Origin of the sequence: Streptomyces yerevanensis (assembly GCF_000716805.1) — a bacterium.
In the GTDB taxonomy this organism is placed as follows: domain Bacteria; phylum Actinomycetota; class Actinomycetes; order Streptomycetales; family Streptomycetaceae; genus Streptomyces; species Streptomyces flaveus.
In genome coordinates, this window is the sequence record NZ_JNWJ01000004.1 from 228,763 (window position 1) to 273,299 (window position 44,537).

Below are 44,537 nucleotides of genomic sequence, written 5' to 3' on the forward strand. Positions count from 1 at the left end.
CAGTCCGAGGCCCGAACCCTTGATGTTCTGGTGGCCGGCGCTGCGCCAGAAGCGGTCGCCGATGCGGGCCAGTTCGTCGTCGCTGAGGCCGGGGCCTCGGTCGGAGACCACGACGGTCGAGACCTCGCCGTTGGAGGCCACCTCGACCTCGACGCACTCGCCCTCGGGCGTGAACTTCAGCGCGTTGTCGATCACCGCGTCCAGGGCACTGGAGAGGGCGACCGGGTCGGCCCAGGCGGTCGTGGCCGGGCAGTTCCCGACGAGTCGTACGCCCTTGTCGTCGGCGACCGGAGACCAGGACGCCACGCGCTCGGCGGTCAGCTCGCCGATGTCGGTGAGCCGCAGGTCCGCATCGACGTGCTCGGCCAGCGCCAGGTCGAGCAGGTCGTCCAGGACCTGGGCGAGGCGCTTGCCCTCGGTGCGGACGGAGGCGATCTCCTCGTTGCCCTCGGGGAGTTCCAGGGCGAGCAGCTCGATGCGCAGCAGCAGGGCGGACAAGGGGTTGCGCAGCTGGTGCGAGGCGTCGGCGACGAAGGCGCGCTGCTGCTCCAGGACCTCTTCGACGTTGTCGGCCATCTCGTTGAACGAGTCGGCCAGGCGCCGCAGTTCCGGCGGGCCGCCGGCGGCCGCGACGCGTGACTTGAGGCGTCCGGTCGCGATGTCGTGGGTGGTGGCGTCGAGGACGCGTACGGGCCGCAGCACCCAGCCGGTCAGGCGCAGCGCGGCGCCGAGGGCGAGGAGCATCGCGGCGACCTCGCCGGCGCCGATGATCAGCCAGCCCTGCAGAATCTTCGAGCGCATCTGTCCGGTGGGCGAGTCGGTGACCACGACCGCGATGACGTCGCCGTCCCGGATGACCGGGGACGCGACGACGAGACGGTGCCGTTCCCACGGCCAGACCTGCGCCGGATCGTGGCTGCGCCAGCCCCTGAGTGCCTCGTTGAACGCGTCGAGGCCTTCGCCCTCGTCCGGCACGTACCAGTCCGTGGGCGCGTTGGCCATGGGTTCTTTGTCGCGGTAGAAGACGCCGGCCCGGATGCCGTACACGCCGCGGTACTTGGCGAGTTCCTGGCGGAGGGTCTCGCGGCGCTCGTCCGTGGGCGCGGAGGCGACCCGGGAGCCGGTCGCGCGGTCAGCGACGAACTGTGCCAGGGACGCGAACCGTGCGGTGTCGTCGATGCGGTCGACGACCACTTTCTGCTGCTCGGCCGCCGCCAGGCTGACGGCGAGCGGGATGCCGAGCGCGAGCAGCACGGCCGCCATCAGGACGATGAGCAGCGGGAGGAGGCGTGTGCGCACCTGAGCCCGCTACGCGGCGGGGGCGACGAGCCGGTAGCCGACGCCGCGCACAGTCTCGATCAGGGCGGGCATGCGCAGCTTGGAGCGCAGGGAGGCGACATGCACCTCCAGGGTGCGGCCGGTCCCTTCCCAGCTGGTGCGCCACACCTCGCTGATGATCTGCTCCCGCCGGAACACCACACCGGGGCGCTGGGCGAGGAGCGCGAGAAGGTCGAACTCCTTGCGGGTCAGTTGGACAACCGAACCGTCCACGCTGACCTGACGGGTGGGCAGTTCGATACGTACGGGACCCAGGTGCAGAGAGGTCTCTGCGGGGGCAGCCGTTTCGTCGGGAACGGTGCGCCGGCTGACAGCATGGATACGGGCGAGCAGTTCACCGGTGTCGTAAGGCTTCACTACATAGTCGTCGGCGCCTAGGTTGAGTCCGTGGATCCGAGAACGTACGTCGGAGCGCGCGGTCACCATGATGACCGGGGTACTGGTGCGCTTACGGATCTTGCCGCACACCTCGTAGCCGTCCTGGTCGGGCAACCCCAGGTCGAGCAGCACCACTCCGAAGCCCGCACCCTCCGGAACAAGCGCCTGGAGCGCCTCCTCGCCGCTGCGGGCATGCGTGACGTCGAAGCCATGGCGCGCGAGGACCGCGGACAGAGCGGCGGCGACATGGTTGTCGTCCTCGACGAGGAGCAGTCGCATCCCGGCCCCCTTCGGTTCATCGGCCATACAGTCTCGGCGCGTAGAGATGGGCACGCACGCGTGCACCATGGAAGTCACGCCGATGCACAAGTACGGCGTCAAGAGGGTTCGGGTCGCGGCGGGTTTCCGTTACCCAGCCGGTACGGACCGGAGGCGACCGTTCACGAGGAGTGTCCGGTTGCTACCAGATCGTTATGCTCAATTTCCCCTCAGATGTAATGACGCTGGTCGTGCGGGGTTACTACTGTCCTCCCCACCCGAGGAGGACGGAGCAAGAGGCCGATGACCGAAGTATCGGTGACCAAGGACGCCGTACCCACGGCTGACGATCTGGTCGTGCTGAAGAACGTCAACAAGCACTTCGGCGCGTTGCACGTGCTCCAGGACATCGACCTGACCATCGCCCGTGGTGAAGTCGTCGTGGTCATCGGACCCTCCGGGTCCGGGAAGTCCACCCTGTGTCGCGCCATCAACCGCCTGGAGACCATCGAGTCGGGAACCATCTCGATCGACGGAAAGCCGCTGCCCGCGGAGGGCAAGGAGCTTGCGCGACTGCGCGCCGACGTCGGCATGGTCTTCCAGTCCTTCAACCTGTTCGCGCACAAGACGGTGCTCGAGAACGTGACGCTGGGCCAGCTCAAGGTCCGCAAGGCGGACAAGAAGGCCGCCGAGGAGAAGGCGCGGGCGCTGCTCGACCGGGTGGGCGTCACTGCCCAGGCGGACAAGTACCCCGCACAGCTCTCGGGCGGCCAGCAGCAGCGTGTAGCGATCGCGCGGGCGCTGGCGATGGACCCCAAGGTCATGCTCTTCGACGAGCCGACCTCGGCCCTCGACCCGGAGATGATCAACGAGGTCCTGGAGGTCATGCAGCAACTGGCGCGGGACGGCATGACCATGATCGTCGTCACGCACGAGATGGGCTTCGCTCGTTCGGCTGCCAACCGTGTCGTTTTCATGGCGGACGGCAAGATCGTCGAAGAGGCTGTGCCGGACCAGTTCTTCAGCAACCCGCGCAGTGACCGTGCCAAGGACTTCCTGTCGAAGATCCTTCACCACTGACGACCTGTGCCACCTGCCATCGACGGTTCGCACATCTTCACCACGCAAAGGATGTTCACCATGAAGCTCCGCAAGGTCACCGCCGCCTCGGCCGCCGTCCTCGCGCTCGCCCTCACCGCCACGGCGTGCGGCTCGGACGACAAGGACAGCGACAGCGCTGACACCGGCTCCTCCGGCGGCGACAAGAAGATCACTGTCGGCATCAAGTTCGACCAGCCCGGCATCGGCCAGAAAACGCCGCAGGGTTATGAGGGCTTCGACGTCGACGTCGCCACGTACGTCGCCAAGGAACTCGGCTACAGCGAGGACCAGATCGAGTGGAAGGAAGCGAAGAGCGCCGACCGCGAGACCATGCTCCAGCGTGGTGACGTCGACTTCATCGCCGCCTCCTACTCGATCAACGACGAGCGCGCTGCGAAGGTCGACTTCGCCGGTCCGTACCTCCTGGCCCACCAGGACGTCCTGATCCGCTCCGACGACAACTCCATCAAGTCGCCGGAGGACCTCAACAGCAAGAAGCTGTGTTCGGTGACGGGCTCGACCTCGGCGCAGAACGTCAAGGACAAGCTCGCCCCCAAGGCCCAGCTGCAGCAGTACCCGACGTACTCGGCCTGCCTGACGGGTGTGCAGAACGGCCAGATCGACGCGCTGACGACGGACGACTCGATCCTCGCCGGTTACGCCTCGCAGGCGAACTTCAAGGGCAAGTTCAAGCTCGGCGGCTTCAAGATGACCAACGAGAACTACGGCATCGGCGTCAAGAAGGGCAGCGACCTCAAGGCAAAGATCAACACCGCTCTCGAGAAGATGGTCGCCGACAAGGCCTGGGACAAGGCCGTGGCGGACAACCTCGGTCCGGCGGGATACAAGAACGAGCCCGCCCCGAAGATCGGCAACATCGTCAAGTGAAGCGGGACCTGACCTGACTGGTGCGCCGTCCTCTGGGGCGGCGCACCAGTCAGGAGGGCCCCTCCCCACACGCGGAAGCGCGGGAGATCGTGTTCGACTTTCTTGAAGGTTACGACCTGTGGGAAGCCTTCTGGACGACGGTGCAGCTGACCGTCCTCTCCGCCGTCGGCTCCCTTATCTGGGGGACGCTGCTGGCCGCCATGCGCGTCGGCCCAGTGCCTCTGATGCGCGGTTTCGGTACCGCCTACGTCAACATCGTGCGGAACATCCCGCTCACCGTGATCATCCTGTTCACCTCACTCGGCCTCAGCAACACGCTGGGCATCAACCTCGGCTCGGACCAGGTCGACACCAGCACCTTCCGGCTCGCCGTGCTCGGTCTGATCGCGTACACCTCGGCGTTCGTGTGTGAGGCCCTGCGGTCCGGCATCAACACGGTGCCCGTCGGTCAGGCCGAGGCGGCACGCGCCATCGGCCTGAACTTCACGCAGGTGTTGACGCTGATCGTGCTGCCCCAGGCGTTCCGTTCGGTCGTCGGTCCGCTGGCGAACGTCCTGATCGCGTTGACCAAGAACACCACGGTGGCCGCCGCGATCGGTGTCGCCGAGGCGGCGCTGCTGATGAAGGAGATGATCGAGAACGAGGCGCAGCTCATCGCGATCTCCGCGGTCTTCGCGTTCGGATTCGTGTGTCTGACGCTGCCGACCGGTCTGATCCTCGGCTGGGTGAGCAAGAAGGTGGCGGTGAAGCGATGAGCTCGGTCCTCTACGACGCCCAGGGCCCGCGGGCCAAGCGGCGGAACATCGTGTTCTCCGTGGTGTTTCTCGCTGCCCTGGCCGCGGTGCTGTGGTGGGTGTACACCAAGCTCGACGAGAACAACCAGCTCGAGTGGGTGCTGTGGAAGCCCTTCTTCACCGGCACCGAAGCTTGGAACACGTACCTCTGGCCGGGTCTGCAGAACACGCTCAAGGCCGCGGCGCTCGCCATGGTCATCGCACTGCCGCTCGGTGCGGTCCTCGGTATCGCCCGGCTGTCCGACCACGTCTGGGTACGCGTCCCGGCCGGCGCCGTGGTGGAGTTCTTCCGCGCCATCCCGGTGCTGGTCCTCATGATTTTCGGCCTCGCGCTGTTCTCCGAGTACACGAACGTCAACGCGGACGACCGTCCGCTGTACGCGGTCGTCACCGGACTGGTTCTCTACAACGCCGCGGTCCTCGCGGAGATCGTCCGGGCCGGCATCCTGTCGCTGCCCAAGGGGCAGTCCGAGGCGGCGATGGCGGTCGGCCTGCGCAAGAACCAGGTCATGCGGTTCATCCTGCTGCCGCAGGCGGTCACCGCCATGCTGCCGGCGATCGTCAGCCAGCTCGTGGTGATCGTGAAGGACACGGCGCTCGGCGGTGCGGTCCTCACCTTCCCGGAGCTGCTCGCGGCTGTCAGCGCGATGATCGGCTACTACGGCAATCCCATCGCCAGTTTCACGATGGTGGCCGTGATCTTCATCGTGATCAACTTCGCTCTCACGTCCTTCGCGAGCTGGCTGGAGGGCCGACTGCGCCGCGGCAAGAAGTCCACTGGAGCGGTGCTCGGGGCGGACGCGGTTGAGGAGCTCAGTGCACCCGGTGAGCACGTGGACGTAACCCACGACGTCGAGAAGGGCCCGTGAACGGCACGCGTACACCGAAGAACTGACGAGATGTGATTAACCGGAGGCAGTGGCATGATCGCCACTGCCTCCGTCACTTGACGCAAACACCGGCAATAGGTTGCATACGTTCTGTGATCGCGCACCCCGCTCCACCTGCAAGTCCCGGTAAGACACTCAGGACACCGCTCCGGGCAGGGGGAGCCGCGCCGTGGATCCGGTGATCATCGTGGGAGCGGGGCCCGTCGGGCTCACCCTCGCCCTGGCGCTGGCGCGTCAGGAGGTCCCGTCCGTCGTCCTCGACGAAAGCCCCGGCAAGGACGAACAGCGGCCCGCACGAACCGTCGTACTTCGCGAGGACACCGCTGCGTTGATGGAGCGGCTCGCGGGATTCCCGATCGCCGAGGCCGGGTTCCGTTGGACCGGGTGGCGGTCGATGCGGCGCAAGCAAGTGATGCAGCAGATCACGTTCGGCGACGACGAGCCCGCGCCACTGCACATCGCCCAGCACGTGCTGACGGCCGCCCTGAGGAACGCGATCACGGGCGAGCGACTGATCAAGGTCGCCGTGGAGAACCGCCTCGACTCGATAGAGCAGGAGGCGACGGGCGTGACGGCGCACACGCGCGGCCCCAAGGGCACGTGGTGGCGCGGCAGTTACCTGATCGGCTGCGACGGTCCGCGCTCGACCGTGCGCAAGCTCCAGGACATCCGCTTTGCGGGACGTACGGCCGTGGAGCGACACGCCGTCGCAGCGCTGCGTACGGAACTTCCGTGGCCTGGTGAGGCGTTGTTGCATCGGATGCCGCCATGGCGGATGTCCGGGCCTTCGGCCGGGGAGGTGACCGGGCGTCCTCTCGCCGACGGTGTGTGGCGGCTGGACTGGCTGCTGCCGCCGGGGAAGGACCTGGTCACGCCCGAGCTGCTGGTGGCGCGCGTCCGGGAGACCCTCGCGGGCTGGAGCGGGGGCTCCACACCTCCGTACGAACTGCTCGACACCGGAGTCCACACCGTCCACCACCGGCTGGCCCGCCGGTGGCGGGTCGGCCGTGTCTTCCTCGCCGGGGACGCCGCGCATCTGCTGGGTGCGCTCGGCGCCCAGGGGCTCGACGAAGGCCTGCGGGACGCCGACAACCTCGCGTGGAAGCTGGCTCTCGCCTGGCACCACGGGCCGCACGAGGCGCTGCTCGACAGCTACCAGGTGGAGCGACGCGCCGTCGTCGCCGCCCGGCTGCGCGCAGCCGACCAGTCGCTGCCGCTGCTGCGCACTGGCGGCGGCCTGCGTTCCGTCGTACCCGGCTCCGCGCGCGGCCACGATGCGCTGCTCACAGACGGTCACCTGGGACGCGGCCCACTGGGCGCGCCGGGGGCGTACGCCGATTCGCCGCTCACACCTCCACTCACCGAGTCGGCGGTCGATGTCGCCACGGAGGTGGGTGCTCCGGTCGTCGATGTGCGGGTGACGGCGGAGGACGGTTCGTTCGTACGACTGCGGGATCGGCTGGGCCGTGGGGCGCTCCTCGTGCTGCTGATCGCGCCGGGTACGGGTGTGTGGGAGCGCAAGCACTGGGTGACAGCCGGGATCATGCCGCGGCTCGCGGCTGCCGTGACCGCGCTGCCGCACCCCGCCGAACTGCTCGTCGCCGAAGCCTATCCGGGCGCCGCCGCGCACACCGTGCTACTGATCCGCCCCGACGGACACCTGGTCACGGCGTTGAGCGGGGTGCGCCCGGCGGATCTGTACCAGGCCGCCGAGGCGACGCTGGGCGGACCACGGGCCACGACCGAGGCCACGGCGGGAACGAGCTGAGCCGCCACTGTCTACGCGATGACACCGGGCCACTTGTCCATACGGTGATCCTGAATTGACCGGCCCGCACCGCCATGGTGTACTCCGGATTGTGACCGACACCTGTGTGCGCCTGTGGCGGAGGGTCCATATGGACCTCGTCCGCTATGCGGGCTGCGTGTGTCGCCCGTCCTGCTGAATTCGCATCCCACTCCCCCGCGCGCGCCACTCATGTTCCGCTGCGCGCCCCCGCGCGAACACTCATCAGGACGGTACCCGTGTCTGTGTCACCCTCTGTCCCCGCTCCCACGCACACCACCCCCACCCAGGCCGACCTGCTCGACTTCGTCCGGCGAACGGCCGCCGACACCGAGCTGATCGCCTCGCTCCCACTCGACCCCGAGGGCCGTACCTGGGTACGCCTCGAAGGCCCCGGCGGCAGTGAGGCCTGGCTCATCGGCTGGCCGCCCGGCACCGGAACCGGCTGGCACGACCACGCCGAGTCGGTCGGGGCCTTCCTCACGGCGTCGGGCGAGCTCAAGGAGAACTCGCTCACGGCCCGACTGCCCACCGACGGCTGGAAGACCCTGGAACTCACCGAGGGGATCGACCAGGAACGACGCCTGTCGGCCGGCAAGGGACGCGCCTTCGGCCGCAACCATGTGCACGAGGTGTTCAACGAGTCCACCGAGGAGCACGCCATCTCCGTCCACGCGTACTACCCGCCGCTGCCCCGGATCCGCCGCTACAGCCGTACCGGCCAGGTCATGCGCCTTGAGCAGGTCGAACACCCGGAGGACTGGCAGTGAGCGCCGAACGACCCGTGGGAATCGACGAGTTGCTCGAGCGCGTCCGCTCCGACCTCGACCGCGTCGAGGCTGCGGACGCCTACCATGCCGCGCAGGCCGGCGAGGCTCTGCTGGTCGACATCCGTTACGCCGCTCTGCGCGACCGAGACGGGCTGATCCCCGGTGCCCTCGTCGTCGAGCGCAACGAACTGGAGTGGCGGCTCGACCCACAGGGCAGCCATCGCGCCCCCGAGGCCACAGGCCACGATCTACGGGTCGTGGTCATCTGCAACGAAGGCTACGCGTCAAGCCTCGCTGCCGCGTCACTGCGGCAGTTGGGGCTTCGCCGGGCTACGGATCTGGTGGGGGGCTTCCAAGCGTGGCGGGCGTCTGGGCTTCCGGTGACGTCTTAGCTGTCGGGACTCCAAGCACCAGTGTCGGAGTTCCAGGCGCATTGGCGCGCGTACGTGGCGCGAGTCGCGTGAATAGCGTACGTATGCGGCTACTTGGGCATATGTAGCGGTGGGGGCCCCTGCATGTAAGGGGCCCCCACCATTGCGTCCCGCTCCTTACTCCTTGGCCGTCGCCGCTGTGACGGGCCGGGGCTTCAGCGCGGCTCGCCCCGGCAGGGCGGTGGCGACGAGGGCCAACAGTCCGGCCACCGCGACCACTCCGACGTACACCAGGGGTGCGACCGCCGGTGCCGCGCTGCCGGTCATGCCGACGCTGAAGGCCGTCAGGACGGCGAGCGCGATACCGCTGCCGAGAGCCGTGGCCAGGAGCAGGACCGACAGCGCCTCGGTGCGCAGCATTCGCAGTACCTGACGGCGGGTGGCTCCGGCGAGGCGGAGCATCGCGAACTCACGGACGCGCTCGGAGACCGACATGGCCAGCGTGTTGACGACGGCGATGGCGGTGAAGGCCAGGACGAGCCCCATGGCGAGGTAGTTGACCTCGGCGTTCGCCTGCTGGCGCTCGGCCTGCAGGGAGTCCGCGGCGTCCGGCGAGAGCACCTGGACGCCGGGGAACTTCCGGACGCCGGCCGCGAGTTCTTTCTGTGAACGGGTGGTGGAGACGAGGACCGTGGCCGCGAGTGGGTTGTCGACGTGGCGGGCGACCAGTTCGTGGGCCATGGTGAGGTCACCGAAGCCCAGGCCTTTGGCGTAGACGGCGGCAACAGTGAGCGTGACGGGTGTGCCGTCGCCGAGAGTGAGCTTGAGCGTGCTGCCGGGCTTCAAGTGGAGCTGGTCCGCGGCCAGTTCGCTGACGGCGACGGTGTCGTTCGTGAGCTTCGCGAGGGAGCCCGCGGTGACGTCTGGGTCCCACGTGCGGGTGAGGCCGGCGGGAGTGACGCCCTGTGCCGCGTACTTGTCGAGGCCGACCCGGACGGTTGTGCGGACGACTTCGGTGGCGACGTCGTCGTTCGTACGCAATTGCTGTGCGACCTGCGCCGGGACGCCGGGGCCCTGCGCGGCAAGCACCCAGTCGGCACGTATGCCCTCGCGGGCCTGGGCGCGGGCGGCATTGCCGAGAGTCGGCTGGACGAAGAGCACGGTGCAGGTCATACCGATGAGGAGGGTGAGCGGCGTGACGACGGAGGCCATGCGGGCGGCGTTGCCCCGGAGGTTGGCCTTGGCGAGCCCGCCGCCCGGACCGGTCAGCCGCAGCGGGCCGCCCAGGATCGCCGCAGCGACCCTCACCAAGAGTGGACCCAACAGCGCCACAGACGTGGAGAGGACCACAACGGCCAGGAACGTCACGGGAGTCGAGGCGGGCTCGGTGCGCAGGACGCTGAGTACGGCGACCAGCACCGTGCCTCCGGCGAGCAGTGCGAGACCTGCGAGGAGGCGCCCCCAAGCGGGTCGGGTGCGCTCGACCCTGGCCTCGGCGAGCGCCTCCGCCGGGCGAATACGGGTGATGCGGCGTGAGGAGATACGGGCCGCCGCCCAGGCGCCGAACAGGGTCGCGGCGACCGCTGCGAACAGCGGGAAGACACTGACCGTGTGCTGAAGCGTGGTCGGGATGGCTCCCATGGCGACGAACCTGCCGTACAGCCAACTACCGAGAGGTAGTCCCATGAGTGCTCCGGCGACTCCGGCGCCCGCGCCGACGAGCAGGGCCTCACGGCCGAGCAGCTTGCGGATCTGCCCCGGTGTGGCGGCGATGGCGCGCAGCAGAGCGAGTTCGCGGTGGCGCTGCTGCACCGAGAGCGCGAAGGTGCCGACGACCACGAGTACGGCGACGAGCAGGGACGTGCCACCCATCGCGCCGCCCATGCTGATCAACTTGGTGCGGGCGGTGGCGGCGTCCAGGAACTCGACAGGGCCGCGCTCGTCGCCCGCGCTGATCTGCGCGGTGGTGCCGTGCAGCACCTTGGCCACGGACGCCTTGAGGGCAACCGGGTCCGTGCCCTGGGCCGGGATCACGCCGAACGCCGTGACCTGCCCGGGGTGCGCGGCGAGACGCCGGGCCTCGGCAGTGGAGAAGAAGAGGGACGTCTGGTGGCGTACGTCGTCGCCGGAGGGCGCCGCGATTCCAGTGATCCGGTACGCGCGCGGGCTCTGGGTGGACTGGACGGTGAGGTGGTCGCCGGGCTTGAGGTCGGCGCGGTCGGCGAGGTAGCGGTCGACGACCAGGTCGCTCTGTGCTCTGGGAGGGGTGCCGGTGGTGAGCTTGTACGGGGTGAGAACCGCGGAGTCCCAGGCGTGGCCGTAGGGAGTCCTGTCCCCGGTGCCCCCGGGTATCAACGGCTGAGCCATGAAGGTCAGTTCGGGGATGACCCTGCCTACGCCGGAAGCTCTGTTCAGTCTTGCGGCGAGATCGTCCGACAGCCACGCCCGCTCGGCTATCGGCTTGGCCTTGTGCTTGGTCTTCGTCTTGCCCTTCTTGTGCTTGACGGTGGTCTGGTGGACGTTCTGGTCGGCGGAGACCACGACCGGGGCGGCGGCATAGCGCTCGGTGCCGATGGTGCCGCGCAGCCCGGTTTCCAGGAGGGTGCCGCAGGCGGTGATGAGGGCGGCCGCACACATCAAGGCGATGAAGGCACCGAGGAAGCCGCCTTTGCGGTCCCGGACGGTCTGCAGGGCGTAGCGCAGCATCATGAGGTCTCAGTTCCTTTTCGGTTGTCAGGCGTGGAGTCGCCCGGGGCATCGATCCCGGAGTCGTCCAAGGCATCGGCCTGGGTGGCTCTCGGCGCATCGGTCTGGGCGGGGAAGGCGAGGAACCGCGTGAGCACCGTGCGCGCGCCGGGCGGGGTGTCGGCCTCGGGGCGCTTGTAGCGGTTGAGGAGAGCGATGTACTCCTCGAAGAACTCGCGGAGTTCGGCGAGCGTCAGCCGGATGGTGCCGCGTGAGTACGGGAACCCGTCGGCCCACGGGTCGTCGGCCGCGTCCCGCTGGAGCTGCTCGAAGAGTTCGAGGTCGGCGGCGTACGCGTGGTGGTTCAACTCGTCCATGACGAGCCGCATTTCGGAGCTCTGGCGGCTGCGGGGCGGGAAGCGGCGGTCGCCGGGGACGGCTCGCCACCAGCGCTCCCGGCCGTGGCCGACGCCTCCCCCTGCCGCCTCGGTCTCCTCGACGAAACCGTAGCGGGCAAGTTCGCGCAGGTGGTAGCTGGTGGCCCCCGTGTTCAGGCCGAGGGCCCGGGCGAGCGTCGCGGACGTGGCGGGGCCGTGCACTGTGAGGTGCTGCAACATTCGCTGCCGCCGGGGTTGTGCGAGAGCTTTGAGGGCAGCGAGGTCGGAGAGCTCGATGGGGGCGGTCGGCTCCGCCGAGGGGCCGGTCGGGGCGGGCCCCTGTTCCGTGGGTTCTGTGGCGCCGGGTTCCTGTGCCATGCATACACAGTCGTCTGTGCACAGGTCTCTGTGCACTACGGCGGCCCAGCGTCTTCAGCGGGGGTTAACCCCACCCCGGGGGCGACGAGTTGGGCCGTGCGCCTCAAGGATCCGGACAAGCATCCGGGTCCTGAACGCGATCGGCGCCCCCGCGCGTCTACCGTGTTCAGGACCCGCGAAGGGTCGGCTGCCGCCGGACAACCAAGGCGCGCCTGGCAGCCAGGTCGGGCCTTGGATCAGAACCCTTCTTCCCTCAACCCCTCCGTGTCCTCGCCTTCTTCCTCCAAAGCCTGCCGAACCACGCGCAGGGCCATGCCCTCGGAGTAGCCCTTGCGAGCGAGCATGCCCGCGAGGCGCCGTAGCCGCTTGTCGCGGTCGAGGCCGCGGGTGGAGCGGAGCTTGCGGGCGACGAGCTCCCGCGCTGTCGCCTCCTCCTGCTCGGAGTCGAGCTGTCCGACGGCCTCGTCGATCAGCGTCGAGTCCACACCCTTGGTCCGCAGCTCCTGTGCCAGCGCCCGCCGGGCCAGGCCCCGGCCGTGGTGCCGGGACTCCACCCAGGCGTCCGCGAAGGCACTGTCGTTGATCAGGCCAACCTCTTCGAAGCGGGACAGCACTTCGTCCGCCACGTCGTCCGGGATCTCGCGCTTGCGCAGCGCGTCCGCGAGTTGCTTTCGCGTGCGCGGGGTCCCGGTGAGCAGACGCAGACAGATTGCCCGCGCCCGCTCAGCCGGGTCCCCTGAAGGCTCCCCCGCCTCGGCCCTCGACGAGGAAGGGGGGCCTCCGTCCTTCGGGCCGCCGGACGACTCCCCGAAGCCGCGCCTACGGCGGCCGCGGGTCCGTCCACCGCGGCCACCGTCCTGATGTGCGCCGTCACTTGGCGCACCGTCACCACGGCCCGGACCGCCGTCCGGCCGACCGTCACCGTCCCGAGCAGCGCCGTACGCCCCCTCGGCGCCCCATGCCCCAGTGCCGTCCAGCCCGTCACCACCGTTCGCCCTGTCGCTGTCTCCGACCGAGCCGACGTCACCTCGGTGGCCCTGCCCCTCCAGGGCACCGGAGTAGACGTACTCGGCCCAGTCGGTTCGTCGCGTCATGGATCAGCTCTTGGGCGCCGCGGCCTTGGACTTGGTGGCCTTGGCCGCCGGAGCGGGCACGGTCTTCACGGCCTCGTTCGGGACGGCCGAGACCGCCGCGTCCGCACCCGGCTCGGCGGTCGGCTCCACCGGCTTCACGCCGACGCCCAGCTTCTCCTTGATCTTCTTCTCGATCTCGTTGGCGAGGTCGGGGTTGTCCTTCAGGAAGTTGCGCGCGTTCTCCTTGCCCTGGCCGAGCTGGTCGCCCTCGTACGTGTACCAGGCGCCGGCCTTGCGGACGAAGCCGTTCTCCACGCCCATGTCGATCAGGCCGCCCTCGCGGCTGATGCCGTGCCCGTAGAGGATGTCGAACTCGGCCTGCTTGAAGGGCGGGGCGACCTTGTTCTTGACGACCTTGACGCGCGTGCGGTTACCGACCGCGTCGGTGCCGTCCTTCAGCGTCTCGATGCGGCGGATGTCGAGCCGTACGGAGGCGTAGAACTTCAGCGCCCGGCCACCGGTCGTGGTCTCCGGGGAGCCGAACATCACGCCGATCTTCTCGCGCAGCTGGTTGATGAAGATCGCGGTGGTCTTGGACTGGTTGAGTGCGCTGGTGATCTTCCGGAGGGCCTGGCTCATCAGGCGGGCCTGCAGACCCACGTGCGAGTCGCCCATCTCGCCCTCGATCTCCGCGCGCGGCACCAGGGCGGCGACGGAGTCGATGACGATGAGGTCGAGGGCGCCGGAGCGAACCAGCATGTCCACGATTTCCAGGGCCTGCTCGCCGTTGTCCGGCTGGGACAGGATCAGGTTGTCGATGTCGACGCCGAGCTTCTTCGCGTACTCGGGGTCGAGGGCGTGCTCCGCGTCGATGAAGGCCACCTGGCCGCCGGCCTTCTGCGCGTTCGCCACCGCGTGCAGCGTCAGGGTCGTCTTGCCGGAGGACTCCGGTCCGTACACCTCCACCACTCGGCCGCGCGGGATGCCGCCGACGCCGAGCGCGACGTCGAGTGCGGTCGACCCGGTGGGGATGACCTCGATGGGCTCGTTCGGCCGCTCGCCCATGCGCATCACTGCGCCCTTGCCGAACTGCCGTTCAATCTGTGCGAGCGCGGCGTCTAGCGCCTTCTCGCGGTCGGTTCCTGCCATGGGTTCCACCCGATTTGCTTGAGTCGATCGCTTCACGTCAAAGACGCTAACGCCTGCCACTGACAATGCGCCCCGACGCCCGTCCTGCCTGTGGATAACTCGGGCACTTCCCCGCGAAATCGCCGTCGAGAGCCCAGCCGGAGATTCCATAAGAATGGATGTTCGATTTTAGTGTCAAGCGCACCACACGCCTCAACCGCGACTCGTTGGGCGGTGCGGTCTGCGTGGATGAGCTACGAGGGGTCCCGCACCGCTTCCTCCTCCGTGACCGGCCGTGTCCTGCCCTGCCCGCGCAACATGTCTCGCACGCGCGCGAGGAGAGCGCCCGAGCCCCGCCTGCGGTGCCCGTGCACCCGAGGATCGTCGGTGACGTCGTACCGCTTCACGTACGCCCCCAGGAACGCCTGCAGCGTGGCGACCGCGGGGATGGCGATCAGCGTGCCGACGGCGCCGAGCAGTGCGGTGCCCGCGATGACCGATCCGAAGGCGACCGCCGGGTGGACGTCCACGGTCCTGGCGGTCAGTTTGGGCTGCAGCAGGTAGTTCTCGAACTGCTGGTAGATCACGACGAAGATCAGCACCCACAGCGCGTACCAGGGATTGACCGTGAAGGCGATCAGCATGGGCAGGGCGCCGGCGAGATATGTGCCGATCGTGGGGATGAACTGCGAGACCAGGCCCACCCAGACGGCGAGCACGGGCGCGTAGTCCACGCCGAGGAACTCCAGCAGGATGTAGTGCGCTATGCCCGAGATCAGTGCCATCAGGCCGCGCGAGTAGATGTATCCCCCGGTCTTGTTGACGGCGATCTCCCACGCGCGCAGCACCTCGGTCTGGCGGGCGGGCGGCAGTACTGAGCAGATGGCCCGCCGCAGCCGCGGGCCGTCGGCGGCGAAGTAGAACGAGAACAGCGTGATCGTCAGGAGCTGGAAGAGACCGCCCACCACCTGCGCGGACACGTCCAGGACACCGCCCGCGCTGTTCTGCACGTATCTCTGGAGCCAGTCGGAGCGGAGCAGGCTGTCCTGGATGTCGACGCGGTTTAGCTCCGTGTGGAAGGTCGTGTTGATCCAGCTGATCACCGAGTCGACGTACTTCGGGAAGTCCTCGACGATGTCGATGATCTGTCCGGCGAGCATCGAGCCGAGCAGGGTGACGAAGCCCGCACCCGCGATCATCACTGCGAAGAACACGAGCGCGGTGGCCAGTCCTCTGCGCATGCCGTACGCGGCCATCCAGCTCACCGCGGGTTCGATGGCGAGCGCCAGGAAGAACGCGATCAGGATGTTGATCAGCAGCCCGGTCAGCTGGTGGAAGGCCCAACTGCCCAGCTGGAAGCAGGCGATGAGGGCAAGAGCGAGCACCATGGCGCGCGGCAGCCAGCGTGGCATGCGGGCGCGCCCCGTCGGGTCTTCGGTGGCGGGCCGCGTGGGCGGCGTCGTGCCGAGCGGGGGTGCCTGCTGTCCGACCTGGGCGGTCTCATCTGTCGATGCCACCGTGCAAGTCTCGCCTACACCACCGACAATCGGTCCCGGTCTCTCGGCTCTTCGTGGTCGGTCAGCGCTTTTCGTACGGAACGTTCATGGCCGTGCACACCGCGCGCCACACGTCCTTCGCCTCCCAGCCCGCGTCCAGCGCCTGGTGCACGGTGCGTCCGCCGAGCTCCGTCATCACGTGATCGCGCGCGAAGGTGTCGGCGTACCCCTTGCCGAAGTGATCCGCCATCCGCTGCCAGAAGACCGTCAACCGCATGACTCCAGTATCCCGCCCCTGAGGGTGGGGCCGGGCCGGGACCGCTTGTCGAGAACGCTTTCCGCCCTACGGTCGGACCATGGCCGAAACTGGAGCATCCCCACTCCCCCCGAAGCCCCCGGCGCACTCCCCGCTCGCCCGCGCCGAGCACTTCATCTGGCTCACCGCGCGTGTGCTGGAGCAGCGGCGTTTCGCGTACCACTTCCTCGGTGGCGGTGCCGACGCGGTGGAGACCGCGCTGGCCGCGTACCGCAATGAGGACGAGGGGTACGGCCACGCGCTCGAGCCCGACCTTCGTGGCCCGGTCAGCCAGCCCCTGCACACGGGGCACGCGCTGCGCGTCCTGGACTCGATCGGGCGGTGCGGTGGGCAGCGGGTGGAGCGTGTGTGCCGTTATCTGACCGCCGTGTCGACGCAGGACGGCGCGCTGCCGGCGATCCGTCCCAGCCAGCGCGGCTATCCGGCAGCCCCCTTCATGCCGATCGTGGACGATCCGCCCAGTGAACTCCTCGCCACAGGACCCGTCGTGGGCCTGCTGCACCGTAACGAGGTGTGGCATGCCTGGCTGTTCAGGGCCACCGATTTCTGCTGGCAGGCGGTGGAGTCCCTGGAGGAGTCGCATCCGTACGAGATCGAGGCGGCCGTGGCCTTCCTGGACTCCGCTCCCGATCGCTCGCGCGCGGAGGCGGCCGCCGACCGGCTCGGCCGTCTGGTGCGTGAGCACCGGCTGGCGGCGCTGGCCCCGGAGCGGTCTGAGGAGTTTCCGGTGGCGCCCGGTTACGCGCCGGGCGAGCACCACTTCGCGCACGACTACGCGAAGACGCCGGACTCGCTCGCGCGCGCGTGGTTCACCGACGAGGAGATGGCGCGCTCGCTGGACTTCTTGGCCAACGAGCAGCAGGAGGACGGCGGTTGGCCGATCCGTTGGCGTCAGTGGGCGCCGGGCACCGCCCTGGAGGCGCGTCCGATCGTCACGATCGAGGCGCTGCGCACTCTACGGGCGTACGGACGCCCCGTCGGCTGACGTACCCGGGGCGAGGGCTTCCAGGGCGGTGCGACGTAAATCGGCCGCCACGCGCGCGTGCTGCCCTCTGCGTCAGCCCGTCATCGCCCGCGCCCCTGCCGTCACCACCACGGCCGCCGCGACGACGAGCAGGAAGGGAGCCCGCAGTAGCAGCGCCACGGCGGCTGCCGCGAGTCCTGCGGCCTTCGCGTCCAGGACCGGGACCCGGCCGTCGGCGAAGGTCTGCTGGGCCGTGAGGGCGGCCAGCAGAGCGACGGGCAGCAGGGCGGCCAGCCGTTTGACGAGCGGCCGTTCCAGGACGCCCGCGGGGACGAGGAGACCGATGAGCTTGACGGCGTAGCAGCCGACGGCGGTCACGCCGATCGCGATCCAGATGTTCAACGGTCTTCCCCTGATGTGTCGTTGGCGGGCTCCGCAGCGGTCCTACGTCCCCTGCGGCGGCCCTCCGCCCACAGGACGGCCGGGGCGGCGAGCGCGGCCACCAGGACGGGCACACCGGCAGGCAGTACGGGCAGGAGTCCGAGGCCGAGGACGACCGCGAGGCCCGCGACGGTCTGCTCCGTGGCGGTCTTGAGCATCGGCGCGAGCAGGGCCAGGAAGACGGCGGGCCCGGCGGCGTCCAGACCCCATGCGTCGGTGTCGCCAATGGCTTCGGCCCCCAGTGCGCCGAGCAGCGTGGTGAGATTCCACAGCACGTAGAGGGTCAGCCCTGTGACGGTGAAGCCGATCCGCACACTGCGTCGCGTGGGTTGAGCGAGCGCCACGGCCGCGGTCTCGTCGATGACCCACTGGGCGGCGAACGGCCGCACCGCGCGCGGGAGCGCCAACAACTGTGAAAGACGCAGTCCGTAGAAGGCGTTGCGTACCCCCAGGAAGAATGCGCCCGCCGCGGCGGTGAACGGGTTTCCTCCGGCCGCGAGCGCCCCCACGAGGGTGAACTGCGAGGCACCGGTGAACACCAGGAGGCTGAGCGCGCAGGTCTGCAACAGAGTGAGGCCGCTTCCCGCCGAGGTCACCCCGAAGGCGAAACCGGACAGTCCGACGGCGACCCCGACTCCGAGGGCATCTCGTACGACGGCGGCGTCGGGTTTTCCGCCGTCTTCACCACGTGTGTCCGCGAGAGCTGTCTGTTCTGCCACGCCTCGGACGGTAGAAGGAGCCTCTCCTGTGGGTCTTGTACGTTCTTGCGCTCGCGCTGGTACGCCCCCGGCGGAACGCCCACGATCCGGGTGAAGTGGCGGTTGAGGTGCGGCTGGTCGGTGAAGCCCACGGCGTGGGCGGCTTCGGCGGGTGCGGTGCCGGCGTCGAGGAGGTGGCGTACTCGGCGTACGCGGGCGTCGGTCAGCCAGGTGTGGGGAGGCATGCCATAGGTGTCCCGGAAGGCCCGCAGCAGCGAGAAGGGGCTGGTGCCGAGGTCGGTGGCGAGCCGTTCCAGGCTGGGCGGCTCGGTCATCCTCTCCTCGAGGACGGCACGCGCGCGTGCCGCGATTCGGGCGCCCGCCGTGCGCGGGGGACGCTGCGGGAGCGGCCCGCCGTTCAGTCGCAGCAGCCGGGTCACGGCGACCCTCAGCAGGGTGTCGGCGGCGAGTGCGTTGCCCTCGTCGGCGGCGCGGAGCACTTGGTGGACCAGGCGTACGGCGTAGGGATCGTCGAGCACCGGGGTGGTGAATCCGGGGGTGCCGCGGATCACGGTGGTTTCGGCGGCGATCTCGGCCACCAAGTCGGGGGACGGGTAGACCGCCCCGTACCGCCAGCCCTCGGGACCGCCCGCGCGACCGGTGTGCGGGGTGTCGGGGTTGACCAGAGCCAGGGAGCCGGGTCCTGCGTACTGGTCCGCGCCGCCGTGGTGGAAGACCTCGATGCCGTCGGCGATGGCGGCGATGACGAAGTTCTCGTGGGTGTGCCGGACGAAGGTCTTCCGGATGTACCGGGCCCGAAGCAGGTCGACACCGGGCAGTTCGGCGTACCGCCAGTGCCGCGCTCGCTCCCCCGAACCTGCCATGTGCCCATTCTGCGTCAGGTCGCTCCGCCGGGTTCGGCGGGCTTCGGGCGGCATGGGCACGGGTGTCGCCAGGACGCAGCCCGCGCGCCGCCCCCGTCACAGCCCGTGCCTCTGGCCCAGGCGCCTCGTGCCGACCCCCACCGGCCTCATGCCACCCCTTCCACGAGACTGTTTTCGCAGGTCAGACCCATTGTCAGTGGCGGGGTGCAGGATGGGGGCATGGTCAGGTCTGCACACGGTGCCCTCGACGGCTTCTCGCCCGCGACCCGCGGCTGGTTCGCGGGGGCCTTTGCCGCGCCCACCGACGCCCAGGCCGGGGCGTGGCGGGCCATCGAGGAGGGCTCGGACGTGCTCGTGGTCGCGCCTACCGGCTCCGGCAAGACGCTGGCCGCGTTCCTCGCCGCGCTCGACCAGCTGGCCTCGACGCCACCGCCGGCCGACCCCAAGAAACGCTGCCGGGTGCTGTACGTATCGCCGCTCAAGGCCCTCGCGGTCGACGTCGAGCGGAATCTGCGCAGCCCGCTGACCGGCATCAAGCAGGAAGCGGTGCGCCGCGGACTGCCCGAGCCCGAGGTGAAGGTCGGCATCCGTTCCGGCGACACCCCGGCCGCCGAGCGCCGCGCGCTGGCCACGCGCCCGCCGGACATCCTGATCACGACTCCGGAGTCGCTGTTCCTGATGCTCACATCGGCCACGCGCGAGGCGCTGACCGGTATCGAGACGGTGATCCTGGACGAGGTGCACGCGGTCGCGGGCACCAAGCGCGGCGCCCATCTCGCCCTGACCCTGGAGCGGCTCGACGAGCTGCTGCCGAAGCCTGCTCGTCGCATCGGCCTGTCCGCCACCGTCCGTCCGGTGGACGAGGTCGCCCGCTACCTCTCGCCCCGCCGCAAGGTGGAGATCGTTCAGCCACCGTCCGGCAAGGAATTCGACCTCTCCGTAGTCGTGCCCGTCGAGGATCTGGCCGAGCTGGGCGGCTCCCCGGTAGCCGACTCCGACGAGGGTGCCGAACGCCCGTCGATCTGGCCGCATGTCGAGGAGCGGATCGCCGATCTCGTCCAGGCACACCGCTCGACGATCGTGTTCGCGAACTCCCGGCGGCTCGCGGAGCGGCTCTGCAACCGGCTCAATGAGATCGCGTATGAGAGGGCGACGGGCGAGCCTCTGGAGGAGCACCATGCCCCGGCCGAGCTGATGGGTGGCTCGGGCGCGGCCCAGGGCGCCCCGCCGGTCATCGCGCGCGCCCACCACGGCTCGGTCTCCAAGGAGCAGCGCGCGCTGGTCGAGGAGGACCTGAAGGCCGGTCGTCTGCCCGCGGTGGTCGCCACCTCCAGTCTCGAACTCGGCATCGACATGGGCGCGGTGGACCTCGTCGTACAGGTCGAGTCCCCGCCGTCGGTGGCCTCCGGGCTGCAGCGCGTGGGCCGCGCGGGGCACCAGGTCGGGGCGGTCTCCACCGGTGTCGTCTTCCCCAAGTACCGAGGGGACCTCGTCCAGGCCGCGGTGGTCACCGAGCGGATGCGCACCGGCTCCATCGAGTCGCTCCGCGTCCCCGCCAACCCCCTGGACGTGCTGGCCCAGCAGCTGGTCGCCATGACCGCCCTCGACACCTGGCAGGTCGACGACCTGCTCGCGACGGTCCGCCGGGCCGCGCCCTTCGCGTCGCTTCCGGAGTCCGCGTTCACGGCGGTGCTCGACATGCTCGCGGGCCGCTATCCGTCCGACGCCTTCGCGGAGTTGCGGCCACGCGTCGTCTGGGACCGTGTTGCCGGGACGGTCACCGGGCGCCCCGGCGCGCAGCGCCTCGCCGTCACCTCCGGGGGCACGATTCCGGACCGCGGCCTCTTCGGGGTGTTCCTCGCGGGCGCCGACCCCAAGAAGGGCGGAGGCCGGGTCGGCGAGCTCGACGAGGAGATGGTCTACGAATCCCGAGTCGGCGATGTCTTCACGCTCGGCACCAGCTCCTGGCGTATCGAGGACATCACGCGCGACCGCGTCCTCGTCTCGCCCGCGCCCGGTGTGCCGGGCAGGCTGCCGTTCTGGAAGGGCGACCAGCTGGGCCGTCCGCTCGAACTGGGCCGCGCGGTGGGCGCGTTCCTCCGCGAGGTCGGCTCCCTGCCCAAGGACGACGCCCGGCTCCGGCTCCTCGCCGCCGGCCTCGACACCTGGGCCGCCGACAACGTCCTGTCCTATCTGGCCGAACAGCGCGAGGCCTGCGGCCACATCCCCGACGACCGCACCATCGTCGTCGAGCGGTTCCGCGACGAGCTGGGCGACTGGCGAGTCGTCGTGCACTCCCCCTTCGGTGCCCAGGTCCACGCTCCGTGGGCCCTCGCCCTTGGCACCCGCCTCTCCGAGCGGTACGGCATGGAGGCGCAGGTCATGCACGCCGACGACGGCATCGTGCTGCGCCTCCCGGACGCCGACCTGCTGGGCCTGGACCTGCTCGACCAGGAGCCCGTGAAGCGGGGCACGGAGTACGACTCGGAGCAGGCCCCCGTGGGCGCGGCGGACGTCGCCTTCGACAAGGGCGAGGTCAACCAGATCGTCACCGACCAGGTCGGCGGCTCCGCCCTGTTCGCGTCCCGCTTCCGCGAGTGCGCCGCCCGCGCCCTGCTGCTGCCGCGCCGCAACCCCGGCAAGCGCACCCCGCTGTGGCAGCAGCGCCAGCGCGCCGCCCAACTGCTCCAGGTGGCCAGCGAGTTCGGCTCCTTCCCGATCGTCCTGGAGGCGGTCCGCGAGTGCCTCCAGGACGTCTTCGACGTCCCTGGCCTCGCGGAACTGATGGGCGACATCGAGTCCCGCAAGGTGCGGCTCGTCGAGGTCACGACACCGGAGCCGTCACCGTTCGCGCGGTCACTGCTGTTCGGATACGTCGCGCAGTTCCTGTACGAGGGCGACTCCCCGCTCGCCGAGCGACGCGCCGCCGCCCTGTCGCTGGACTCGCGGCTCCTCGCCGAACTCCTCGGCCAGGCCGAGCTGCGCGAGCTCCTGGACGCCGACGTCCTGAGCGAGCTGGAGCGCGAACTCCAGTGGCTTACCGAGGACCGCCGTGCCAAGGACATCGAGAGCGTCGCGGATCTGCTGCGCCTGCTCGGCCCCCTCACGGACGCGGAACTGACCGAGCGCGGCGCCGAACCGGAGTGGGCCCCGGAGCTGGCCGCGTCCCGCCGCGCCATCCGGGTCCGGATCGCCGGGGCCGACCACTGGGCGGCGATCGAGGACGCGGGCCGACTGCGTGACGCGCTCGGCACGGCGCTGCCCGTCGGCGTCCCGGAGGCCTTCACCGAACCGGTCAAGGACCCGCTCGGCGACCTCCTCGCGCGGTACGCGCGCACCCACGGCCCGTTCACCTCGACCGCGGCGGCGGCACGCTTCGGCCTCGGTACGGCGGTCACCGAGGGCGCCCTGCAGAGGCTCGCCGCGGGCGGCCGTGTCGTACAAGGAGAGTTCCACCCGGCGGGGATCGGCCAGGAATGGTGCGACGCGACGGTGCTGCGTCGGCTGCGGCGCCGTTCGCTCGCGGCGCTGCGGCAGGAACTGGAGCCGGTGCCACCCGCCGCGCTCGCCCAGTTCCTGCCGCAGTGGCAGCACCTGGGCAGCGGGCACGGACTGCGCGGCATCGACGGACTCGTGCGCGCCGTCGAGCAGTTGCAGGGCGCCTCGGTGCCCGCATCCGCGCTCGAGAAGCTTGTCCTGCCGTCCCGGGTCGCGAACTACGCTCCGGCGATGCTCGACGAGCTGACCGCCGCCGGCGAGGTGGTATGGGCCGGAGCGGGCGCACTGCCCGGCAAGGACGGCTGGGTGTCCCTGTATCTGGCGGACGCGGCCCCCCTGCTGCTGCCGCCCCCGCACCCTCTGGAGCTGACCGCGCTCCACCAGTCGGTCCTGGACACCCTCTCGGGAGGCTACGGCCTCTTCTTCCGTCAGATCGCCGACCAGATCCGCGCCACCACGCACCCCGACGCCACAGACCCCCAACTCGCCGACGCCCTTTGGGATCTGGCCTGGTCGGGTCGGCTGACGAACGACACACTCGGCCCGATGCGCTCCCTCCTGGGATCGGGCCGCACCGCGGGTTCCACCGCCCATCGTGCGAAGCGCACGGTGCCGCGCGGACGGTACGGCAGCCTGACGGCCGCGGCGCGCCCCGCCTCCCGTACCGGCCCTCCCACCGTCGCGGGCCGCTGGTCGCTGCTCCCCGACCGCGAGGCCGACCCCACCGTGCGCGCCCATGCCCTGGCCCGCACGCTGCTCGACCGGCACGGCGTGGTCACCCGGGGCGCGGTCGCCGCGGAAGGGGTCGAGGGCGGCTTCTCGGCGACGTACCGTATTTTGTCCGCCTTCGAAGACAGCGGACAGGCACGCCGCGGCTATGTGGTGGAGGGGCTCGGTGCCGCACAGTTCGCGATGGACGGCGCGGTGGACCGGCTGCGCGCGGCGGCCAACGCGCGTGAGCGAGACGAGCCCCTGCCAGAGCCGGAGTTCCCGGGCGCGCCCGGATTCTTGGGCACCACCACCGGCTTCCCGGCCCCCTACGCCGATGCCCCCTCGGACACCGGCTTCCCCGGCAGCCCTGTATCCCGCCCCCGCCCGGGCAACGCCACCCGTGCCATCGTCCTGGCTGCCGCCGACCCGGCGAACGCGTATGGCGCGGCCCTCCCCTGGCCCGACCCCCCGGCCGGAGCGGGCCACAAGCCCGGCCGCAAGGCGGGTTCCCTGGTCGTACTGGTCGACGGCGAGCTGACCCTTTACATGGAGCGCGGCGGCAAGACCCTCCTGGCCTGGCCCTCCACCTCGGACGACACACCGCTGAACGACCCACGTCTGCGCATAGCCGCCGAGGCCCTCTCCGCAGCCGCCCGCGCGGGCTCCCTCGGCACGGTCACGGTGGAGCGTGTGAACGGCGCCTCGGCCCTGACGTCGCCCTTCGGCACGCTCCTGGAAGGAGCTGGTTTCCACGCGACGCCGCGGGGCCTACGCCTCCGCGCATAGGCCCACTCCGCCCGGCCCGGACACACGCACCTGCGGACCGAATGAGGCTCCGGGCCCCAGACCAGGTCGGCCTCGTCGTCACCGCTCCCCCTCCCAGCCGACCAGCCGACCCTCCCGCCCTCAGCCGCACAACCCGCCAGCAGCCTCCCCGCATCCCGACCAAGGCGCCCCCGCCCACCCCATGCCACCCTGGACCCCATGCCCGAAGGAGACACCGTCTGGCAGACCGCCCGGCGCCTGCACACCGCCCTCGCGGGCCGCGTGCTCACCCGCTCCGACCTTCGGGTGCCCAAGTACGCCACGGCCGACCTCACCGGACGCACCGTCCTGGACGTCACCCCACGCGGAAAGCACCTGCTCACCCGTATCGAGGGCGGGCTGACGTTGCACACGCACCTGCGAATGGACGGCTCCTGGAGGGTGTACGCACCCGGCGAGCGCTGGAGCGGCGGCCCCGGTCACCAGATCCGTGTGATCCTCGGCACCGCAGAGCACACAGCCGTCGGCTACCGGCTCCCCGTACTGGAACTGCTCCGCAGCACCGACGAACACCGGGCCGTGGGCCACCTCGGCCCCGACCTCCTGGGCCCGGACTGGAACCCCGACAAGGCCCTGGAGAACCTCCTGCGCGACCCAGCCCGCCCGCTCGGCGAAGCCCTCCTGGACCAGCGCAACCTCGCCGGAATCGGCAACATCTACAAGTGCGAGCTCTGCTTCCTGCTCGGGGCCACCCCCTGGCTGCCCGTAGGCGACCTCCCCGCCGAACGCGCCGCCCAGCTGCCCGCCCTCGCCAAGAAACTCCTGGAAGCCAATCGCGACCGCCCCGCCCGCAGCACCACGGGCCGCCGCGACCAGAACCTCTACGTGTACGGCCGCGCACCCCGCCCCTGCCTGCGCTGCCGCACCTCGATCCGTGCGGCGAACCAGGGCGACGGCTCCCGAGAGCGTCCCACGTACTGGTGTCCGACATGCCAGTCGGGCCCGGTCCCGGGAGCGAAGCCCTCCCCGTCACGTAGATCCCCATCCCGCACGACCCCACCACCCACGCCCCCATCCCGTACAACTAATTGACGATCCGTCAGAAACTCTCGTACGGTCCTTGCATGCCCGTCACGGCGTACGACCTCACCGGACGCACCGCTTTTGTCACCGGCGCCGCAAGTGGCATCGGCCGCGCCTGTGCCCTGCTGCTCGCGGAGGCGGGAGCCGTCGTCCACTGCGCGGACCGCGATGACCGAGGCCTCGACGAGACGGCGGACCTGATCAAGGACAAGGGCGGCGTGGCCCACACATACGCCCTCGACGTCACCGACCGCGCCCTGCTCGGCCAGGCGGTCGCGGCCTGTGAACGCCTCGATGTGATGGCCGCCGTCGCCGGGATCATGCACAGCAGCCCGGTCCTGGAGACTCGCGAGGAGGACCTCGACCGAGTACTCGGCGTCAACTTCAAGGGCGTGCTGTACGCGTGCCAGGAGGCGGCCCACGCCATGATCGCGTCCGGGATACGCGGCAGCATCGTCACCATGGCCTCGGGCGCTGTCGACACCGGAGGCCCCGGGCTGCTCTGCTACGGGGCGGCGAAGGCGGCAGTCGTCCAGTTGACGAAGACCCTGGCGACCGAGATGGGGCCGCACGGCATCCGCGTCAACGCGGTCGCGCCGGGCTGGATCCGTACACCCATGACGGACCGCAACGACGACGAGACCCAGGCGCGGACCGAGGCGTTCATGGCCCGGATGTCACCGCTGGGCCGGGTCGGCGAGCCGGAGGACATCGCGCACGCGGTCCTGTATCTCGCCTGCGACGCCTCGGCCTTCACGACGGGCCAGATCCTCCGCCCGAACGGAGGCGTGGCCATGCCTTGGTAGCACCAGCGCCGGGCCTACTCCTCAAAGCGCAACCGAAGCCTCTCGTCAGCCTTGGCCCGGTCCTTCGGCACACAGTGCACCGGAAGCAGACTCAACCCCCACCCACCGGCCACGGCCATTCCCTCCCACGCCCCGGCATCCGATGCAAACGCCCATCGCCCCGCTCCCCACCACCACAGCGCCCCGCCCCCCAGAGCCAGCCCCCACCGCCCTATTCGCACCGCCCGGCCCGCCATGGCGTCACCTCCAACCCGCCAACCGACGCTAGACAGCGACCGTCACCCACCGGCAGGGCGCATCAATTCTCACGAGGCACACCCGGCGCGCCACCACACCAAAGGCACCGTCGCTCCGCTTCGGGCGCCTACGACCCCTCCACCATCGCCGCCTCAGGACACACCGGCAAACGGTGCAAAAGTGATGAAATCGAAACACGAATGCTCCGGCAGCCGCCCTTCGGAACGCAAGAAGCCCCAGCAGCCACCCTCCAGCAACGCAAAAACCCCGACCGCACCCCTCCAGGTCTCCCCGGAGAGGCCCCGATCGGGGCCCTCACACAGTTCTCAGCTCATGTGGGCGAACTCACGACCGACCACAAGCCCGCAACCGTCAGGCGGCGACTACGTCGACCGCCTCGGCCGGCGCCTTGATCGTCACTCGTTCCGGTGGCACACCGGTCACTGACACGGAATTGAGCCTCGGGCGTACTGGCGTGGGCACAGGCTCAGTGACCGCTGCCGACCGGGCCAGCTCGGCGAGGGCAAGCTCATCACTCACTTCTCGCATGAGCTCGGACATCCGTACGTCCAGCGCGTCGCAAATCGCGGAGAGCAGCTCGGAGGAAGCCTCCTTCTGCCCCCGCTCCACCTCGGAGAGATAGCCGAGTGAAACTCGGGCGGACGAGGAGACTTCGCGCAGAGTACGGCCCTGGCGCTGGCGCTGCCGACGCAGCACGTCACCAAGCAGGCGACGGAGCAGAATCATCGGTGGCTCCCTCCTCGGGCCGTGTAGCCGCATCCTTCTCGCCCCACCGTACCGCCTTGCGCGGCGGCCGTGCGGGGAGCGATGTCGTGTTCACTCAGGGCTGCAAACATCAATTCCCCCCGTTCTGTTCCGTATCCTGTGCCCGCTCATTTCCCATGTGTTCGTGCTCGAGCTCCTCCAGGAGAAGCCCGAGCACGCTCCGTACACTCTCCATACGGATTTCCGTCCGGCCGCCGTTCAACCGCAGCGCCGCCACTTTCCCGCCACCAAAACCGCTGCCGATCTCCGTGGAAGGACCGTCGACGGCAATGAAAACCGTGCCGACCGGCTGCCCGTCCTGGCTTTCGGGTCCCGCGACACCGGTGGTCGCGATGCCCCAGTCCGCGCCGAGCACCTTGCGCACACCGGCCGCCATCTGTGCCGCGACCTGCGGATCCACCGCCCCACGCTGTTCCAGCAGGGTGGCGTCGACGCCGAGTACATCCCGCTTCACCTCGGTGGCGTACGAGGTCACGGAGCCGCGGAAGGCCTTGGAGGCCCCTGGCGCCGCGGTGATCGCCGCTGCCACCAGACCACCCGTCAGCGACTCGGCGACAGCCAGCGTCTCACCCTTCACTGTCAGTAGTCTCAGCACTTCAGCAGCTTGGGAAGCCATTATTCCGCCTCCTTTGCCGCGGCTTTCCGCTCGTCGAGACCCTGGCGTCGCAGCACAATGGCTTGTCTCACATAGTCGAGCCCGGTCACCACGGTCAGGGCGACCGCCACAGCCATCACCCAGAACCTCAGGGTGGCCAATGGCCCCGTCAGCACCAGGACGTACATCCCGACCGCCGTGCCCTGGGCGAGCGTCTTCATCTTGCCGCCGCGGCTCGCCGGAATGACGCCGTAGCGGATAACCAGGAAACGCAGCAGGGTAATTCCGAGTTCCCGCCCGAGGATGACACCCGTCACCCACCACGGCAGATCGCCGAGCGAGGACAGACAGATCAGCGCGGCCCCCATGATCGCCTTGTCGGCGATCGGGTCGGCGATCTTCCCGAAGTCGGTGACGAGGTTGTACGTACGCGCCAGGTGACCGTCGAAGATGTCGGTGATCATGGCAACCGCGAAGGCGGCCCAGGCCCAGGCCCGCCAGACCGGGTCGTATCCGCCGTCGGCCAGCATCAGCGCGACGAAGCCCGGCACGAGCACGAGACGGAGCATGGTCAGAAGGTTCGCGACATTCCAGACGCTGGCCTGATTGACGGCCACGGCGCTCAGCTTCCCGCCGCGCGACGACTTCGAGCCCTGAGCACCGGAAGCGCCCGTACCGGTAGCGCCGGCGGCAGCACCACGCGTGCCCGGCGCGCCGGGGCCGCCCGCCGCGGATGCCGGGACTCCCGTCATCTGGCAGCCTCCTCAGGACCTGCGAGCGAGCCCAGGAGCGGCTCGGCCACCAGGTCGACGCCTTCCGTACCGACCACCTTCGCCTCGACCATACGACCGACCGTCAGGCCTTCGCCGCTCGTGAACAGCACCTGGCCGTCGGTCTCCGGCGCCTGGTGCGCCGCACGGCCGGTCGCACCCTCGGCGGCGTCGAGCGACTCGACGAGCACCTCCACACTCTCGCCGAGGCGCTCCTCGGCCCGCTGCGAGACCAGCTCCTCCGCGAGCCGCGAGATGCGGGCAAGCCGCTCGGCGACGACGTCCTCGTCCAGCTTGTTCTCGTACGTCGCCGCCTCCGTGCCCTCCTCGTCGGAGTACCCGAAGACGCCGATCGCGTCCAGCCGCGCGCCGTTCAGGAACCGCTCCAGCTCGGCCAGGTCGTCCGCGCTCTCGCCGGGGAAGCCCACGATGAAGTTGGACCGCACGCCCGCCTGCGGGGCCTTGGCGCGGATCGTGTCGAGCAGCTCCAGGAACCGGTCGGTGTCTCCGAAGCGCCGCATCGCGCGCAGCACACCGGGAGCGGAGTGCTGGAAGGACAGGTCGAAGTAGGGCGCGATCTTCGGCGTCGAGGTCAGTACGTCGATGAGCCCGGGCCGCATCTCGGCGGGCTGCAGATAGCTGACCCGCACCCGCTCGATCCCGTCGACATCGGCGAGCTCGGGCAGCAGCGTCTCCAGGAGCCTGATGTCGCCCAGGTCCTTGCCGTACGAAGTGTTGTTCTCGGAGACCAGCATGATCTCCTTGACACCTTGCTCGGCCAGCCAGCGCGTCTCGCCCAGGACGTCGGACGGCCGCCGCGAGATGAAGGAGCCTCGGAAGGACGGGATGGCGCAGAAGGAGCAGCGCCGGTCGCAGCCGGAGGCCAGCTTCACCGAGGCGACCGGAGAGCCGTCGAGACGGCGCCGCAGGGGCGCACGGGGGCCCGAGGACGGAGCGAGCCCCTCGGGAAGATCGGCCGGGCCGTGCCCGGGAAGCGCGACCTCGGCCGCCGACTCCTGCCGCTCGGCGGGGCTGATCGGCAGCAGCTTGCGGCGGTCCCGCGGTGTGTGCGCGGCGTGGATCCCGCCGTTCAGGATCGTCTGGAGCCGGTCGGAGATGTCCGCGTAGTCGTCGAAGCCCAGCACGCCGTCGGCCTCGGGCAGTGCCTCGGCGAGTTCCTTGCCGTACCGCTCGGCCATGCAGCCGACGGCGACGACGGCCTGGGTTCTGCCGTGCCCCTTGAGGTCGTTCGCCTCCAGGAGCGCGTCGACGGAGTCCTTCTTGGCGGCTTCGACGAAGCCGCACGTGTTCACGACGGCGACGTCCGCTTCCTCGGCGTCCTTCACGAGATGCCAGCCGTCCGCCTCCAAGCGGCCTGCGAGCTCCTCCGAGTCCACCTCGTTACGAGCGCAGCCAAGAGTGACAAGTGCGACGGTACGGCGTTCAGGCATGGGCTCAAGACTACTTCGTCCCACTGACAGCCCACGTCGACGGGGTTGGCCGATCTTGGCCAACCCCGTGCCCGCCTGCCCGTGAATGCCGTACCGCTCAGCCGACCTCGGGGTCGCCCTTCGTGTACGTCAGGCGCTCGACGCCTCCCGGGCGGAACTCGTCGTCGATCTTCTTGCCGTTCACGTACAGCTGGAGCGCACCCGCGTCACCCAGGACGAGGTCGATCTTCTCCTTGTCCTGGAAGGTCTTGGAGTCGCCCTGTTCCAGGAAGCCGTCGAACAGTCGTCGGCCGTTGTGGTCGTGGGCCGAGATCCAGCTGCGCCCCTCGGGGGCGGTCACCCGGACGGTCACCTTGTCCTGCGGCGCCGCCGCGATGGCGCTGTCCTCAGCGTCAGGCGTGGGGTCGGCGGTCTTGTCCGGCTTGCGGTCGGGGGACTTGGTGGCGGCGGGCGTGGAACCCTCGGCGACCTGTGTCTTCGCATCGGCTCCGTCGTCGCCGTTGACCAGCGTGAACCCGACAAAACCAATCACGGCGACGATCGCGGCGACCATGGCCGCGGTCCAGTTGGGCCGCTGGCGCTCCGGACGGATCCGCTCCGCCTCGAACAGCGGTGCCGCCGGCGTCGGCGCCGGACGCCCGCCGTGCTCGGCGGCGAACTGCGCGAGCAGCGGATCCGGATCGATGTGCACGGCGCGTGCCAGGGTCCGGATGTGGCCGCGTGCGTAGACATCTCCGCCGCAGGGAGCGAAGTCGTCCTGCTCGATCGCTTGCACGATGGCGATGCGGACCCGGGTGGCGTTACTGACATCGTCGACGGTCAGCCCTGCGTCGATACGTGCCTGTCGCAGCGCAGTGCCGATCGAGGGACGGTCGTCTTCTTCGAAGGGACGCTCGTCCTCAGGGGTGTTGTCCTCAGGGGAGTTGCCGATGGACACGGGGGCGCCTTTCGAGCGTGTAGCCACCTGTGCTGGAGGTTCAGTCTATGGGGGGTACGAAAGGGTGGGGCAACCGGGCGGTATCACTTTGTACGCCATCGGAATGGCCGGACATCCTGATGGTGGGACACGTACCTGTCCCTCCCCTCAACTTGACGTGCGCCGAAGGGAAACGGTTGCTCGCCGCTTCTTTACGGATGAGTCACGTTCGCGCATCGTCGACCCACTCGTACAGGTACCCGGCCCGCACCGATTCCTGACGGTGATTCCTTACGGTTGAGCCTCCCCACGGATCACCGCGAGCACTCCGTCCAGCTCGTCAGGTTTCACAAGAACATCACGAGCTTTGGAACCCTCGCTCGGCCCGACGATGTTGCGGGACTCCATGAGGTCCATCAGCCGCCCGGCCTTGGCGAATCCGACGCGCAGCTTGCGCTGGAGCATCGAGGTGGATCCGAACTGCGTGGAGACGACGAGTTCGGCCGCCTGGCACAGCAGGTCGAGGTCGTCGCCGATGTCCTCGTCGATCTCCTTCTTCTGCTTGGTGCCGACCACGACGTCGTCCCTGAAGACCGGCGCCATCTGGTCCTTGCAGTGCTGCACGACCGCCGCGACCTCGTCCTCGGTCACGAACGCGCCCTGCATACGGGTCGGCTTGTTCGCGCCCATCGGCAGGAAGAGCCCGTCGCCCTTGCCGATCAGCTTCTCGGCGCCGGGCTGGTCGAGGATGACGCGGCTGTCGGCGAGCGAGGAGGTGGCGAAGGCGAGCCGGGACGGCACGTTCGCCTTGATCAGACCGGTGACGACGTCCACGGAGGGCCGCTGGGTGGCGAGGACGAGATGGATGCCGGCCGCGCGCGCGAGCTGCGTGATGCGCACGATGGCGTCTTCGACGTCCCTGGGGGCGACCATCATCAGGTCGGCGAGCTCATCGACGATCACCAGCAGATACGGGTACGGGCTGAGCTCGCGCTCACTGCCCTCTGGCAGCTTGACCTTGCCGTTCCTGATGGCCGCGTTGAAGTCGTCGATGTGCCGGAAGCCGAACGCCGCGAGGTCGTCGTAGCGCAGATCCATCTCCCGTACGACCCACTGCAGCGCCTCGGCGGCCCGCTTCGGGTTGGTGATGATCGGCGTGATCAGGTGCGGAATGCCTTCGTACGCGGTGAGTTCGACGCGCTTGGGGTCGACGAGCACCATGCGGACGTCCTCGGGAGTCGCCCTGACCATGACCGACGTGATCAGGCAGTTGATGCAGGACGACTTACCGGAACCAGTCGCTCCGGCCACCAGCACGTGCGGCATCTTCGCGAGGTTGGCCATCACATAGCCGCCCTCGACGTCCTTGCCGAGCGCGACCAGCATCGGATGGTCGTCCTCGGCCGCGTCGGCCAGCCGCAGTACGTCGCCCAGGTTGACCATCTCGCGGTCGGTGTTGGGGATCTCGATGCCGACCGCCGACTTGCCCGGGATCGGGCTGATGATCCGCACATCCGGGCTGGCGACGGCATACGCGATGTTCTTGGTGAGAGCCGTGATGCGCTCGACCTTCACGGCGGGGCCGAGCTCGACCTCGTACCGCGTGACCGTCGGGCCGCGCGTGAAGCCGGTGACGGAGGCGTCGACCTTGAACTCGGTGAAGACGGTGGTGAGCGACTCGACGATGGCGTCGTTGGCGGCGCTGCGCGCCTTGCCGGGGCCGCCGCGCTCCAGGAGGTCGAGCGACGGCAGGGAGTACGTGATGTCACCGGAGAGCTGGAGCTGTTCGGCGCGCTGCGGGAGTTCGCGCGGCTCCTGAGGGGGCGCCTTGGTCAGGTCGGCGACCTCGGCCTTCAGCATCTCCTGCTTGGGCTTGCCGCCCTTGCTGCGCGCGGCCGGCACCGGCGTCGTCTGGTGCCCACCCCCCGTGTCCTCGCGCTCACCGCGGTCCGCCCCGACGCCCTGCGTCAGATCGGCCACGAGCGACGAGGGCGGCATCCCGTGCATCACGGCACCGTCGAGCGCCGCCGCAGCCGCCGCGGCAACGTCCACCGCGTCCATCTGCCGGTCTGCGGCGGGTTGCTGCGCAGCGGGCCGCCTGGAGCGGCTCCGGCGCTTGGAGAGCGCCTCCTGCTCGGCACTGTCCGGGTCGTACTCCTCGGACGCCCGAGGCGCGGAGCGGCGCTTTCGGGAGCGCGCGGGCAGCGCCTCGCGCCACTGGTCGTCGTAGCGCTCGTCGTCCTCGCTGAAGCCGTCCTCGGCCGTCTGCGGCTGTACGAGGCCGAGCTTGGTGCCGAGCAGCCGCAGCCTCTGCGGGATGGCGTTGACGGGGGTCGCCGTGACGACCAGGAGCCCGAAAACGGTGAGCAGCACGAGGAGCGGTACGGCCAGGATCTGGCCCATCATGTACGTCAGCGGCGTCGCCGCGCCCCAGCCGATGAGCCCGCCGGCGTCCCGTACCGCCTGCATGCCGTCGCTGCGCGCGGGCGCCCCGCAGGCGATGTGGACCTGACCCAGTACACCGATGACGAGCGCGGACAGCCCGATGACGATACGTCCGTTGGCCTCGGGTTTCTCGGGGTGCCGGATGAGTCGTACCGCGATCACCGCGAGCAGGAGCGGAACGAGCAGGTCGAGGCGGCCGAAGGCGCCGGTCACCAGCAGCTCGACGAGGTCGCCGACAGGGCCGCGGAGGTTGGACCAGGTGCCCGCAGCGACAATCAGGGCGAGGCCGAGCAGCAGCAGGGCGAGTCCGTCCTTTCGATGCGCCGGGTCGAGCCCCTTCGCGCCCCGCCCTATGCCTCGGAACACGGCGCCGACGGCGTGCGCGAGACCGAGCCAGAGGGCGCGTACGAGTTTGAACACGCCCCCGGTGGGGTTGGGTGCCGGCTTGGGCGGGGCGGCTTTCCTGGCCGCGGCCTTCTTCGCAGGAGCCTTCTTGGCCGGAGCCTTCTTGGCCGGGGCTTTCTTCGCGGGGGCCTTCTTCGCCGCAGCCTTCTTCGGAGCGGCCGCCTTCTTCGCGGTCGACTTCTTGGCTGCGGGCTGACGTGAGGCCATGGGTGCGAGGTTACCGGTGGAGACCACTGCGGACACGTATGCCTCTGCTTCACCCGTTCGTGTCACCTCCGTCGAGGCGCCAAGCTGACGGGGCCTCAACCGCCGTACGGAACTTGCCGGGTGAAGGACGCCGCAGAGCAGCGCCGTTCAGCTCAGCTCCCAGGCAGGCAGCCAACTCACCCGCAGGCCATCAGCTCATACGCGAGCAAGGGCAAAGCGACGCGAAATTCCCGCAGTTGTGCAAACTCAGTTCTGCGAAGGCAGCGAAGCCGCGCCGTTCCCCGTGCCCGGCTCCAGCGCGTCCAGCGCCCTGCGCAGTCCCGTGAGTTTGCGCTCGAGATGAGCCGCGGTCGCCACCGCCGCCGCATCCGCCGAGTCGTCGTCGAGCTGCTTGGAGAGCGCCTCGGCCTGCTCCTCGACGGCCGCGAGCCGCGCGGAGAGTTCGGCGAGCAGTCCGGCCGGTTCTTTGGACTCCGTACTCTTGCCGCCACCGCCCTCCAGCTGGAGCCGCAACAGCGCCGCCTGCTCCCGGAGTTGGCAGTTCTTCATGTAGAGCTCGACGAACACGGAGACCTTCGCCCGCAGCACCCACGGGTCGAACGGCTTGGAGATGTAGTCCACCGCTCCCGCCGCGTATCCCCGGAAGGTGTGGTGCGGACCGTGGTTGATGGCGGTGAGGAAGATGATCGGGATGTCCCGGGTCCTCTCCCGCCGCTTGATGTGCGCGGCGGTCTCGAAACCGTCCATGCCCGGCATCTGGACATCCAGCAGAATGACCGCGAAATCGTCCGTGAGCAGTGCTTTGAGCGCTTCCTCCCCGGACGATGCCCGAACCAGTGTCTGATCGAGCGCAGAGAGGATGGCCTCCAGCGCCAGCAGATTCTCCGGCCGGTCATCGACCAGGAGGATCTTGGCCTTCTGCACCATGGCCCGTCCTCCTCGCCCCGGCAATGCACCGGGCGCCGCCCCAGGGGACGACTCCCTTACGCCGCCCGTCCTTGTGCCGGTCATGGTAGCCGCACCCCGCCTGTCGCCACACCCTGTCACCGCGATGTCACTGTGCACGTAGCAGAAACGCGGCAGGAGACCAGAAGGTTCCCCGAATCCCGGGTTTCTACACAGCGCCGGGCACAGTCAGTCAGCAGCTCCGCGCGCCCAGGTCCCCCACGCTCTCTGATCACTTGAACAGGGGGACCCGATTCGGTCACCGTTCGCGCATCCATCGGTCCATCACCTCGAGCAGATGATCGGGATCGACCGGCTTCGTCACATAGTCGGAAGCCCCCGACTCGATCGCCTTCTCGCGGTCGCCCTTCATCGCCTTCGCGGTGAGGGCGATGATCGGCAGGCCGGCGAACTGGGGCATCCGACGGATCGCCGTCGTGGTCGCGTACCCGTCCATCTCGGGCATCATGATGTCCATCAGGACGACCGTGAGGTCGTCGTGCTGCTCCAGGACCTCGATGCCCTCGCGGCCGTTCTCGGCGTACAGCACCGACAGGCCGTGCTGCTCCAGGACGCTGGTGAGCGCGAACACATTGCGGATGTCGTCGTCGACGATCAGCACCTTCTCGCCCTCGAAGCGGAAGTCGCCCCGCGGCTGGGCGGACGCCTCCTCACCGCGCGCGCCCCAGGGCTCCTGGATCTGGCCCTGCTGCCCCGACAGCGTGGGCCGCTGCCCGGCCGAGGGCAACGACCTGCGGCGCCGCCTGAAGAGCGCGGCGGCCCCGTTCTGGGTCTCCTGGTACGACTTGACCTCGGCGGGCGTCTCCACAGGGGTCCTGTCCTCGGCCTCCGCGGGCAGTGCGAGCGCTCCGTTGTCCATCGCCGGCGCCGCGAGCTGCGGGTAGCCCTGCGGCGGCAGTTCGCTCGCGTGCAGTGGCAAATACAGCGTGAACGTGGAGCCCCGTCCAGGCTCGCTCTGCGCATGGATCTCGCCGCCCAGCAGCCGCGCGATCTCTCGCGAGATCGACAGCCCCAGTCCCGTACCGCCGTACTTCCTGCTCGTCGTGCCGTCCGCCTGCTTGAACGCCTCGAAGATCACCCGCATTTTGCTGGCCGCGATACCGATACCGGTGTCGGTCACGGAGAACGCGATCAGATCGGCGTCCGCGTCCCGCAGCGAACCCGCCTCCAGGAGCTGCTCCCGGATGGCGACGGGCACGTCCGCGCCGGCCGGACGGATGACGAGTTCGACCGCTCCGGAGTCGGTGAACTTCACCGCGTTGGAGAGCAGGTTGCGCAGCACCTGGAGGAGCCGCTGCTCGTCCGTGTGCAGCGTGGCGGGCAGTTCCGGAGAGATGCGTACGGAGAAATCGAGGCCCTTCTCTGCCGTCAGCGGACGGAAAGTGGCCTCTACGTAGTCGACGAGTTGGACCAGCGCGATGCGCGTCGGCGATACGTCCATCTTGCCCGCCTCGACCTTGGACAGGTCGAGGATGTCGTTGATCAACTGGAGCAGGTCGGAGCCGGCTCCGTGGATCGTCTCGGCGAACTCGACCTGCTTCGGAGTGAGGTTGGAGTCCGCGTTGTCGGCGAGCAGCTTGGCGAGGATGAGCAGCGAGTTGAGCGGCGTACGCAGCTCGTGCGACATGTTGGCGAGGAACTCGCTCTTGTAGCGCATGGAGACCGCGAGTTGCTCGGCGCGCTCCTCCAGGACCTGCCGCGCCTCCTCGATCTCCGTGTTCTTGACCTCGATGTCGCGGTTCTGCCGGGCCAACAGCTCGGCTTTCTCCTCCAGTTCGGCGTTGGACGCCTGGAGGGCCTTCTGCCGGTTCTCCAACTCGGCCGACCGCTCCCGCAGTTGCTCGGTCAGCTCCTGCGACTGCTTGAGCAGCACCTCGGTCTTGGTGTTCACGGCGATCGTGTTGACGCTCGTCGCGATCATCTCGGCGATCTGGTTGAGGAAGTCCTTCTGGATCTGCGTGAACGAATGGAACGACGCCAGCTCGATCACTCCCAGAACGGTCCCTTCGAAGAGCACCGGCAGCACGATGACATGCGCCGGAGGCGCCTCACCGAGCCCGGAGGCGATCTTCAGATAGCCGGGCGGCACATTGTCGACGAGGATCGTCCGCCTCTCCTTGGCGGCCGTCCCGATCAGCGTCTCTCCGGGCCGGAACGACGTCGGCATGGACCCCATGGAGTAGCCGTAGTGCCCGAGCATGCGCAGTTCGTACGAGTCGTCGCCCGCGGCGCCCACATCCTTGCCGTCGTCCAGGGGCATCGCCAGGAAGAACGCGCCGTGCTGCGCCGAGACCACCGGAGTCAGCTCGCTCATGATGAGCGAGGCCACGTCGGCGAGGTCGCGGCGGCCCTGCATCAGACCGGAGATGCGGGCCAGGTTGCCCTTCAGCCAGTCCTGTTCCTCGTTGGCGATGGTGGTGTCGCGCAGGTTGGCGATCATCTTGTTGACGTAGTCCTGGAGTTCCTGGATCTCGCCGGAGGCGTCCACGTCGATCTTCAGGTTGAGGTCGCCACGGGTCACCGCGGTCGCCACGCGCGCGATGGCCCGTACCTGCCGGGTCAGGTTCCCGGCCATCTCGTTCACCGACTCGGTGAGGTCGCGCCAGGTGCCGTCGACGTCGCGTACGCGCGCCTGGCCGCCCAACTGCCCCTCGGTGCCCACCTCTCGGGCGACGCGGGTGACCTCTTCGGCGAAGGACGAGAGTTGGTCGACCATCGTGTTGATGGTGGTCTTGAGTTCCAGGATCTCGCCGCGCGCGTCGATGTCGATCTTCTTGGTCAGGTCGCCCTTCGCGATGGCCGTGGTGACCATCGCGATGTTGCGCACCTGGCCCGTCAGGTTGGACGCCATGCCGTTCACGGACTCGGTGAGGTCCTTCCACGTACCGGCGACCCCCGGGACATGCGCCTGACCGCCGAGGATGCCGTCCGTGCCCACCTCACGGGCCACCCGCGTCACCTGGTCGGCGAACGCACTCAGCGTCCGCACCATCGTGTTGACGGTGTCCGCGAGCTGGGCGATCTCGCCGCTCGCCTCGACCGTGACCTTCTTGGTGAGGTCACCGTTGGCCACCGCCGTCGCGACCTGGGAGATGTTGCGCACCTGGCCGGTCAGGTTGTTGGCCATCACGTTGACGTTGTCGCTCAGGTCCTTCCAGATGCCCGTCACACCGGGCACACGCGCCTGACCGCCGAGGTTGCCGTCGGTGCCCACCTCACGGGCCACCCGCGTCACCTGCTCGGCGAAGTTCGACAGCTGATCCACCATCGTGTTGACGGTGGTGACGAGTTCGAGGATCTCGCCCTTCGCGTCGACGGTGATCTTCTTGGACAGGTCGCCCTTGGCGACCGCCGTGGTGACCTCGGCGATCTGCCGCACCTGGATGGTGAGGTTGTTCGCCATGAAGTTCACGGACTGCGTGAGGTCCTTCCAGGTGCCGGAGACACCCTGTACCTCCGCCTGGCCGCCGAGAATGCCCTCCGTACCCACCTCGCGGGCCACCCGGGTCACCTGCTCGGCGAAGTTCGACAGCTGATCCACCATCGTGTTGAGGGTGTTCTTCAGCTCCAGGATCTCGCCGCGCGCGTCCACGTCGATCTTCTGCGACAGGTCGCCCCGGGCCACCGCGGTCGCGACCTGCGCGATGTTTCGCACCTGAGAGGTGAGGTTGCCCGCCATGCCGTTCACGGAGTCGGTCAGGTCGCGCCACACACCGGCGACGCCTGGCACCTGCGCCTGACCGCCGAGCCGGCCGTCCGTGCCCACCTCGCGGGCCACCCGGGTCACCTGCTCGGCGAAGGCGCTGAGCTGATCGACCATGGTGTTGATGGTGTTCTTCAGCTCGAGGATCTCGCCGCGCGCGTCGACCTCGATCTTCTGCGACAGGTCGCCCCGGGCCACCGCCGTCGTCACCTGGGCGATCTGCCGCACCTGGGACGTCAGGTTGCCCGCCATGAAGTTGACGGAGTCGGTGAGGTCCTTCCATGTGCCGCTGACGCCGTCCACGCGCGCCTGACCGCCGAGCCGGCCCTCCGTACCCACGTCACGCGCCATGCGCGTCACCTGGTCGGCGAAGGTCGACAGCTGGTCCACCATCGTGTTGACGGTGTTCTTCAGCTCCAGCATCTCGCCGGAGACGTCCACGGTGACCTTCTGCGACAGATCGCCGTTGGCCACCGCCGTCGTCACCTGCGCGATGTTGCGCACCTGACCGGTGAGGTTCCGGAACGCGGTGTTGACGGAGTCCGTCAGGTCCTTCCAGGTACCGGCCGCGCCCGGCACCGCCGCCTGGCCGCCCAGCTCGCCCTCGACACCGATCTCCCGCGCCACCCGCGTGACTTCGTCACCGAAGGACGACAGCTGGTCCACCATCGTGTTGACGGTGTTCTTCATCTCCAGCATCTCGCCGGCCACATCGACGGTGACCTTCTGCGACAGGTCACCGCTGGCCACCGCCGTCGTCACCGAGGCGATGTCCCGCACCTGGGTGGTGATGTTCCGGAAGACCGTGTTCACCGAATCGGTGAGGTCCTTCCACGTTCCCGCCGCACCCGGCACATTCGCCTGACCGCCGAGCCGCCCTTCGCCGCCGACCTCGTTGGCGACCCTGGTCACCTCGTCCGCGAACGTACGCAGCGTCTCGGTCATCTGGTTGATCGTCTCGGCGAGCTGCGCCATCTCACCCCGTGCCGAAACAGTCACCTTCTGCGACAGATCGCCGTTGGCCACCGCCGTCGTCACCTGCGCGATCCCGCGCACCTGGGACGTCAGATTGCCGGCCATAAGATTCACCGAATCGGTGAGGTCCTTCCACACACCGGCCACACCCGGCACCTGTGCCTGGCCGCCGAGCTCGCCCTCCGTGCCGACCTCGCGCGCGACTCGCGTCACCTCGGAGGAGAAAGAGGAGAGCTGATCCACCATCGTGTTGACGGTGTTCTTGAGCTCCAGCATCTCGCCGGCCACATGAACCGTGACCTTCCGGGACAGATCACCCTTGGCGACCGCCGTCGTCACGAGCGCGATGTCCCGCACCTGCGCCGTCAGCCGGTACGCCATCGTGTTGACCGAATCCGTGAGGTCCTTCCACGAACCGGACATTCCGCGCACCCGGGCCTGGCCACCCAGCTTGCCCTCCGTGCCCACCTCGCTGGCCACCCGCGTGACCTCGTCGGTGAACGTGGACAGCTGGTCGACCAGGTTGTTGACCGTGCGCCCGACCTTCAGGAACTCCCCGCGCAGCGGATGCCCGTTGCCGTCCGGCGCTTGCGCCCGCAGCTCCATGCGCGGCGACAGGTCGCCCTCGGCCACCGCGGACAGCACCCGGCCGACCTCGGAGACGGGGCGTACGAGGTCGTCGACCAGCGCGTTGGACGCGTCGATCGCCGAGGCCCAGGACCCCTCGCAGACGCCCGTCTCCAGACGCTCCGTGAGCTTGCCCTCGCGGCCGACCATGCGCCGTACGCGCGAGAGTTCGCCCGTCAGATGCAGATTGCGGTCGGCCACCTCGTTGAAAACAGCCGCAATTTCGGACATAACGCCGTCGCCGGACACCGTCAGGCGCTTGCGGAAGTTCCCGTCCCGCATCGCCTCCAGCGCCACGAGCAGTCTGTTCAGCGCCGCGGTGTCCACCTCGGTGGTCCCGTTGCGCGGTTTGCGCCGGTTACTCAGGGACTCTCCGCCTTTCGCGCGCGCTTTAGTGCCCCGCGTCGCTGCGCCAGACTCCACTGTGTCCCTCCCGCAAGGGTCGACCGTTACTGCTCGGGGTGTTCGGGTAGTGCTCTGCGTGTTTGGACCATCTCTTGAAGCTTGCCCAGTGTTTCACCGTGGCTGAACCAGGCCATAACAGTTCGGCAGCTTCGCACATCGTCCGCACACACCCTCCCGGACGGAAACACTGTGGTGACCGGCATCCGCATGGACGGCGAAGGTAAGTAACCTTGCATGCGGCTGTCCAGCCACGCCGGTCCGTCCGGCCTGGGCGGTGGCACGAGCACAAGCGGGCAGGCATCGGAGGGGCGGCCTCACCATGACCACCGGAGTACATCCTGGGGGACAGCCCCAGGATCCCGGACAGACCGGCAACCGTCATCTGCCACGGCAGGGGCGAATCGGCCACGAAGCCCTGCCCGAAGAAACCCGGACAAGGAGTGCTGTGATCACCGCTCGCGCGGCCGCCAGCTTCGACCCCGTCGGACGGTCCGTCGCGACCGCTCGGTCCTTTGTCCGTGACACCCTCCAGGGCTGGGGCTTCGCTGACATCGTCGACGACGCCGTGGTCCTCACCAGCGAACTCGTCACCAACGCCGTGGTACACGCGGGCACGTCCGCCGATGTCCTGTGTCTGCGCACCGAAGACGGTGTACGCATCGAAGTAGCGGACCGCTACCCGGAACGAGAGATTCCACTCCAGGCGGCGGCCGTCAACATGGGCAGCCCCGACCGCGAAGGAGGCCGCGGCCTCCAGCTGTGCGCGGCCCTGGCCGCCTGCTGGGGAGTCGAGTACACGCCCACCCACAAGCAGGTCTGGTTCCAACTCGACCTCCCGGACCGCCCGGTGGGCACCCGCACCGCCGGCCCCTCGCTGCCCGCCGACCTCCTGCCCCTCGCCGACGGCCGCGTACGCGTCGCCGTCGTCCAGATCGACCGCGTCGGCGCCATCTCCGCCTGGAGCGAGGACGCGGAAGAACTCTTCGGGTACGCGGCGGAGCAGGTCATCGGCAAGCCCCTGACCGACCTCGCGGCCTGGCCGCACACCCCCGGCACCAGCACCGGCATCGCCGAGGCCCTCCAACTCTCGCGCTGGGAGGGCAGTTACGGCCTCCGCGGCGCCAACGGCCGCGTGACACCCGTGTACGCCTCGCATCTGCGCGTCCGCGACACCGGCGGCGAGCCCTCCACGGTCTGTCTGCTTGTACGCGATCACGAGCGCGCCGTCCTGCAGACTCCCCTGCGCGTACCCGCCGCGGACTCGGCGACACACTCCGAAGGCGGCCAGGCCACCGACCCCTTTGAGGTCTTCATCGGCTCCCCGGCCCCGGACGACCTCGACGGTCTTCTCCAGCGCACCGTGGAGCGCGCCCGCGACATGCTCGACGGCGACTCCGCCTTCCTGCTGCTGGCCACCGACGACGAGACCGAGCTGGAGGTACGCGCCTCCACCGGGCTCCCCTCCGCCCGCCAGCGCTTCGCTCGCGTCCCCGTGGAGGCGGGCCCCGGCCGCTACGGCTCGGCCCGGATGCCGGCCGTCCACGACGACCTCACGGCCGTCCCGGGCGCCGTACCGCTGCTGAGCGGCACGGGCATGCGATCGGTCGTCACGGTCCCGCTGAAGGTCGAGGGCCGTCTCACGGGCTCGCTCGGCGTCGCGGCCGAGTCCCCCGCGCGGTATTCGAACGAAGAGGCCCTGCGCCTCCAGTTCGCCGCCGACCGCATCGCGCTCGCCGTCGAATCGGCCCGACTGGGCGAGCTGGAGCGTCTGCGCCGGGGCTCGCTGTCCTTCCTCGTAGAGGCCTCCGACCTCCTCGCGGGCACCCTGGACCGTGATCAGACGCTGGCCCTCATGGCACAGATGACGGTCCCGACCCTGGCCACCTGGTGTGCCGTCTACACGATTGCCGACCAGGCCTCGGACCCGTATCTCTCGTACGTCCTGCATGAGGACGAGGAGCGCATCGACGGCCTCAAGGCCCTCCTCTCCAAGATCGCCCCACCGGACCCGGTCCCGACCCCCGGCGCCCGCGTCTGGTCGGCCCCGGCCGAGGCAGCCCACGAGGCGGCCCTGCGCACCTCCATGCGCAGCCTGGGCCGCGGCGAGCCCGCGACGGTCAGCTCCGGCATCGGCACGACCCTCGCCACGGCCTCGGCGGTCGGCGGCGAGACGGTCGTACTCCCCCTGGTGGCACGCAACCGCGTCATCGGCATGCTGACGCTCGGCAAGCCGACGGACGAACACTTCCGCCAGGAGATCCTGGAACTCGCCGAGGACCTCTCCCGACGGGCCGCCCTGGCCCTGGACAACTCCCGCCTGTACTCCGAGCGCATGGCCATCAGCCAGTCCCTCCAGCGCAGCCTCCTGCCGCCCGAACTCCCGGTCATCGAGGGCGTGGAGGTCGAGGTCATCTACCGCGCGGCGGGCGAGGGCAACGAAGTCGGCGGCGACTTCTACGACGTCTTCCCGATCCGCGACGGCGCATACGGCTTCGCCATCGGCGACGTCTGCGGTACGGGCCCGGAGGCGGCCGCGGTCACGGGCCTGGCCCGCCATGCTCTCCGGCTCCTCGCCCGCGAGGGTTTCGGCGGCCCGGCCGTCCTGGAACGCCTCAACTCCGCGATCCTCGACGAGGGCGCCCGCAGCCGCTTCCTGACCCTCCTGTATGGCGAGTTGTGGCCCCAGGAAGACGGCAGCGCCGTCCTGAAGATCGTCTGCGCCGGCCATCCGCTCCCCCTGCGCCTGCGCCAGGACGGCACGGTCGAACCGGCCGCCGAACCACAGCCCCTCCTCGGCGTCATGGACGATCTCGAACTGTACGAGCAGACGGTGACGCTCGATCCGGGCGATGTCCTCCTGTGCGTGACGGACGGTGTAACGGAACGCCGCGAAGGCACACGCATGTTGGGCGACGACGGCCTCACGGATGTCCTCACCACCTGCACGGGCCTGACCGCCGGCGCGGTCGCCGCCCGCATCATGCGCGCGGTCGAACGCTTCGCCTCCGACGCCCCGTCCGACGACATGGCCATCCTGGCCATGCGCGTTCCGGGCCTCCACAAGGACTAAGAACTGACGCACTGCAGTCCCGCAACACGAAAATGGCCTCCGCCCGATCGGGCGGAGGCCATTTCTCTCGGAGCCCCCAAACGGAATCGAACCGTTGACCTTCTCCTTACCATGGAGACGCTCTACCGACTGAGCTATAGGGGCCTGTCGCGCTTTCGGGTTTTCCTCGCGGCAACGGCACAGATCATACCCCGAACAGCAGAGTGCCCCCAACCCTGTTCGACACCGCGCTCGACTAAAAGGCAGGCTGCAACAACCCACCGAGCGCGTTGCACGCGGACACGATCCGATGCATCTCACGCTTCGTCAAAGCAGCGTCCACGGGCAGCGCCAGCGTCTCGTCCGCGGCGCGCTCAGTCTCCGGCAGATACACATCCCGCCGGAACCCGGGCATCCGGTGCACAGGCGTCTTCACCGGCACCCAGCACTCAACTCCCCTGGCCCGCACTGCCCGTGTGAAAGCGTCCCGGTCCGGCCGCCCATTGCCCGGCACCCGCACGACGTACTGCTGGTACGTATGCCCGATACCGCCCTCCGGCGTCCGCACCCCACTCAACCGCCTGTCCAGATACGCGGCATGAGCCCTGCGCTGCTCGACCTCGTCGTACGGCGCCTTCGACTCGCTCTGCTCCAGCACCAGGAGACCATGCCGCTGCCCAACGCGCCGCAGCCCCGCGAGGTCAGCGGGCTGACCGAAGCGGTGCACGGCGACGACAGCCACCGTCCGCGGCCCGACGACAGCGGCGACAGCGGCGACATCAAGGCAGTATGTGGCCGGGTCGATGTCGGCGAACACCGGCATCGCACCAGTCAGGCTCACGGCCTCGGCGACCTCGACGTTTCCGAACGCCGGCACGATGACCTCGTCACCAAGTCCGACGCCCGCGGCCCTGAGCATTCCTACAGTCCCCATACTCGGGATGCTTATCGCGCAACGTGAACTCCAAGTGACGCACAACAAAAAAGAGCTGGTCCCCGAACCGAAGTTCGGGGACCAGCTCTTTCAATGTTTGTTCGGCGGTGTCCTACTCTCCCACAGGGTCCCCCCTGCAGTACCATCGGCGCTGTGAGGCTTAGCTTCCGGGTTCGGAATGTAACCGGG

32 protein-coding genes, 1 tRNA gene, 1 rRNA gene and 1 pseudogene (1 of these 35 running past the window's edge) are annotated in these 44,537 nt (G+C 69.3%); 13 read left to right on the forward strand and 22 right to left on the reverse strand.

The window, feature by feature from the left end; genetic code table 11:
• Both OP79_RS05985 and OP79_RS05990 read right to left on the reverse strand, forming a co-directional pair.
• On the reverse strand, positions 1-1,299 hold the 5' portion of the coding sequence (locus OP79_RS05985) for a sensor histidine kinase (protein ID WP_033318908.1). The gene continues 114 nt to the left of window position 1, outside the view; only the first 1,299 of its 1,413 coding nucleotides appear in the window; the start codon lies at positions 1,297-1,299; the stop codon falls past the left edge of the window.
• A gap of 9 nt (positions 1,300-1,308) precedes the next feature.
• Positions 1,309-1,995, reverse strand: a complete 687-nt coding sequence (locus tag OP79_RS05990) for a response regulator transcription factor (RefSeq protein WP_033318960.1) — start codon at positions 1,993-1,995, stop codon at positions 1,309-1,311.
• 282 nt (positions 1,996-2,277) lie between these two features.
• On the opposite strand from OP79_RS05990, the gene OP79_RS05995 reads away from it, so the two are divergent.
• The 8 genes from OP79_RS05995 (at position 2,278) to OP79_RS06025 (ending at position 8,595) form a co-directional block, all read left to right on the forward strand.
• Entirely contained in the window at positions 2,278-3,054 is a 777-nt protein-coding gene (locus OP79_RS05995) for an amino acid ABC transporter ATP-binding protein (protein WP_033318909.1), read from the forward strand.
• A gap of 60 nt (positions 3,055-3,114) precedes the next feature.
• Complete coding sequence (locus OP79_RS06000; RefSeq protein ID WP_033318961.1) at positions 3,115-3,963, forward strand: glutamate ABC transporter substrate-binding protein; 849 nt, start codon at positions 3,115-3,117, stop codon at positions 3,961-3,963.
• Between the two features lie 89 nt (positions 3,964-4,052).
• Positions 4,053-4,718 (forward strand): amino acid ABC transporter permease, encoded by a 666-nt coding sequence (locus OP79_RS06005; RefSeq protein ID WP_033318910.1) that lies wholly within the window; start codon positions 4,053-4,055, stop codon positions 4,716-4,718.
• On the forward strand, positions 4,715-5,626 hold the full coding sequence (locus OP79_RS06010; protein WP_051744432.1) for an amino acid ABC transporter permease: 912 nt from the start codon (positions 4,715-4,717) through the stop codon (positions 5,624-5,626). Before OP79_RS06005 ends, OP79_RS06010 begins: the two co-directional genes overlap by 4 nt.
• Before the next feature lie 190 nt (positions 5,627-5,816).
• Entirely contained in the window at positions 5,817-7,415 is a 1,599-nt protein-coding gene (locus tag OP79_RS06015) for an FAD-dependent monooxygenase (protein ID WP_033318911.1), read from the forward strand.
• Positions 7,416-7,521: 106 nt separating this feature from the next.
• Positions 7,522-7,593, forward strand: a complete 72-nt coding sequence (locus OP79_RS58220) for a putative leader peptide (RefSeq protein WP_309544753.1) — start codon at positions 7,522-7,524, stop codon at positions 7,591-7,593.
• Between the two features lie 79 nt (positions 7,594-7,672).
• Positions 7,673-8,203: a cupin domain-containing protein gene (locus tag OP79_RS06020; protein ID WP_033318912.1), complete on the forward strand. Its 531-nt coding sequence runs from the start codon at positions 7,673-7,675 to the stop codon at positions 8,201-8,203.
• The gene (locus OP79_RS06025) at positions 8,194-8,595 is read left to right on the forward strand and encodes a rhodanese-like domain-containing protein (protein WP_033318913.1); all 402 of its coding nucleotides are present in this window, start codon (positions 8,194-8,196) and stop codon (positions 8,593-8,595) included. The genes OP79_RS06020 and OP79_RS06025 overlap by 10 nt, the downstream gene beginning before the upstream one ends.
• Before the next feature lie 156 nt (positions 8,596-8,751).
• On the opposite strand, the gene OP79_RS06030 is transcribed toward OP79_RS06025, so the two are convergent.
• From OP79_RS06030 to OP79_RS06055, 6 genes are all read right to left on the reverse strand, one after another.
• Positions 8,752-11,283 (reverse strand): FtsX-like permease family protein, encoded by a 2,532-nt coding sequence (locus OP79_RS06030; RefSeq protein ID WP_033318914.1) that lies wholly within the window; start codon positions 11,281-11,283, stop codon positions 8,752-8,754.
• Positions 11,280-12,014, reverse strand: a complete 735-nt coding sequence (locus OP79_RS06035) for a helix-turn-helix domain-containing protein (protein ID WP_051744433.1) — start codon at positions 12,012-12,014, stop codon at positions 11,280-11,282. The genes OP79_RS06030 and OP79_RS06035 overlap by 4 nt, the downstream gene beginning before the upstream one ends.
• A 236-nt stretch (positions 12,015-12,250) precedes the next feature.
• Positions 12,251-13,108, reverse strand: coding sequence for a recombination regulator RecX (gene recX / locus OP79_RS06040; protein ID WP_033318915.1), 858 nt, complete (start codon positions 13,106-13,108; stop codon positions 12,251-12,253).
• Positions 13,109-13,111: 3 nt separating this feature from the next.
• Positions 13,112-14,236, reverse strand: coding sequence for a recombinase RecA (recA, locus tag OP79_RS06045; RefSeq protein ID WP_033318916.1), 1,125 nt, complete (start codon positions 14,234-14,236; stop codon positions 13,112-13,114).
• A gap of 233 nt (positions 14,237-14,469) precedes the next feature.
• Positions 14,470-15,732 (reverse strand): AI-2E family transporter, encoded by a 1,263-nt coding sequence (locus OP79_RS06050; RefSeq protein ID WP_211270743.1) that lies wholly within the window; start codon positions 15,730-15,732, stop codon positions 14,470-14,472.
• Between the two features lie 61 nt (positions 15,733-15,793).
• Positions 15,794-15,988: a DUF3046 domain-containing protein gene (locus tag OP79_RS06055; protein ID WP_033318917.1), complete on the reverse strand. Its 195-nt coding sequence runs from the start codon at positions 15,986-15,988 to the stop codon at positions 15,794-15,796.
• 79 nt (positions 15,989-16,067) lie between these two features.
• Here OP79_RS06055 and OP79_RS06060 point away from each other — a divergent pair, with 79 nt between their 5' ends.
• Positions 16,068-17,012 (forward strand): hypothetical protein, encoded by a 945-nt coding sequence (locus tag OP79_RS06060; RefSeq protein WP_033318918.1) that lies wholly within the window; start codon positions 16,068-16,070, stop codon positions 17,010-17,012.
• Between the two features lie 72 nt (positions 17,013-17,084).
• Here OP79_RS06060 and OP79_RS06065 read toward each other — a convergent pair whose 3' ends face one another.
• The 3 genes and pseudogenes from OP79_RS06065 to OP79_RS06070 all read right to left on the reverse strand — a co-directional run.
• Positions 17,085-17,393 (reverse strand): AzlD domain-containing protein, encoded by a 309-nt coding sequence (locus tag OP79_RS06065; RefSeq protein ID WP_033318919.1) that lies wholly within the window; start codon positions 17,391-17,393, stop codon positions 17,085-17,087.
• Complete coding sequence (locus OP79_RS51360) at positions 17,390-18,151, reverse strand: AzlC family ABC transporter permease (RefSeq protein ID WP_078491630.1); 762 nt, start codon at positions 18,149-18,151, stop codon at positions 17,390-17,392. The genes OP79_RS06065 and OP79_RS51360 overlap by 4 nt, the downstream gene beginning before the upstream one ends.
• A 113-nt stretch (positions 18,152-18,264) precedes the next feature.
• Positions 18,265-19,068 (reverse strand): annotated as a pseudogene (locus OP79_RS06070) (AraC family transcriptional regulator); the annotation flags it as partial.
• Positions 19,069-19,233: 165 nt separating this feature from the next.
• Between OP79_RS06070 and OP79_RS06075 the strand changes: the two are divergent.
• The 3 genes from OP79_RS06075 to OP79_RS06085 all read left to right on the forward strand — a co-directional run bounded on the left by OP79_RS06075 (position 19,234) and on the right by OP79_RS06085 (position 25,877).
• A complete protein-coding gene (locus tag OP79_RS06075) occupies positions 19,234-24,009 on the forward strand; it encodes an ATP-dependent helicase (RefSeq protein ID WP_033318921.1) in 4,776 nt (1,591 codons plus the stop codon).
• A 198-nt stretch (positions 24,010-24,207) separates the two neighbouring features.
• Positions 24,208-25,080 carry an Fpg/Nei family DNA glycosylase gene (locus OP79_RS06080; protein WP_033318922.1) on the forward strand — a complete coding sequence of 291 codons (873 nt, stop codon included), beginning with the start codon at positions 24,208-24,210 and terminating at the stop codon, positions 25,078-25,080.
• Positions 25,081-25,112: 32 nt separating this feature from the next.
• Positions 25,113-25,877: an SDR family NAD(P)-dependent oxidoreductase gene (locus tag OP79_RS06085; RefSeq protein ID WP_033318923.1), complete on the forward strand. Its 765-nt coding sequence runs from the start codon at positions 25,113-25,115 to the stop codon at positions 25,875-25,877.
• Positions 25,878-26,486: 609 nt separating this feature from the next.
• Here the strand turns inward: OP79_RS06085 and OP79_RS06090 are convergent.
• From OP79_RS06090 to OP79_RS06125, 8 genes are all read right to left on the reverse strand, one after another.
• Entirely contained in the window at positions 26,487-26,861 is a 375-nt protein-coding gene (locus OP79_RS06090) for a helix-turn-helix domain-containing protein (RefSeq protein WP_033318924.1), read from the reverse strand.
• Positions 26,862-26,970: 109 nt separating this feature from the next.
• Positions 26,971-27,516, reverse strand: coding sequence for a CinA family protein (locus OP79_RS06095; protein WP_033318925.1), 546 nt, complete (start codon positions 27,514-27,516; stop codon positions 26,971-26,973).
• Positions 27,516-28,247, reverse strand: coding sequence for a CDP-diacylglycerol--glycerol-3-phosphate 3-phosphatidyltransferase (pgsA, locus tag OP79_RS06100; protein WP_033318926.1), 732 nt, complete (start codon positions 28,245-28,247; stop codon positions 27,516-27,518). Before pgsA ends, OP79_RS06095 begins: the two co-directional genes overlap by 1 nt.
• On the reverse strand, positions 28,244-29,716 hold the full coding sequence (rimO, locus tag OP79_RS06105) for a 30S ribosomal protein S12 methylthiotransferase RimO (protein ID WP_033318927.1): 1,473 nt from the start codon (positions 29,714-29,716) through the stop codon (positions 28,244-28,246). Before rimO ends, pgsA begins: the two co-directional genes overlap by 4 nt.
• A 97-nt stretch (positions 29,717-29,813) precedes the next feature.
• On the reverse strand, positions 29,814-30,653 hold the full coding sequence (locus OP79_RS06110; protein ID WP_033318928.1) for a helix-turn-helix domain-containing protein: 840 nt from the start codon (positions 30,651-30,653) through the stop codon (positions 29,814-29,816).
• A gap of 270 nt (positions 30,654-30,923) precedes the next feature.
• Complete coding sequence (locus tag OP79_RS06115) at positions 30,924-33,689, reverse strand: DNA translocase FtsK (RefSeq protein ID WP_051744437.1); 2,766 nt, start codon at positions 33,687-33,689, stop codon at positions 30,924-30,926.
• 246 nt (positions 33,690-33,935) lie between these two features.
• Positions 33,936-34,616 (reverse strand): response regulator, encoded by a 681-nt coding sequence (locus tag OP79_RS06120; RefSeq protein ID WP_033318930.1) that lies wholly within the window; start codon positions 34,614-34,616, stop codon positions 33,936-33,938.
• A 277-nt stretch (positions 34,617-34,893) separates the two neighbouring features.
• Positions 34,894-40,383 (reverse strand): HAMP domain-containing protein, encoded by a 5,490-nt coding sequence (locus OP79_RS06125; protein ID WP_106972298.1) that lies wholly within the window; start codon positions 40,381-40,383, stop codon positions 34,894-34,896.
• Positions 40,384-40,684: 301 nt separating this feature from the next.
• Between OP79_RS06125 and OP79_RS06130 the strand changes: the two genes are divergently transcribed.
• Positions 40,685-43,435 (forward strand): SpoIIE family protein phosphatase, encoded by a 2,751-nt coding sequence (locus OP79_RS06130; protein WP_078491632.1) that lies wholly within the window; start codon positions 40,685-40,687, stop codon positions 43,433-43,435.
• A gap of 71 nt (positions 43,436-43,506) precedes the next feature.
• Here the strand turns inward: OP79_RS06130 and OP79_RS06135 are convergent.
• From OP79_RS06135 to rrf, 3 genes are all read right to left on the reverse strand, one after another.
• Positions 43,507-43,579: transfer RNA gene (locus OP79_RS06135), tRNA-Thr, on the reverse strand.
• Positions 43,580-43,670: 91 nt separating this feature from the next.
• Entirely contained in the window at positions 43,671-44,333 is a 663-nt protein-coding gene (locus tag OP79_RS06140; protein WP_033318933.1) for a DegT/DnrJ/EryC1/StrS family aminotransferase, read from the reverse strand.
• 114 nt (positions 44,334-44,447) lie between these two features.
• Positions 44,448-44,537: ribosomal RNA gene (rrf, locus tag OP79_RS50350) — 5S ribosomal RNA — on the reverse strand; the annotation flags it as partial.

What these genes read in the sequence shown, in the direction of transcription:
- OP79_RS05990 (WP_033318960.1), bottom strand. Translation starts at nt 1,995, where the DNA reads ATGCGACTGCTCCTCGTCGAGGACGACAACCATGTCGCCGCCGCTCTG.
- OP79_RS05995 (WP_033318909.1), top strand. Translation starts at nt 2,278, where the DNA reads ATGACCGAAGTATCGGTGACCAAGGACGCCGTACCCACGGCTGACGAT.
- OP79_RS06000 (WP_033318961.1), top strand. Translation starts at nt 3,115, where the DNA reads ATGAAGCTCCGCAAGGTCACCGCCGCCTCGGCCGCCGTCCTCGCGCTC.
- OP79_RS06010 (WP_051744432.1), top strand. Translation starts at nt 4,715, where the DNA reads ATGAGCTCGGTCCTCTACGACGCCCAGGGCCCGCGGGCCAAGCGGCGG.
- OP79_RS06030 (WP_033318914.1), bottom strand. Translation starts at nt 11,283, where the DNA reads ATGATGCTGCGCTACGCCCTGCAGACCGTCCGGGACCGCAAAGGCGGC.
- OP79_RS06035 (WP_051744433.1), bottom strand. Translation starts at nt 12,014, where the DNA reads ATGGCACAGGAACCCGGCGCCACAGAACCCACGGAACAGGGGCCCGCC.
- recX (WP_033318915.1), bottom strand. Translation starts at nt 13,108, where the DNA reads ATGACGCGACGAACCGACTGGGCCGAGTACGTCTACTCCGGTGCCCTG.
- recA (WP_033318916.1), bottom strand. Translation starts at nt 14,236, where the DNA reads ATGGCAGGAACCGACCGCGAGAAGGCGCTAGACGCCGCGCTCGCACAG.
- OP79_RS06055 (WP_033318917.1), bottom strand. Translation starts at nt 15,988, where the DNA reads ATGCGGTTGACGGTCTTCTGGCAGCGGATGGCGGATCACTTCGGCAAG.
- OP79_RS06060 (WP_033318918.1), top strand. Translation starts at nt 16,068, where the DNA reads ATGGCCGAAACTGGAGCATCCCCACTCCCCCCGAAGCCCCCGGCGCAC.
- OP79_RS06075 (WP_033318921.1), top strand. Translation starts at nt 19,234, where the DNA reads ATGGTCAGGTCTGCACACGGTGCCCTCGACGGCTTCTCGCCCGCGACC.
- OP79_RS06080 (WP_033318922.1), top strand. Translation starts at nt 24,208, where the DNA reads ATGCCCGAAGGAGACACCGTCTGGCAGACCGCCCGGCGCCTGCACACC.
- OP79_RS06085 (WP_033318923.1), top strand. Translation starts at nt 25,113, where the DNA reads ATGCCCGTCACGGCGTACGACCTCACCGGACGCACCGCTTTTGTCACC.
- OP79_RS06090 (WP_033318924.1), bottom strand. Translation starts at nt 26,861, where the DNA reads ATGATTCTGCTCCGTCGCCTGCTTGGTGACGTGCTGCGTCGGCAGCGC.
- OP79_RS06095 (WP_033318925.1), bottom strand. Translation starts at nt 27,516, where the DNA reads ATGGCTTCCCAAGCTGCTGAAGTGCTGAGACTACTGACAGTGAAGGGT.
- pgsA (WP_033318926.1), bottom strand. Translation starts at nt 28,247, where the DNA reads ATGACGGGAGTCCCGGCATCCGCGGCGGGCGGCCCCGGCGCGCCGGGC.
- rimO (WP_033318927.1), bottom strand. Translation starts at nt 29,716, where the DNA reads ATGCCTGAACGCCGTACCGTCGCACTTGTCACTCTTGGCTGCGCTCGT.
- OP79_RS06115 (WP_051744437.1), bottom strand. Translation starts at nt 33,689, where the DNA reads ATGGCCTCACGTCAGCCCGCAGCCAAGAAGTCGACCGCGAAGAAGGCG.
- OP79_RS06120 (WP_033318930.1), bottom strand. Translation starts at nt 34,616, where the DNA reads ATGGTGCAGAAGGCCAAGATCCTCCTGGTCGATGACCGGCCGGAGAAT.
- OP79_RS06130 (WP_078491632.1), top strand. Translation starts at nt 40,685, where the DNA reads ATGACCACCGGAGTACATCCTGGGGGACAGCCCCAGGATCCCGGACAG.
- OP79_RS06140 (WP_033318933.1), bottom strand. Translation starts at nt 44,333, where the DNA reads ATGCTCAGGGCCGCGGGCGTCGGACTTGGTGACGAGGTCATCGTGCCG.